46 protein-coding genes (1 of these 46 cut by a window edge) are annotated in these 57,671 nt (G+C 44.2%); 26 read left to right on the forward strand and 20 right to left on the reverse strand.

Annotated features, from left to right (window positions below; translation table 11 throughout):
- Both ggt and EO131_RS07725 read left to right on the forward strand, forming a co-directional pair.
- Window positions 1-262, forward strand: the end of a protein-coding gene (gene ggt / locus EO131_RS07720; protein WP_127020554.1) for a gamma-glutamyltransferase. The gene continues 1,421 nt to the left of window position 1, outside the view; the window shows 262 of its 1,683 coding nt (coding positions 1,422-1,683); its start codon lies off the left edge, out of view; its stop codon occupies window positions 260-262.
- A gap of 10 nt (window positions 263-272) precedes the next feature.
- Complete coding sequence (locus tag EO131_RS07725; protein WP_127020556.1) at window positions 273-1,187, forward strand: ATP-grasp domain-containing protein; 915 nt, start codon at window positions 273-275, stop codon at window positions 1,185-1,187.
- Window positions 1,188-1,193: 6 nt separating this feature from the next.
- On the opposite strand, the gene EO131_RS07730 is transcribed toward EO131_RS07725, so the two are convergent.
- Window positions 1,194-1,946, reverse strand: coding sequence for an XRE family transcriptional regulator (locus EO131_RS07730; protein WP_127021383.1), 753 nt, complete (start codon window positions 1,944-1,946; stop codon window positions 1,194-1,196).
- A 100-nt stretch (window positions 1,947-2,046) separates the two neighbouring features.
- Between EO131_RS07730 and EO131_RS07735 the strand changes: the two genes are divergently transcribed.
- Together EO131_RS07735 and EO131_RS07740 are read left to right on the forward strand one after the other, a co-directional pair.
- Entirely contained in the window at window positions 2,047-3,309 is a 1,263-nt protein-coding gene (locus tag EO131_RS07735; protein ID WP_127020558.1) for a putative DNA modification/repair radical SAM protein, read from the forward strand.
- A 12-nt stretch (window positions 3,310-3,321) separates the two neighbouring features.
- Complete coding sequence (locus tag EO131_RS07740; protein WP_127020560.1) at window positions 3,322-4,098, forward strand: TIGR03915 family putative DNA repair protein; 777 nt, start codon at window positions 3,322-3,324, stop codon at window positions 4,096-4,098.
- Window positions 4,099-4,360: 262 nt separating this feature from the next.
- Here EO131_RS07740 and EO131_RS07745 read toward each other — a convergent pair whose 3' ends face one another.
- Window positions 4,361-4,885 carry a hypothetical protein gene (locus EO131_RS07745; RefSeq protein WP_127020562.1) on the reverse strand — a complete coding sequence of 175 codons (525 nt, stop codon included), beginning with the start codon at window positions 4,883-4,885 and terminating at the stop codon, window positions 4,361-4,363.
- An 82-nt stretch (window positions 4,886-4,967) separates the two neighbouring features.
- Here EO131_RS07745 and EO131_RS07750 point away from each other — a divergent pair, with 82 nt between their 5' ends.
- From EO131_RS07750 to EO131_RS07775, 6 genes are all read left to right on the forward strand, one after another.
- Complete coding sequence (locus tag EO131_RS07750; RefSeq protein ID WP_127020564.1) at window positions 4,968-6,716, forward strand: APC family permease; 1,749 nt, start codon at window positions 4,968-4,970, stop codon at window positions 6,714-6,716.
- Window positions 6,717-6,811: 95 nt separating this feature from the next.
- Window positions 6,812-9,673 (forward strand): excinuclease ABC subunit UvrA, encoded by a 2,862-nt coding sequence (gene uvrA / locus EO131_RS07755; protein WP_127020566.1) that lies wholly within the window; start codon window positions 6,812-6,814, stop codon window positions 9,671-9,673.
- An 18-nt stretch (window positions 9,674-9,691) separates the two neighbouring features.
- Window positions 9,692-10,378 carry an LOG family protein gene (locus tag EO131_RS07760; protein ID WP_127020568.1) on the forward strand — a complete coding sequence of 229 codons (687 nt, stop codon included), beginning with the start codon at window positions 9,692-9,694 and terminating at the stop codon, window positions 10,376-10,378.
- Window positions 10,379-10,392: 14 nt separating this feature from the next.
- Entirely contained in the window at window positions 10,393-13,227 is a 2,835-nt protein-coding gene (locus EO131_RS07765; protein ID WP_127020570.1) for a gluzincin family metallopeptidase, read from the forward strand.
- A gap of 159 nt (window positions 13,228-13,386) precedes the next feature.
- Window positions 13,387-15,798: an alpha-ketoacid dehydrogenase subunit alpha/beta gene (locus tag EO131_RS07770; RefSeq protein ID WP_127020572.1), complete on the forward strand. Its 2,412-nt coding sequence runs from the start codon at window positions 13,387-13,389 to the stop codon at window positions 15,796-15,798.
- 101 nt (window positions 15,799-15,899) lie between these two features.
- The gene (locus EO131_RS07775) at window positions 15,900-16,277 is read left to right on the forward strand and encodes a DoxX family protein (RefSeq protein WP_127020574.1); all 378 of its coding nucleotides are present in this window, start codon (window positions 15,900-15,902) and stop codon (window positions 16,275-16,277) included.
- A gap of 1 nt (window position 16,278) precedes the next feature.
- Here EO131_RS07775 and holA read toward each other — a convergent pair whose 3' ends face one another.
- Window positions 16,279-17,280, reverse strand: a complete 1,002-nt coding sequence (gene holA, locus EO131_RS07780) for a DNA polymerase III subunit delta (protein ID WP_127020576.1) — start codon at window positions 17,278-17,280, stop codon at window positions 16,279-16,281.
- 28 nt (window positions 17,281-17,308) lie between these two features.
- Here holA and EO131_RS07785 point away from each other — a divergent pair, with 28 nt between their 5' ends.
- From EO131_RS07785 to EO131_RS07795, 3 genes are all read left to right on the forward strand, one after another.
- Window positions 17,309-17,755, forward strand: coding sequence for a type I restriction enzyme HsdR N-terminal domain-containing protein (locus tag EO131_RS07785; RefSeq protein WP_127020578.1), 447 nt, complete (start codon window positions 17,309-17,311; stop codon window positions 17,753-17,755).
- 12 nt (window positions 17,756-17,767) lie between these two features.
- Window positions 17,768-18,769 carry a glycosyltransferase family 2 protein gene (locus EO131_RS07790; protein WP_127020580.1) on the forward strand — a complete coding sequence of 334 codons (1,002 nt, stop codon included), beginning with the start codon at window positions 17,768-17,770 and terminating at the stop codon, window positions 18,767-18,769.
- Between the two features lie 94 nt (window positions 18,770-18,863).
- Complete coding sequence (locus EO131_RS07795; protein WP_127020582.1) at window positions 18,864-19,736, forward strand: OmpA family protein; 873 nt, start codon at window positions 18,864-18,866, stop codon at window positions 19,734-19,736.
- A gap of 48 nt (window positions 19,737-19,784) precedes the next feature.
- Here EO131_RS07795 and EO131_RS07800 read toward each other — a convergent pair whose 3' ends face one another.
- The 3 genes from EO131_RS07800 to EO131_RS07810 all read right to left on the reverse strand — a co-directional run bounded on the left by EO131_RS07800 (window position 19,785) and on the right by EO131_RS07810 (window position 25,214).
- A complete protein-coding gene (locus tag EO131_RS07800) occupies window positions 19,785-20,405 on the reverse strand; it encodes an L-threonylcarbamoyladenylate synthase (RefSeq protein ID WP_127020584.1) in 621 nt (206 codons plus the stop codon).
- A gap of 124 nt (window positions 20,406-20,529) precedes the next feature.
- Complete coding sequence (locus tag EO131_RS07805) at window positions 20,530-22,395, reverse strand: alpha/beta hydrolase (protein ID WP_127020586.1); 1,866 nt, start codon at window positions 22,393-22,395, stop codon at window positions 20,530-20,532.
- Between the two features lie 485 nt (window positions 22,396-22,880).
- Window positions 22,881-25,214 (reverse strand): ATP-dependent helicase, encoded by a 2,334-nt coding sequence (locus EO131_RS07810; protein WP_127020588.1) that lies wholly within the window; start codon window positions 25,212-25,214, stop codon window positions 22,881-22,883.
- A 138-nt stretch (window positions 25,215-25,352) separates the two neighbouring features.
- On the opposite strand from EO131_RS07810, the gene EO131_RS07815 reads away from it, so the two are divergent.
- The 4 genes from EO131_RS07815 to EO131_RS07830 all read left to right on the forward strand — a co-directional run bounded on the left by EO131_RS07815 (window position 25,353) and on the right by EO131_RS07830 (window position 28,673).
- Complete coding sequence (locus tag EO131_RS07815) at window positions 25,353-25,892, forward strand: DsrE family protein (protein WP_127020590.1); 540 nt, start codon at window positions 25,353-25,355, stop codon at window positions 25,890-25,892.
- Between the two features lie 9 nt (window positions 25,893-25,901).
- The gene (locus tag EO131_RS07820) at window positions 25,902-27,188 is read left to right on the forward strand and encodes an amidohydrolase (RefSeq protein WP_127021385.1); all 1,287 of its coding nucleotides are present in this window, start codon (window positions 25,902-25,904) and stop codon (window positions 27,186-27,188) included.
- A gap of 113 nt (window positions 27,189-27,301) precedes the next feature.
- The gene (locus EO131_RS07825) at window positions 27,302-28,075 is read left to right on the forward strand and encodes a coiled-coil domain-containing protein (RefSeq protein ID WP_127020592.1); all 774 of its coding nucleotides are present in this window, start codon (window positions 27,302-27,304) and stop codon (window positions 28,073-28,075) included.
- A 76-nt stretch (window positions 28,076-28,151) separates the two neighbouring features.
- Window positions 28,152-28,673: a DUF7935 family protein gene (locus tag EO131_RS07830; protein WP_127020594.1), complete on the forward strand. Its 522-nt coding sequence runs from the start codon at window positions 28,152-28,154 to the stop codon at window positions 28,671-28,673.
- On the opposite strand, the gene EO131_RS07835 is transcribed toward EO131_RS07830, so the two are convergent.
- Together EO131_RS07835 and EO131_RS07840 are read right to left on the reverse strand one after the other, a co-directional pair.
- Window positions 28,674-29,588: a patatin-like phospholipase family protein gene (locus tag EO131_RS07835; RefSeq protein WP_127020596.1), complete on the reverse strand. Its 915-nt coding sequence runs from the start codon at window positions 29,586-29,588 to the stop codon at window positions 28,674-28,676.
- Window positions 29,585-31,672, reverse strand: a complete 2,088-nt coding sequence (locus tag EO131_RS07840; RefSeq protein WP_127020597.1) for a M1 family metallopeptidase — start codon at window positions 31,670-31,672, stop codon at window positions 29,585-29,587. The genes EO131_RS07835 and EO131_RS07840 overlap by 4 nt, the downstream gene beginning before the upstream one ends.
- 46 nt (window positions 31,673-31,718) lie before the next feature.
- Between EO131_RS07840 and recG the strand changes: the two genes are divergently transcribed.
- From recG to EO131_RS07875, 7 genes are all read left to right on the forward strand, one after another.
- Window positions 31,719-33,824 (forward strand): ATP-dependent DNA helicase RecG, encoded by a 2,106-nt coding sequence (gene recG / locus EO131_RS07845; RefSeq protein ID WP_127020599.1) that lies wholly within the window; start codon window positions 31,719-31,721, stop codon window positions 33,822-33,824.
- 185 nt (window positions 33,825-34,009) lie between these two features.
- Window positions 34,010-35,419, forward strand: coding sequence for a 3-isopropylmalate dehydratase large subunit (gene leuC, locus EO131_RS07850; protein ID WP_127020601.1), 1,410 nt, complete (start codon window positions 34,010-34,012; stop codon window positions 35,417-35,419).
- Between the two features lie 79 nt (window positions 35,420-35,498).
- Window positions 35,499-36,095, forward strand: a complete 597-nt coding sequence (leuD, locus tag EO131_RS07855; RefSeq protein WP_127020603.1) for a 3-isopropylmalate dehydratase small subunit — start codon at window positions 35,499-35,501, stop codon at window positions 36,093-36,095.
- Window positions 36,096-36,122: 27 nt separating this feature from the next.
- The gene (locus EO131_RS07860; protein ID WP_127020605.1) at window positions 36,123-37,640 is read left to right on the forward strand and encodes an alpha-isopropylmalate synthase regulatory domain-containing protein; all 1,518 of its coding nucleotides are present in this window, start codon (window positions 36,123-36,125) and stop codon (window positions 37,638-37,640) included.
- A 59-nt stretch (window positions 37,641-37,699) separates the two neighbouring features.
- Window positions 37,700-38,758, forward strand: coding sequence for a 3-isopropylmalate dehydrogenase (gene leuB / locus EO131_RS07865; protein WP_127020607.1), 1,059 nt, complete (start codon window positions 37,700-37,702; stop codon window positions 38,756-38,758).
- A gap of 152 nt (window positions 38,759-38,910) precedes the next feature.
- Entirely contained in the window at window positions 38,911-40,035 is a 1,125-nt protein-coding gene (locus EO131_RS07870) for a hypothetical protein (RefSeq protein ID WP_127020609.1), read from the forward strand.
- A gap of 18 nt (window positions 40,036-40,053) precedes the next feature.
- Window positions 40,054-40,842 (forward strand): hypothetical protein, encoded by a 789-nt coding sequence (locus EO131_RS07875; protein WP_127020611.1) that lies wholly within the window; start codon window positions 40,054-40,056, stop codon window positions 40,840-40,842.
- A gap of 76 nt (window positions 40,843-40,918) precedes the next feature.
- On the opposite strand, the gene EO131_RS07880 is transcribed toward EO131_RS07875, so the two are convergent.
- The 10 genes from EO131_RS07880 to EO131_RS07925 form a co-directional block, all read right to left on the reverse strand.
- Window positions 40,919-42,511 carry an NADP-dependent glyceraldehyde-3-phosphate dehydrogenase gene (locus tag EO131_RS07880; RefSeq protein ID WP_127020613.1) on the reverse strand — a complete coding sequence of 531 codons (1,593 nt, stop codon included), beginning with the start codon at window positions 42,509-42,511 and terminating at the stop codon, window positions 40,919-40,921.
- A gap of 150 nt (window positions 42,512-42,661) precedes the next feature.
- Entirely contained in the window at window positions 42,662-43,930 is a 1,269-nt protein-coding gene (gene ilvA, locus EO131_RS07885; RefSeq protein ID WP_127020615.1) for a threonine ammonia-lyase, read from the reverse strand.
- Window positions 43,931-43,949: 19 nt separating this feature from the next.
- Window positions 43,950-45,422 carry a ketol-acid reductoisomerase gene (ilvC, locus tag EO131_RS07890; protein ID WP_127020617.1) on the reverse strand — a complete coding sequence of 491 codons (1,473 nt, stop codon included), beginning with the start codon at window positions 45,420-45,422 and terminating at the stop codon, window positions 43,950-43,952.
- Window positions 45,423-45,445: 23 nt separating this feature from the next.
- Window positions 45,446-45,973, reverse strand: a complete 528-nt coding sequence (gene ilvN / locus EO131_RS07895; RefSeq protein ID WP_127020619.1) for an acetolactate synthase small subunit — start codon at window positions 45,971-45,973, stop codon at window positions 45,446-45,448.
- A gap of 76 nt (window positions 45,974-46,049) precedes the next feature.
- Complete coding sequence (ilvB, locus tag EO131_RS07900) at window positions 46,050-47,783, reverse strand: biosynthetic-type acetolactate synthase large subunit (protein ID WP_127020621.1); 1,734 nt, start codon at window positions 47,781-47,783, stop codon at window positions 46,050-46,052.
- A gap of 44 nt (window positions 47,784-47,827) precedes the next feature.
- Window positions 47,828-49,504 carry a dihydroxy-acid dehydratase gene (gene ilvD, locus EO131_RS07905; RefSeq protein WP_127020623.1) on the reverse strand — a complete coding sequence of 559 codons (1,677 nt, stop codon included), beginning with the start codon at window positions 49,502-49,504 and terminating at the stop codon, window positions 47,828-47,830.
- A 336-nt stretch (window positions 49,505-49,840) separates the two neighbouring features.
- The gene (locus EO131_RS07910) at window positions 49,841-50,680 is read right to left on the reverse strand and encodes a 5-oxoprolinase subunit C family protein (protein ID WP_127020625.1); all 840 of its coding nucleotides are present in this window, start codon (window positions 50,678-50,680) and stop codon (window positions 49,841-49,843) included.
- Window positions 50,673-51,407, reverse strand: coding sequence for a 5-oxoprolinase subunit PxpB (pxpB, locus tag EO131_RS07915; protein WP_127020627.1), 735 nt, complete (start codon window positions 51,405-51,407; stop codon window positions 50,673-50,675). The genes EO131_RS07910 and pxpB overlap by 8 nt, the downstream gene beginning before the upstream one ends.
- On the reverse strand, window positions 51,404-52,147 hold the full coding sequence (gene pxpA / locus EO131_RS07920; RefSeq protein ID WP_127020628.1) for a 5-oxoprolinase subunit PxpA: 744 nt from the start codon (window positions 52,145-52,147) through the stop codon (window positions 51,404-51,406). The genes pxpB and pxpA overlap by 4 nt, the downstream gene beginning before the upstream one ends.
- The gene (locus EO131_RS07925; RefSeq protein ID WP_127020630.1) at window positions 52,144-53,340 is read right to left on the reverse strand and encodes an Nramp family divalent metal transporter; all 1,197 of its coding nucleotides are present in this window, start codon (window positions 53,338-53,340) and stop codon (window positions 52,144-52,146) included. Before EO131_RS07925 ends, pxpA begins: the two co-directional genes overlap by 4 nt.
- 182 nt (window positions 53,341-53,522) lie before the next feature.
- Between EO131_RS07925 and EO131_RS07930 the strand changes: the two genes are divergently transcribed.
- Window positions 53,523-53,966 carry a hypothetical protein gene (locus EO131_RS07930; RefSeq protein WP_127020632.1) on the forward strand — a complete coding sequence of 148 codons (444 nt, stop codon included), beginning with the start codon at window positions 53,523-53,525 and terminating at the stop codon, window positions 53,964-53,966.
- On the opposite strand, the gene EO131_RS07935 is transcribed toward EO131_RS07930, so the two are convergent.
- Window positions 53,963-54,373, reverse strand: a complete 411-nt coding sequence (locus EO131_RS07935; RefSeq protein ID WP_127020634.1) for a hypothetical protein — start codon at window positions 54,371-54,373, stop codon at window positions 53,963-53,965. The genes EO131_RS07930 and EO131_RS07935 overlap by 4 nt on opposite strands.
- 260 nt (window positions 54,374-54,633) lie before the next feature.
- Between EO131_RS07935 and EO131_RS07940 the strand changes: the two genes are divergently transcribed.
- Window positions 54,634-56,061 carry a M20 family peptidase gene (locus tag EO131_RS07940; protein WP_127020636.1) on the forward strand — a complete coding sequence of 476 codons (1,428 nt, stop codon included), beginning with the start codon at window positions 54,634-54,636 and terminating at the stop codon, window positions 56,059-56,061.
- 3 nt (window positions 56,062-56,064) lie between these two features.
- On the opposite strand, the gene EO131_RS07945 is transcribed toward EO131_RS07940, so the two are convergent.
- The gene (locus EO131_RS07945) at window positions 56,065-57,600 is read right to left on the reverse strand and encodes a YifB family Mg chelatase-like AAA ATPase (RefSeq protein ID WP_127020638.1); all 1,536 of its coding nucleotides are present in this window, start codon (window positions 57,598-57,600) and stop codon (window positions 56,065-56,067) included.
- Between the last annotated feature and the right edge of the window lie 71 nt (window positions 57,601-57,671).

A 57,671-nucleotide genomic window follows, 5' to 3' on the forward strand; every position in this document is an offset into this window, starting at 1 on the left:
CAATGTGTACGAATTTAATTTGAGCATGCAGGAAGCTGTGAATGCACCCCGTTTTCACCACCAATGGTTGCCGGATATGGTCATTTTTGAACCGGAAGGCTTCCCGGAGGAATTGATTGCCGAACTTGAAGCCAAGGGCTATATCATCAATAAGGAACGAACGCCCATTATTGGAAAAGTAGATGCCATTCGCGTATTGCCCAATGGAAAATTGGAAGGTGGTGCCGATAAACGAGGCGACGATACTGCAGTTGGATTTTAATTGAATTTGAATGACATACGACGTAGTTGTTCTGACCGATCCAAGGTATATCAATCCCAAAAAAACCTCGGATTACATCAACAATGTGCTATTGGAAGACCGCTTGGTATTGGAAGCCTTACAAAACGAGGGGCTAAATGCCATCCGAAAATCATGGGATGACCCCGATTTTGATTGGTCCCAAACCCATTTCGCCCTTTTCCGAACCACATGGGATTATTTTGATCGGTACCAGGAGTTTTCCGAATGGTTCCAAAAGGCATCAAGTCAGACCCAGTTCATCAATTCCAAACAACTGATCCATTGGAATATTGATAAGCATTACCTCATGGACTTGGCCAAGCAAGGAGTTCGGATTCCCAAAACTTTAATAGTTGAAAAAGGCTCCGATATGACTTTAAAAACTGCTTTTGACCGAGCTGTTCAGGCGCATAGTTTCAGAAATGACCTGTTTGTATTGAAACCATGCGTTTCTGGAGCGGCAAGGCATACTTATAAAATCAACAGTGCCGACATTGAAAACTTTGAAGGTATTTTCAAGGAATTGATTGCCGAAGAGGCCATGATGTTGCAGGAGTTTCAAAACAACATTGTTACCGAAGGGGAAATGTCCATGATGCTGTTCGATGGCGCATTTACCCATGCCGTGCTCAAAATTGCCAAACCTGGTGATTTTAGGGTGCAGGATGATTTCGGTGGGTCGGTGCATGAATACAGTCCATCAAAAGAACAAATAGTTTTTGCCCAAAAAGTGGTGCAAGCGGCACCTGAACTTCCAATTTACGCCCGCGTAGATCTTTTTAAGGACAATGAAGGCGAATGGGCCTTGGCAGAATTGGAAATTTTTGAACCGGAGCTTTGGTTTCGACGCAATCCCAATGCAGCCACAACTTTGGCGAAGGCCATAAAATCAAGGTTTTTTTAGGGATTTCTATCGGGTAATCTGCCTTTTCAGCTCTTCCATGGACTCTTGCAGCTGTCGCAATAGACCGGTTTCCGTAGTGGCGTCCACATTAAAGGTCAATTTGCTGCTCACTTCCCAAATTTCCTGAATTTGGAACGGCTTGATTTCGTAGGGAGGGTAATTTTCGTTCAAAGACACCAAGGTAATGTTGTTGGAATTGGGTCTCCGTTCAATTTTTTTCACCATCACGGAATCTTGCAAAACCACCACATACATTTTATTGGGACTCACATGGTCAATGTGTTCAATGGCCCGAGCCAGAACCCAATCATTCGGCCTTAAATTGGGAAGCATACTGTCGCCCTCCACTTGAAATCCACGATAGGTGGCGTTGCGAAATTCTGGAATGGGCAAATCAAAGGCTGGCAATTGGCGGTACCAACTCGTATCGGCTATATTCTGTGGATATCCTGCAGCAGCTTTGGCGTTCACCAAGACCATGTTGTCATTATCCGAATTGTCCACGGTGACCACTTTTGGGATTACGCTGGTCTTGGACGTATCCAAATGTTTTTGATCACTTTCGCCAAACAACCAGAGCGGATTGATCTTAAACTGACGCAACAATTCGGCGACCACCTTGCCGGATAGTTTCGTCCTACCCCGTTCAATATCTGCCGTGGTGTTTTTTACACCCAACAAATCCGCGAATTCGGTCTGCGTGTAGCCCAATTCCCTTCGGATATCGGTAAATCGTTTTATGGTCAATTCGTTCTCCACAACCCAAATATAGGTATTTTGGAATATTTCCAAAACTTTTTATGGATTATTTCCATTTATTGGAATATTTCCATATTTTTGATTGGATTATTTCCAAGCTATGAATTTTGATAGGGTACGTGAAAAATTGAACATCTTGGCCGATGCCGCAAAATATGATGTTTCCTGTGCCAGTAGTGGCAGTAACAGGAAAAATACCAACAAGGGTTTGGGCGACGCCTCCAAAATGGGCATTTGCCACAGTTATACCGAAGACGGTCGTTGTATTTCTTTGTTGAAAATTTTACTGACCAACCACTGCATCTATGATTGTGCCTATTGCGTTACCCGCAGAAGCAACGATATTAAACGCGCTGCCTTTAAAATTCAGGAAGTGGTGGATCTGACGATTAATTTTTATCGAAGAAATTACATTGAGGGTCTTTTTTTAAGCTCCGGTATTTTCAAGAATGCAGACTACACCATGGAACGATTGATTGCGGTGGCCAAAAAACTGCGGGAGGAGGAAAACTTTAACGGGTACATCCATTTAAAATCCATTCCAGGGGCCAGCGATGAACTGATGTACGAAGCAGGTCTCTACGCCGATCGCTTATCCGTGAACATTGAAGTGCCGACCGTTTCTGGGTTGAAGCTTTTGGCTCCCGAGAAAAAACACGAGGATTTCACCAAGCCCATGCTTAAGGTGAAAAACGAAATCGTAAGGTATAAATCCGAGCATAAGATTATTAAAAGCACTCCAAAATATGCCCCAGCGGGACAAAGTACCCAAATGATCGTGGGCGCCTCCGGGGAGTCGGATAAGGATATCATGTATTCTGCGACCTACTATTACAAAAAGTACCAAATGCGAAGGGTCTATTATTCTGGTTATGTTCCGGTTATGGAAGATGAACGGCTGCCAGCCATAGGTTCCCAAGTTCCGATGCTCCGTGAAAACAGGCTGTACCAAACCGATTGGTTGTTGCGCTTCTATGGATTTTCCGTTACCGAAATTCTCAATAAGGATTATCCCAATTTGGATATGGAGGTTGACCCTAAACTTTCATGGGCACTTCGGAACATGCACCATTTTCCGGTTGATGTGAACACGGCTGACAAAGATCTGTTATTGCGCGTCCCTGGGTTGGGCGTGAAATCGGTGAACAAAATCCTACACGCTCGACGATTTAGAAAATTGAACTGGGACCATCTGAAAAAAATCGGGGTGGCCCTCAACAGAGCCCAATATTTTATGCTCTGTGATTCCCGACATTGGGAACATCGAGACCTTGACTCGGACAGACTCAAAGGCATGATCCTTCAAAATTCGTCCGGCAAGTTTCGAAATCAGTATAGTACACAATTATCCTTGTTCAATTAAAAAATGAACGCTATGCAACCTTCAACAACACTAATTTACGACGGCAGTTTCAATGGTTTTCTAACCGCTGTGTTCGTCGCCTTCGATGAAAAAATCAACGTGGCCGATATCCAACGAAATGGACTGGGCCAAAGTGGTCTGTTTTCGGAGACAGAAACCATTTTCACCCACGTGGAAAAGGCCAAACGAGTTTGGAACGGCATCCGAAACAAAAGCCACAATGCCATTTCCCAAGTCTATTTTGCTTTTTTGAGCGAAACTGAAGGGGTTGAAAACCTACTGTACGACTACATCCAAAAATTGATGCGAACGAAAAACGGTAAGTACCTCGATTATTCGGACAGTACGATATTGCATATTGCCCAATTGGCACGGAAAGTGGGCCGTGAAAAACACCGTATGGAGGCGTTTGTGCGGTTTCAATTGACCCAGGACGGTATCTATTTCGCCAATATTGAACCAGATTTTGATGTGCTGCCCTTAATTTCCAAACACTTTCGCGACCGCTACGCCGACCAACAATGGCTGATCTATGACGTAAAGCGCAAATATGGCATCTATTATAATCTGGACCATGTGGAAATGGTATCCCTGAACCTGAAGGACATTCACCATAACCGAACCCGAAAGAGCGAGGTTTTTGTGGACGCGGAATACGATTACCAGGCCTTATGGAACGATTATTTTAAAAGCACGGGTATCAAATCACGCATCAACCCCAAATTGCATACGCAACATGTGCCCAAACGATATTGGAAGTATTTGAGTGAGAAAAAGGAGGCGGTTTAAAGTATCGTTTTTAAAACATCATATTATGTTAAGCCAAAGATTATGTAAGCAACAAAAAAAGACACTCCAATAAAAACGATTGATCCGACTAGAACATTGATCATATGTTGCTCTAACTTTGCATAAGAATCTTGCTTTCTTTGCTTTCCGGATAAATACTCAAGGGATTTGTAATTTCCAGTTATTTTAAAGAAAATATATCTAGTTCTTCTACCAAAAAAATCAACTATAAGCCCCCTAAAAAGTAATTCTGTTATCAGATTCATTTACTTTTCTCCCCTACAAAATAATCGCTTTTGTTCTTGAACAGCACATTGAAGCTGGTCAAACTGCCATAAATACGGGTGATATATTGTTGTAGGTCCACTTTTTCCTGATCATCGAGGTTGTTGCTACTGTTGATTTTTTGTTCCATCACCCGAATTCGGTCACGGACCATCACAATCTTATGAAAAAAGGTCTCAATGGGCATTTCCTTGTTTTGGGTAGCGTCCCCAGGGTCCAAAATAAGCTTGCCCCCTTTCCATTTATCGGCAATGGCCACCTTTTCGTGGGTGTCGCTCCACTTTTCCAGAATATTTACCAAAGAACGTTCAACATCAAAAAAACTGACCGTATCCACTTCATCCTCCACACCCTCAATCACTTCAAAATCGGAGTCCAAGTCAATGGTTTCCAATCCATTTTCCAAAAAAGTGACCCAATAATGTTTGGATGATACGTTGGTGACCACCCCTTTGCCATATTCCGGGTGGTTGATGCGAGAGCCGATGCCCAATAATTTCATAAATCTTGATTTAATGTTCCACAAATTTAGAATTTTTGGCAGTTTGCCCTACCTTAGTTCTCGGTTTTATAAACCATGTTTCATGGAACCACAAAAATTAAGAGTAAAACTCGGTGAGTTGGCCTCTACCTCCATCAGTGGTAACGACATTAGCTCTTCTTGCCTTTACGTATCCGCCCTTGCGGTGTTGCATGCTGGCCAATATGCTTGGATTTCATTGTTGATTGTCGGCGTTGTCCTATTCCTGTTTCGGAAAATCTATGGTGAGGTTGTTGGTGCCCTGCCGATGAACGGTGGTGCCTACAACGCCTTATTGAACACGACCAGCAAGGGTATGGCCTCTTTGGCAGCCTCACTCACCCTTTTGTCGTATATGGCTACTGCTGTAATTTCGGCCAATGAAGCCATGGCATACCTGAATACCTTGGTTCCCACCCTACCAGTGATCTTGGCCACCATTGGCCTGCTGGCCATTTTTATGGGATTGGTGATCATTGGTATTGGGGAATCCTCCAAAGTGGCCATTGCCATCTTCTTGTTCCACTTGTCCTCCTTGGTGTTATTGTCCTCTTTTGCAGGCATGTACCTTTTTGAACACGGATGGCAAGTTTTCACGGAAAACAATGCGCTTCCCATTAAGCATGAAACATTAACCATGGCCCTGTTCTTTGGGTTCTCTGCTGCCATGCTGGGCATAAGTGGATTTGAAAGTTCCGCCAATTTTGTGGAGGAGCAGAAAAAAGGGGTTTTTCCGAAAACGCTTCGCAATATGTGGGTGGTAGTGACCATTTTCAACCCTTTGATCGCTTTTTTGGCCTTGGCGGTTTTGCCCATTCCCGAAATTGAAAGAAACCGGGAAGCCCTATTGTCCATTATGGGCAACCAGGTAAGTGGTTCTTGGCTTTCCACACTGGTCTCCGTAGATGCCGTTTTGGTGCTAAGTGGTGCGGTATTGACCTCATTCGTAGGGGTTTCCGGACTGGTGGAGCGCATCACTTTGGATCGCATACTACCCCCCTTCCTTTTAAAACGGAACAAAAAAGGAAGCACCTATCGCATTGCCATTGTATTCTTCCTGTTGTGTGTGTCCATTCTCTTGATCACCGAAGGTAATTTGGAAGCCTTGGCCGGAGTATACACCATTGCGTTTTTATCTGTGATGGCCCTTTTCGGAGTTGGCAATATCTTGTTGAAGGTCCGTAGAAAACACTTGCCCAGACCAGAACGTTCCGGATGGCTGTCCCTTTTGATTGCCATTTTGGCCGTGATTACGGCATTGATCGGCAACATTATCCTCAACCCTGATTATCTGGCGGTTTTCATGGAATATTTTATTCCGACCATAGCCTTGGTTTTGGTAATGTTGAACCGAACTGCTTTGTTGAAACTGCTATTAAAACTGATTCGATATTTTTTGGACCCCATTAACCGATTTTTGGTCAAATCCTACAAAGGCATCAACCAGACCATCAATCGCATAAACGACCAGGAGTTTGTCTACTTTACCAAGCGTGATGATGTATCTGTATTGAACCAAGTTTTGTTATACATCCGGAATAACGAACATACCCGAAAACTGAAAATAGTATCGGTCTTTCCAGATGGGGAACAGGCCACCGAAAAATTTGTGTCCGATTTGGATGTACTGGACAGGGAATACCCGGAAATCAAGGTGGAATACATCCAACTTCACGGCGAATTCACACCGGCATTGATCAAAAAATTGTCCACTGAATGGAACATCCCAATCAACTTTATGTTCATTGGAAGTCCCAGTGACAGATTTCCTTATCCCTTGCAGGAATTGGGTGGCGTGCGATTGATTATTTGACAGTGGACAAGTCGTTCATCAATTAACATAACGAAAGACAAACCTCCTTCTTTTTTACAGGTCAAATCGCTACTTTTGAGGTTTTGCTATGAATTATGGTCAACTACGAAGAACATATTGAGGTTAAGGGCGCCAGGGTCCACAATCTTAAAAATATTGATGTTACCATCCCCCGGGAAAAACTCGTAGTGATAACCGGGCTTTCCGGCAGTGGAAAATCATCCTTGGCCTTCGACACCATCTATGCCGAAGGACAGCGACGCTACATTGAAACCTTTTCGGCCTACGCCAGACAATTTTTGGGTGGATTGGAACGACCCGATGTGGATAAAATCGATGGGCTTTCTCCCGTTATCGCCATTGAACAGAAAACCACCTCCAAATCGCCACGCTCCACGGTGGGCACCATCACAGAGGTCTACGATTTTCTAAGGCTCCTTTTTGCCCGTGCGGCAAATGCCTACAGTTACAATACGGGTGAGAAAATGGTGAGCTATAGCGATGAACAGATCAAAAACCTGATCATAGAAACTTATTTGGACAAAAAGATCAATGTGTTGGCACCGGTCATCAAATCCAGAAAAGGGCATTATCGGGAGCTATTTGAACAAATTGCAAAGCAAGGGTTTGTGAAGGTGCGTGTGGATGGCGAAATTATGGATATTACCAAGGGCATGAAAGTGGACCGGTACAAGGTGCATGATATAGAGATCGTGATCGATCGGCTAAAAGTGTCGGATTCGGAAGATTTCCACAAGCGCTTGGCCGAAACCATCAACACGGCCATGTACAGTGGCGATAATGTATTGATGGTCTTGGAAGAAGGGGAATCGGTTCCCCGGTATTTCAGTAGGGATTTGATGTGTCCCTCCTCTGGCATTTCCTACCCCACTCCAGAACCCAATACGTTTTCCTTCAACTCTCCCAAAGGCATGTGCCCCGATTGCAGTGGGCTTGGCCATGTGTACGAGGTGAACGAGCAAAAAATCATTCCAAACAAAAAAATTTCCATCAAATCTGGTGGTCTGGCCCCTTTGGGCGAATACAAAAAATCGTGGGCCTTCAAACAATTGGAGACCATTGCGCAACGCTACAATTTTGAGCTATCGGATGCTATTGAAAAAATACCCGATGAAGCGCTGGACGTCATATTAAACGGTGGGAAGGAAAGTTTTGAGGTGGATTCCAAGACCTTAGGGGTCAAGCGGCAATATAAAATTGATTATGAGGGTATTTCCAACTTCATAAAGACCCAGTTTGAAGAAGCCAACTCCACTTCCATCAAGCGATGGGCCAAGGATTTCATGGATAAAATAAAGTGTCCGACCTGCCACGGCTCCCGTTTGCGAAAGGAATCACTCTATTTCAAGATTGGCGAGAAAAATATTGCCGAACTGTCCCAAATGGATATCGCAGAATTGGCAGATTTCTTCGAAAATCTGGAGAAAAGCTTGGAAGGCAACCAAAAACTGATTGCCGAAGAAATCATCAAGGAAATCAGAGCCCGCATTGGATTCTTATTGGATGTTGGGTTGGACTACCTATCCCTTAACCGTGGTTCCAAGTCACTTTCCGGAGGTGAGGCACAACGCATTCGTCTGGCTACCCAGATCGGTTCCCAATTGGTGGGTGTGCTCTATATTCTGGACGAACCTAGCATCGGACTACATCAACGCGATAATGAACGTTTGATCCATTCCTTGGAATCGCTACGGGATATTGGCAACTCGATAATTGTGGTGGAGCATGACCGGGATATGATCGAACGTGCCGACCACGTAATCGACATTGGGCCCAAGGCCGGAAAACATGGAGGCGAGATTATTTCCGAGGGCAGTCCGCAGGAATTGAAGGACCACCATACCATGACCGCGCAATATATTACCGGGGAACTCGAAATTCCTGTTCCCGAAAAAAGGCGAAAGGGCACTGGAAAAAAAATAGTGCTTTCCGGATGCACCGGAAACAACTTAAAAAACATTACCGTTGAATTTCCATTAGGGCAGTTGATCGGGGTTACCGGGGTGTCTGGCAGTGGAAAATCCACGTTGATCAATGAGACTCTCTACCCTATTATGAACGCCCATTATTTCAATGGGGTCAAAAAACCGATGCCGTATAAAAAAATCACCGGTCTGAACCACATTGATAAGGTGATCGACATCAACCAATCGCCCATTGGACGCACACCACGTTCCAATCCGGCAACGTACACGGGGGTTTTTAGTGAGATTAGATCCCTGTTCGCAAAAACGACGGAAGCCGCCATTCGCGGATACAAACCCGGTCGGTTCAGCTTTAATGTGGCCGGTGGACGATGTGAAACCTGCCAAGGAGGCGGACTCAGGGTCATTGAAATGAACTTTTTGCCCGATGTGTATGTGGAATGTGAGACCTGTAACGGCAAACGGTTCAATCGGGAAACCTTGGAAATTCGATACAAGGGAAAATCCATCGCGGATGTCTTGGAAATGACCATCAACGAAGCGGTTGATTTCTTCGAGAATATCCCAAAAATCCACCGTAAGTTGCAGACAATAAAAGATGTGGGATTGGGTTATATATCTTTGGGGCAGCAGTCCACTACCCTTTCCGGTGGGGAAGCGCAACGGGTAAAGCTGGCAACCGAACTCTCGAAGCGCGATACCGGAAACACCTTTTACATCCTCGACGAACCAACCACAGGTCTTCATTTTGAAGACATTAGGGTGCTGATGGAAGTGCTTAATAGGTTGGTGGATAAAGGCAATACGATCTTGGTAATCGAACACAACATGGATGTGATCAAAATGGTGGACCATATTATCGATATCGGTTATGAAGGAGGTCGCGGTGGCGGCATGGTGGTGGCCACAGGAACACCGGAAGAGATTGCAAAAGACAAAAAAAGCTACACGGCCAGGTTCTTGAAAAAGGAATTGGAGCAAACCAAACATAAAATTGCGAGAGCCGTTTAATTAGATTTAATTATGCACATGCGAAAAGAACAACATTCTAAAGCTTGGAATGAAATTAAGACAAACGATTCATGGGCCATTTTCAAAATAATGGGCGAGTTTGTCAATGGATTTGAAAAAATGAGTGTTATTGGGCCCTGCGTTTCCATTTTTGGATCGGCAAGGGTGCGACCCGGCAATGCCTACTATGATTTGGCCGTACAGATTTCCAAAAGGATAGCAGAAGCGGGCTACGGTATTATTACAGGAGGTGGACCGGGAATCATGGAAGCGGGGAACAAAGGCGCCAGTTTGGCCGGGGGCATCTCAGTCGGATTGAACATAGACCTTCCATTTGAACAGCATGACAATCCATTTATTGACGATGATAAAAGCTTGGATTTTGATTATTTCTTCGTACGGAAAGTCATGTTTGTGAAATATTCGCAAGGCTTTGTGGTCATGCCAGGCGGTTTTGGCACTTTGGATGAACTTTTTGAGGCCATCACCTTGATCCAGACACACAAAATACATACCTTCCCAATTATCTTGGTGGGCACGGAATTTTGGAAAGGCCTGATCGATTGGATTCGAAATACCATGTTGGAAGCTGGAAATATCAGCGCCAAAGATCTTGATCTTATTAAAATTGTCGATACCGAGGACGAAGTTGTCGAAATCATCGACGCGTTTTACAAAGGTCGTACCCTCAGCCCCAACTTTTAAAATACCGAACGTTGATGAGCCATCGTTTGCTTTACAGGTTCCCTATCTTGCTTTTTTTGCTGGGCAACACCCTCTGGGCGCAGCATAAGAATGAGATAGTGGCTACCCTTGACGGTGCTACCAAACAAATTCGGATTCGTCAACATTTCACTTATGTGAACCACTCGGACAAGGGCCAATCCACCTTGTTCTTCAACGATTGGAACCATGCCTATTCCAATAAGAATACAGCATTGGCCAAACGCTTTGCCGAAGAGTTCAATCGGGGATTGCACTTGGCAAAAGATCGCGAAAGGGGCTTTACCACCATCATTACCATTGTGGATGACAAATATGCCGGGCTGGAATGGAACCGACTGGGCAACAGGGATATTATATTCGTTCAATTGAATGAAATTTTAAAGCCCGGGGAGTCCATTGATCTCTTCTTTACCTATACCATAAAGCTCCCCATGGAAAAGTTTACCTCGTATGGCCATCTGCCCAATGGAGGTTATAATTTAAAGGATTGGTATTTTACCCCAGCAGTGTTCGATGAAGGTGAATGGAAATTGTACGATAATATCAGTCTGGATGATCTTTATACTGACATCACGGAGACCAGAATAAACTTCACATTTCCAGAAAGGTTGTTCCTGACAACGAATTACCGACAATCCAATATAGCTCGGTTTCCGGGTGCGCAACAAGTTATTTTATTTGGGGAACAACGTAAAAATTGTGAAATCCTTCTATCCGTTGAAGACAAGTTCTCAAAGCACATAACAGCAAACCTCACGGTGACCACAGATATTGAATCCAATAAATATGATGAGATATCCCAAGGCATTTCCATCAATAAGATTACCGAATTTTTGAATGAGAACTTAGGGAAGTACCCACATGAAAATCTGTTGGTGAGTGAGTACGATTACAATAAATCGCCACTGTACGGCATCAATCAACTACCCTCTTTCATTCGCCCGTACGAGGAACAGTTTCAATTTGAGATGAAATTCCTTAAAACGGCCATCAGGAGTTTTCTTAAGGAAACCATCTTCATAGATCCACGAAAAGAGCGATGGGTGAACGATGCCATTGGCTATTATTTGATGATTAAATATGTGGATGAACACTATCCTGACCAAAAGTTGGCAGGTAAGCTATCCCAGATTTGGGGCATAAAAAACTTTCATTTTGCCCAAATGGACTTCAATGAGCAATATACTTTGTTCAGTATGCTTTCTGTAAGAAAGAACATCGACCAGGCCTTGACCACCCGAAACGATTCCTTGATTAAGTTCAATGAAAAGATTGCCAATGGCTACAAGGCAGGCTTGGGTATGTCCTACTTGTCGGCCTTTTTGGGGCATAACGAGGTAATCAACGGTATTCAGGAATTTTATAGGACGTACAATCTTAAGGACCATGTGCGGGCTTCCGATTTTAGGGGAATCCTCGAAAAACATGCAGAGAAGGACATCAGTTGGTTTTTTGACGAATATGTCTCCACTGACAAAAAAATCGATTTCAAGATCAAAAAAATCGAAAAAACGGAAGACTCCATCACCTTGGAAATCAAGAACAAACAAGGAACGAACGTCCCCATTTCTCTATTTGGCCTCCAAAAAGATTCGGTGGTTTCCAAATACTGGTTCGCCGATATTGACAGTGTTAAGAGCGTAACTGTTCCCCGGACCACGGAAGATCGTATGGTGTTGAATTATGACCAAAAAATTCCAGAGTTCAATCAAAGGGACAACTGGAAAACCCTGAACGGATTCTTTTCCAGCAATAAGAAACTGAAGTTCCAATTTTTCAAGGACACAGAAAATCCGTACTACAACCAGGTCTTTTATGTGCCCGTAGCCAATTTCAATTTGTATGATGGGATCACCCCTGGCATGCGGCTTTATAACAAGACGTTTCTGGAGCGTCCTTTCCAATACGATATAACCCCCACCTATTCCTTTTTGGAGCGGACCATGGTGGGAAAAGTGAGTTTAAGGTACCGAAAATACCATAAAAAGACGGGGCTTTATATGACCAATTATTCCTTTACGGGATCCACGTCGCATTTTCAGAAAAATTCCCGGTTTTCTACCCTCACCCCAGCTGTAAGCTTTGCTTGGCGACCCAATGACCTGCTTTCCAACAGAAGGCAGTTTCTTCTTTTTAGATATAGAAATGTGTTCCGGAATGTGGATGCCTTGTTGGATGGTCAAATTGACACCGAACCGGATTATGGCGTAATGAACGTACGGTTTACCGATGTGGACAATAATATCCTGAATTATTCGTCCTGGTCATTGGATGCGCAGCATTCCAGTGATTTTAGCAAAATCGCCTTCGAAATGGAGTACCGTAAGCTTTTTCAAAGCAATCGCCAATTGAACCTTCGTTTTTATGCCGGTAAGTTTTTGCGGAATACCACCCAATCCGATTTCTTCAGTTTTGCCTTGGACAGACCGACGGATTATATGTTCGACCTGGCCTATTTGGGAAGGTCGGAAAGTACGGGCCTGTACAGTCAGCAGATTATTATTGCAGAAGGTGGTTTCAAGTCCAAACTGGAAAATCCGTTTGCCAACGACTGGATCGCCACAACCAATGCGAGCACCAATATTTGGCGATGGGTGGAGGCTTATGGCGATTTAGGTATGATCAAGAGCAAGGGACAGAATGTACGCTTTGTATATGATTCGGGAATACGGTTAAATCTGGTGACGGATTATTTTGAATTGTACTTCCCTGTCTATTCCAATTTGGGTTGGGAAATTGGTCAGGACGATTACGGCCAACGAATCCGATTTATTGTGACCATAAGCCCAAAGACCTTGATTGGATTGTTCACCCGAAAATGGTTGTAAAATTATTGATTCCTCAAAATCAATGTTTCAAAATTGCTGTTTATTGATTTATTGGTGATTTATACAACAATTTATTAACAGATGTTCATTTTATTAACAGGGGTTACTATTGCCAATATCGTTGTGATTTTGTAATTTTGCGAAAATCTTCAACAGCCTATGAAACCCAAACCGAGCACCAGTAACGACATTTCCTTTGATGATTTTAAATCCCAGATTCTTCAGGATTACGAAATCGCGATTACGAGTAGGGAATGTAGTCTTTTGGGACGACGTGAGGTACTATCTGGCAAAGCAAAATTCGGCATCTTTGGTGATGGTAAGGAATTACCACAGTTGGCCATGGCACGGGCTTTTCAGGACGGGGATTTCCGGAGTGGGTATTACCGCGACCAGACCTTTATGATGGCCCTTGGCTATTTGAGTCCAAAGGAATTTTTCCATGGATTATATGCCACTACGGACCTTGATAAGGAACCCATGAGTGCCGGAAGGCAAATGGGAGGACATTTTGTGACCCATAGCCTAAACGAGGATGGCACATGGAAAAATCTGACCGAACAAAAGAACAGCAGCGCGGATATATCGTGTACTGCCGGTCAAATGCCCCGGTTGTTGGGATTGGCACAGGCTTCCAAAATCTATAGGAACGTTGAAGGTATTGATCAATCGAATTTCTCCAATAACGGAAATGAAGTGGCATGGGGTACCATAGGCAACGCCAGTACCAGTGAAGGTCACTTTTTTGAAACGTTGAATGCTGCCGGTGTGATGCAGGTTCCCATGGTTATCTGTGTTTGGGATGACGATTATGGCATTTCCGTGCCGGCCAAGTTCCATACCACCAAAGGCAATATTTCTGAAGCGTTGAGTGGCTTGCAAAGGGACGAGGAACATGATGGGTTCGAAATCTTAAAAGTGAATGGCTGGGATTATACGGCTCTGATCCATGTATTTGAAAATGCTTCGGACATTGCCCGTGAAGAACATGTTCCCGTTTTAATACACGTTACCGAACTCACCCAACCACAAGGACATTCCACTTCAGGCTCCCACGAAAGATATAAATCGGCGGAACGTTTGGAATGGGAACGTGAAAACGATTGCAACAAACGATTTAGGGAGTGGATTCTCGAGAACGGCATCAGTACCGAGGAGGATTTGAAAAAATTGGAACGGGAGATCAAACAAAAGGTGCGCTCTGCCAAAAAAGAGGCATGGTCCGAGTTTTTACAACCTATTGTAGAAGCGAAAAAGCAACTCGTACAGCTTCTGGACAACGCAGCCACAAAAAGTCCAAACCGTACCTTCATCAATAAACTCAAAAACGATTTGATTGCCATTGAGGAACCTTTAAAAAAAGACCTGGCATCCAAATCCAGGACAGCATTGCGATACCTTTTGGGAGAATCCTCACCGGAAAAAACCCAATTACAGCAATGGGTCACACAATTTTTGGACACCAACGAACCGCATTTCAGTTCACACCTTTACAATGAACTGCCCACAAAGGCAACCAATGTGAAGGCCATTGTGCCGACATATACCGACAATAGTGAAGAAGTTGATGGCCGTATCATTCTTCGTGACAATTTTGACAAGCTTTTTGAAAAATATCCCGAAGCCTTGATTTTTGGTGAGGACACCGGAAACATTGGTGATGTGAACCAAGGACTCGAGGGCCTTCAAAAGAAATATGGTGCCCTTCGTATTGCCGATACAGGAATTAGGGAAGCCACCATTATCGGGCAAGGCATTGGCATGGCGATTCGTGGCCTTAGGCCCATTGCCGAAATCCAGTATCTCGATTATATTCTGTATGGCCTACAAACTTTGAGTGACGACCTGGCCACATTGAGGTATCGAACCGTCGGTAAACAGAAAGCCCCGTTGATTGTGCGAACACGAGGTCACCGTTTGGAGGGAATTTGGCATTCGGGATCCCCAATGGGAGGACTTATCCATTTACTGAGAGGGCTCTATATTTTGGCGCCAAGAAACATGACGCAGGCAGCTGGTTTCTATAACACGTTAATGAAAAGTGACGAACCGGCATTGGTTATTGAAAGCTTGAACGGGTATCGATTGAAGGAACCCAAGCCCGCCAATATAGGTGAGTTCTGTACCCCCATTGGAAAAGTGGAAACACTAAAAGAAGGTACCGATATTACGTTGCTTTCCTACGGGTCCACCCTTCGCATTGTGGAAAAAGTGGCCCAAGACCTTTTGGAAGTTGGTATTGATGCCGAAGTCATCGATGCACAGACCCTGCTTCCCTTCGATTTGGAGCACGAGGTTGTGAAAAGTCTTCAAAAAACGAACAGACTATTGATCATTGACGAAGATGTTCCTGGAGGATGCTCAGCTTATTTGATGCAGGAAATCCTTGAAAATCAAGGTGGATACCAATATTTGGACAGCGCTCCACAAACGTTGACAGCCAAAGCGCATCGACCCGCTTATGCAACGGATGGAGACTATTTTTCAAAACCAAGTGCAGAGGATATCTTCGAAAAAGTGTACGCCATAATGCATGAAGTGGACCCCAGTTCATACCCTGAATTGCGCTGATTTTTTTAAGTACACTCATCGAATAATCGGTTTTTCAGGATAGATTATGCTAATTTTTGAATCATAATTTATTACTTTCACAAGAACTAAATCCCCCGTGAATGAAAAACAACACACTTATACACCTTGGACTAGCTATTTTAAGAATTGTACCCTCAGCCTTCATGCTAACCCACGGTTACCCCAAACTAATGAACCTTATCAATGGAAATATCGAGTTTGCCAACCCTTTTGGCATCGGTCAGGCTCCATCCTTGTTTTTAGCCGTTATTGGTGAATTTATATGTCCCCTACTCATGATCATCGGCTTTAAAACCCGATGGGCGGCCATTCCTACAGCAATTACTATGTTTGTTGCCGGTTTTATGATTCAAGGTGCCGACCCTTTTGCCACCAAGGAAAAAGCATTGCTTTACTTAGTGGTATTTATAGTTATCATGTTGCTGGGTCCCGGTAAATACAGTGTGGACAAAAAATAGTTCATACGATTTCGGCCAACAATTCCTTGAGCAGATCACTCTGTTCCATGTTACTGGCCCCTACTCCTTTACCTTTTAGGTCCAGTTCCCTGAGACTGGAAATAATGCCACTCACTCGTTTCATGGGATAGTTTTTGGCAGCAACCGTAAATTCCTTGACAAAATAGGGGTTGACGCCCAGTACCTTGGCCACATTTCCTGGGGAGTGATCATTAAGGCCATGGTATTGCAACAGTTGTGCGAAAAATGTGCTCAACAAGGTCACGGTGACCACAAATGGATTGTCCTTGGGATTCTGTGCAAAATAATCGATGATCCTCGATGCCTTTTTAACATCCCTTTCCCCGATGGCCTTTTTCAGCTCAAAATTGTTGAAATCCTTGCTGATACCAATATGTTCCTCGATCAACTCTGGAGTAATCTCCGTTTCTGTGGACACCACCAAGGTCAATTTATCCAGTTCATTGTTGATTTTGCTCAGATCGGTTCCCAAGAATTCGACCAACATAATGCAGGATTTTGGTGAAATCGAATAGCCCTTGCCCGCCATGGCGCGTCGTATCCAATCGGAAACCTGATTTTCATACAACTTATTGCTCTCAAAAAGCACTCCGCTCTTCTGTACGGCCTTGTAAAGCTTCTTACGTTTATCGAGCTTTTTGTATTTAAAACAAATCACCAAAATGGTGGTTGGTTGTGGGTTTTCGGCATAGGAAACTAAACTCTCTATGGTTCTTGAAAGATGTTGGGCCTCCTTAACAATCACCACCTGGTAATCGGCCATCATGGGAAACCGCTTGGCGTTGGCAACCACTTCATCAACAGAGGTGTCCTTACCATACAACACCATTTGATTGAATCCCTTTTCTTCCTCAGAAAGCACATTTTCGGCAATGTATTGGGAAATCTTATCAATATAATAAGGCTCCTCACCCATTAAAAAATATATGGGTTTGGGCCTACCACTGTTTATTTCCGATACAATCTCCTTAACCTTGTCCATTCCAAAAAAAAATCATCAAATTTGTTCCATGCAGTCGTTGAACTTCCCCAAGTATGCGTTTCGAATCAAAAATAGCCAAAATAGGCAGTACATCTTTGACGGCATACGTAAAAAATTTGTGGTACTGCAACCAGAGGAATGGGTTCGCCAACATGTGCTCCATTTTCTGATTTTTACGAAGAATTATCCAAAAAGCCTTGTCAATGTGGAGAAACAGTTGACGGTCAACCAATTGAAAAAACGGTATGACATTGTGGTTTTCAATCCTGATGGGTCCATTTACCTGTTGGTGGAATGCAAGGCTCCGGATATCCGCATCGATCAAACCACTTTTGACCAAATTGCACGCTACAATTATCAATTGAACGCAAAATACCTCATGGTGACCAATGGTTTGGACCATTACTATTGTGAAACGGATCACATCAATGAAAAATATCGGTTTTTAGCGGAAATTCCTGATTTTAGCCGTTAATTTGCTCCCGTTTTGAAAATTGCCGTCGTCATACTCAATTGGAACGGGGAAGCCTTGCTCGAAAGGTTTCTTCCCTCGGTCATGGAGCATTCCAAAGGTGCCGAAATCCATGTGGTGGACAATGCCAGCACCGATGGTTCCATCGCTTTTTTACAAGAGCACTATCCAACAATTGGCATAGTACAAAACGATTCCAATGGAGGGTTTGCCAAAGGATACAATGATGGGTTGAAATCCATTGAGGCCGATATATACTGCTTGTTGAATTCAGATGTTGAAGTAACACCCAATTGGCTGGAACCCATCAAGGAAACATTCGAAAAATTCCCGGAAGCTGCTATCATCCAGCCTAAAATACTGGACCTAAAACAAAAGGACCATTTTGAATATGCCGGTGCCGCCGGTGGATTTATTGACATGTTGGGGTATCCATTTTGTAGAGGCCGGATTTTTCAGTCCATTGAAAAAGATGAAGGCCAGTACGATGATATCAAGGAAGTGTTCTGGGCAACCGGGGCATGTATGTTCATTAAACCGGAGGTGTTTTGGCAACTCCATGGTTTTGATGAGGACTACTTTGCCCATCAAGAGGAAATCGACCTATGTTGGCGGGCCAAAAATGCAGGTCATAAAGTGTATTATGTGGGGTTGAGTTCGGTATACCATTTGGGAGGGTCAACCTTATCCAACATGAACCCAAAAAAAACCTATCTCAACTTTAGGAACTCTCTGTATTCCATCACCAAAAACTTACCCCGTAAAAAAGCTTTTCCAATCATCCTATTACGCCTATTATTGGATGCTATTGCAGCTGCACGATTCATTTTCCAACTTAAATTGGACCATTGTTGGGCCATCCTAAAGGCCCATTTTAGCTTTTATGCCCATTTTGGAAAAATGTACAAAAAGCGCGAAAAAGCTAATTTTATATTAAAGTACTACCCTGTGACATCCATAGTGTGGTCTTACTTCGTACATCATATAAAGAATTTTAACATTTTAGTAAAAGATTAACGATGCCGAAATAAGGAAGCCTTGCTTTTTCTATAATTTTGGTGTAGTTTTTTAACAATTGATATCTAACAATCCTTAAATTATACTTTGAACTATGAAAAAAATTTTTCTAGGAACACTGGCAATGACAGTTCTTCTATCTTCTTGCGTATCCCAAAAGAAATATGCAGAACTTGAGGCCAAGCAAAAAGAAACCCAAGACTTATTGAACTCTGCAACCGTAAAACTGAACGACTGTTTGGAAGATAAGGCCACTGCAGACGCAAGATTGAAAACACTTGAAGATCAAAACGCCTTTTTGAAGGCCAACAACCAAGAGCTCATCAACAACATGGGTAACTTGACCACTCTAACTACCAAAGGTGCAGAAAACCTTGAAAAATCTTTGGAAAGTCTTCGTGAAAAAGATTTGACCATCAGAAAATTGCAAGATGCCGTTACCCGTAGAGACTCCGTAAACCTTGCTTTGGTACAAAGCTTGAAAGGTGTATTGGGCAACTTGGACGACGAGGATATCGAAGTAAGCGTTGAAAAAGGCGTGGTATTCGTATCCATCTCCGACAAATTGTTGTTCAGAAGCGGAAGTTACACCGTAACCAATGCTGCCAAAGAAGTATTGGGCAAAGTGGCCAAGGTTGTTAACAACAAACCAGACTTTGAATTTATGGTGGAAGGTCACACAGACAACGTACCTTACCGAAGCGGAGTTTTGTTGGACAACTGGGATTTGAGTGCAAAACGTGCCACATCCGTTGTTCGTATCCTTCAAAACGATTTTGGTGTTGACCCAGCTAGAATGACAGCTGCCGGACGTAGCTACTACATTCCATTGGTGAACAACGACACCTCTGCCAACAGGGCCAAAAACAGAAGGACCCGTATCGTAGTACTTCCAAAAATTGATCAGTTCTATAACATGATCGAAGAGGGGATGAAAGATTCTGCCATTGGAGGAACTGGTAAATAAGCAGAAAAACAATGAAATGAAAAGCGGCCTATCGGCCGCTTTTTTTATTTATAAAATATCCAAATTGCCCTTACCTTCCCGAACAACTTCTGGTACTCCGGAAGAAAGGTCAATCACCGTGGAAGCCACATTGTCCCCATAACCACCATCGATGACCACATCGACCAAATTATCCCACTTCTCATGGATAAGCTCAGGATCCGTGGTATACTCCAAAATATCATCCTCGTCCCGAATGGAAGTGGACACAATCGGGTTTCCCAATCCGGCGACCAATGCCCTTGCTATGTTGTTATCGGGCACTCTGATACCCACCGTTTTCTTCTTTTTGAAATCCTTTGGTAAGTTGTTGTTCCCCGGCAAAATAAAGGTATAGGGGCCCGGCAGACAACGCTTTAAAATTTTGAACGTAGAAGAGTCAATTTGCCGTACATAGTCCGATAGATTACTCAAATCGGCGCAAATAAAGGACCAATTCGCCTTTTCCAATTTTATGCCCTTTATCCGGGCCAGTTTTTGCAAAGCCTTGGAATTGGTAATGTCGCACCCAAGTCCGTACACCGTATCGGTCGGGTATATTACAAGGCCACCCTTCCGAAGCACGTCCACTACTTTTTCGACTTGCTTTGGATTGGGATTCTCCTCATACAACTTTATCAATTCCGCCATTTACAAAAATTATTTGCTTGTCTATGTAAAAGTAGGAAAGAAAGGCCGTATAGTCTTTGAAAAAAGTGGAAACTGTTGCTGAGCCTTAAAACTAAGATCAACAATGCCAAAACATATGATGAGCCTACCGCCTATTCAACCCCAAATCATCCAAAATGATCACGCCAATGGAATCTTTATCAAAAACCAGTTCCAATTGTTGGATTTTGCTTAAGTTCAAACTGTCGACATTTGATTTAAAACGAGACATGGGAATGTAATAGTTCCTCAATTGCACTTCCTCATTCTTGCCCATCATCTGTTTGTCCAAAAACTTAAACTTGGTAAACTTGGACCGAATGGGCTCTGATAATACGTTGGTTTCAGAAATGGCAACCGACGATGTATTTCCCAAGCTATCCTTTACCACCATACTAAAATCAAAACGGGTATCTACATCCTTGGGAGCCTTGGATTTCTTATTCTTCAGTTTTAATTCCTTTGGATCTCCCATAGCCATCGAGAATACCAGTGAATCCGAAAGGGACCAGTTTTTAAGGGAATCCGGTAGTGCAATGGTATATGTAGGAAGAGAATCCAATTTGTGTTTTTGGTCATAGGCCCAACCCAATACCACGGCATTGTTTTCCTGGCTACCACCATCGCGTGCACTTAGTTCGGTTTCACGCCAAACTTTTAGATTTTCAGCCATTACCTGTATTCCGGAAGACCCTGAAACCACATCGATATCTTCCTCAAAGTCGAGCAAAATTGATTTAGCGTTGTCCTCATACTGACTTAAATACCTCTCTTTGGGCAACCAATCCGCAACCATTTCGGCATTTTGAAACATAGGCTTATAGACTTTTTTCCCCTTAAAGACCCTATCAACAAAAGCACTGATGTAAACCTGCGCCACCTTCCTTTGCTCCTCCCCGGTCATCAACGGTTCCAAATTAAGCAACCAGGACATGGGTGGTCCAAAATCGGCCCTGCCCCATGTGGAATTGAATTGGCCATGATTGGCATGGTCGATATACAAACCGGCCTTAAATCCTTTGAAATCCTTTGAAAAGGTCAACCGATGATAGGGCCGCATCCCCCAAAAACTGGTCTCATCGGAATCGTAAGACCCTTGCAACGACAAATAATTGATGTTTTTAAGGTGCATTTGTCGATCATACCGATAATCAGTGGGCGCAATGGTTACAATACCCTTGATTCCGAAATTAAAGTCGAAGACTTCGTTGGCATTATCCGGAAAACGGTCCAATTGATTGAAAGCTGCCGCAATGGAAACAGCTTCACCTCCCCTGGAATGTCCTATCAAAATAATGTTGTCCATATCCACCTTTCCGTTCAAGGACACTTCCTCACCAGTATTCCAACGTTTCCACTGTTCCAAATGTTTGAGCAGCAACCAGCCTCTGGTGGGCATTTCCCTCCCCCTGAAATCGCCGGACCAATGGGCATTGATGAAATTTTCATCCACAGAGACCACAATGTTACCGCGACTTGCCAAAAGGGTGCCTAAATAGCCATACCCATCATCCGAATAATCGATCATACTATGGTTGCCATGCACAATCAGCACCAGCGGAAAGGGCCCTTCACCTTGCGGCATATATACCCGGCCGTTCAAAGGAAAATTGGATACCCCAAAACCCCAAAACTTTTCACGCCATTTTTTCTTTTTACCTTTCCAATCCGGTAACAACAGTGAAGCATCCACGGTCGGGGTTTTTATTTTCACTCCAGACGCATATTCGGGACGTTTTTTATCGGTACCACTGCCATAAGTGAACGTATCTACCTTAAAAGGTCCTTCTACGGTTGGGTCTTCAACGCCAAAAGCAGCAAGGGTTGTGGTGTTTGAAGAATTGGAAACCTCTCCGTCTTTGGTATACGGGTCGCCGTCCAGGGAAGAAAATCCAACATAGCCCAAAACTGCCAAAACCAAAGCAACGGCCAAAAACATCAACCCCTGTTTTCGTTCATTATCTTTAGTCATCTTCCAGATGCCAAAAAGCAAAAACAAACAACAAATAAACCCAAAGGAAGCTAGTGCATAAAACAAGACGGACGGCCATCCGAATGCTATCGTGCGGAGCAACAGGAGCGCAACAAAACCAACTATCAAACTTGTTACAATCTTTGCCGGAATCCGTTTGAACCACGGCCATAAAAATATTGCCAGCAATTGCAACAGGAAAACTGTAATGGCACCCAAAAGAATGCCAACAATCATAGTTAGCCAAGCGGGGTACCCCAATTCAAAATAAAAGCCTGCAATACCAAAAAGTAGGATTACGAGTAACGCAACGGATAAAAAAAAGGGATGGGTAAAATGTTTTTTCATGGATTTGGTCGGTTTGGTCGAAAATGGTTCGAAATAGTGCTGAATTTAAACAATTTTGTCCAGCACTGGCACGACCGTGACCCATTTTACCATGTTCCCAAAAAGAAACTTGATACACCATGGACTTAATGGGAATCTCAGTTTTGATCCAAAACTTCCAATTTTGCAAAGCGAAGCAGCAGTTTTTTAATACCCCCCTGATCAAAATTGATTTCGGCCTTCTTATCGTTGCCCACGCCTTCAATATTGATCACTTTACCACGTCCAAAACGGGTATGGTTCACCAAGGCACCAATTTCCAAATCCGTATCCGTGGCGCTCGTGCTGGAAACGGGCATGGACAGGTCGGGTTTTAGTTTGCGTAGCTTGCGCAATTGGTTTTCGTTGGGGCGCTGCACACTGGGCGGTGTGCCATTCATTGGTTTTACCTGACGGAGTTTACTCTTGTCCACTTCGCCAAAAATATCGGCATTGATCATGGACTTGTACCGATAGCCATCATTTACCGGGGTGAGGTTTTCCACGTATTGCTCATCGATCTCCTCCAAAAATCGGCTAGGTTCCGCATCAATCAATTTGCCCCACCGATATCGGTTTTGGGTATAGGTAAGGTAGGCTTGTTTTTCGGCCCGTGTCAAGGCCACATAAAATAACCTTCGCTCCTCTTCCAACTCACTACGGGTATTCATGCTCATGGCTGAAGGAAACAGGTCTTCTTCCATCCCCACAACATACACGTATGGAAACTCCAATCCCTTGGCCAAGTGTATCGTCATCAGGGCCACACGGTCATCATCACCCACATCCTTGTCCATATCGGTGGCCAAGGCCACATCTTCCAAAAACTCGGTAAGGCTTCCCGTGGCATCGGCCAATTCCTTTTGTCCCTCCACAAAGTCCTTGATCCCGTTCAAAAGTTCCTCAATGTTTTCCATTCGGGCAATTCCCTCCGGCGTGCCATCCTTTTTGAATTCCAACAACAAGCCGGTCTTTTTGGCCACATGTTCGGACAAGGTGAAGGCATCGGAACCTTCGTTCATGATCTGGAAACTTTTGATCATGGTGACAAAGTCTTCCAATTTGCGTTTGGTTCCCGAATTGATCTTCAGGTCCAGTTTGTCCAAATGCTCCATGACTTCAAAGATGGATCGGCCATAATGGTTGGCCGCCACGATCAGTTTATCAATGGTACTTTGTCCAATACCCCGTGCCGGAAAATTGATCACCCGTTTTAGCGCCTCCTCATCTTTCGGATTGATCACCAACCGCAGGTAGGCCAATACATCCTTGATTTCCTTTCGTTGATAGAAAGACAGTCCGCCATAAATACGATAGGGAATATCCCGTTTTCTAAGTGCGTCCTCTATCGCCCTCGATTGGGAGTTGGTACGGTACAAAACAGCAAAGTCACCATTTTGCAATTGGTGCTGCATTTTGTTTTCGAAAATGGAACCTGCCACATAACGTCCTTCCTCGGCATCGGTTACGCTACGGTGAATGATGATGCGTCCACCATCGTCGTTGGAGGTCCAAACGTTCTTCTCCAATTGGTTTTTATTGTTGGCAATAATGGAATTGGCAGCATTAACGATGTTTTTGGTGGAACGGTAATTCTGTTCCAATCGATACACGGCCACCTCGTCATAATCCCTTTGAAAATTGAGGATGTTGCTGATGTTGGCACCCCGGAAGGAATAGATACTCTGGGCATCGTCCCCCACCACACAAATGTTCTGGTAGCGATCGGAAAGGGCCTTCACAATCAAATATTGTGAATGGTTCGTATCCTGGTACTCATCCACCAAAATATAACGGAACCGATCTTGGTACTTCGCCAGTACATCGGGAAATCGGGTAAGGAGTTCATTGGTTCTTAGCAGCAAATCATCAAAATCCATGGCTCCTGCTTTAAAGCAGCGGTCCACATAATTTTGGTAGATATCCCCCATCCTGGGCCGTTTGGCCATGGCATCGGCCTCCACGAGTTCAGGATTTTGAAAATAGGCTTTTACCGTGATCAGACTGTTTTTATAGGAAGAGATGCGGTTCTGGATCTGCTTGTATTTGTAAATGTCCTTATCCAACCCCATCTCCTTGATGATGGACGCAATCAACCGCTGTGAATCCTGGGTATCGTAAATGGTAAAATTGCTGGGGAAACCCAATCGATGCCCATCAATGCGCAACAATTTGGCGAAAACCGAGTGAAAGGTTCCCATCCACAGGTTCTTGGCCTCGGAATTGCCCACAATGGAGGCAATCCGTTTCTTCATTTCGCGTGCCGCTTTGTTGGTAAAGGTCAGGGCCAATATGTTAAAGGCGTCCACCCCTTGTTCCATCAAGTGGGCGATACGAAAGGTTAACACCCGGGTCTTGCCCGAACCCGCACCCGCAATGACCATCAAAGGACCATCTTTGTGCAAAACCGGCGCTCGCTGCGCATCGTTCAATTCATCCAAAAAAGTACCCAAACCGTCGGTTTTTTTAAAGTAGGGGTGAAATTAGCCAATATTGCCAATCCGCTAAAATGATACTGTCAATTTTTATAAACAGTTGTTTCGGATATCAATTCGATTTTAAATATATTTAGGGCCTCAACAAATTTGCTGATGAAAATTCACCATTTCCCCCTATTCCTTTTATTTTTTATTGGATTTTTAGGTTTTTCCCAAGAAAAAAGTGCCGGACCGGTCATTGAAGAGTATGGACCTGTCTTTAAAATTGAAAACCCTGATTTTAAAACCGATACCTCCCAAGAGTTCAAGGTAGTGTTCGATGTTATGGACTCTCCGGAATCGCATACGGAAATCAATAAGAAATTGGAGACGGCCGCTCGTTTCCTAAATCTGCATGCCCAAAGTGGCATCCCCGTTGAACAACTGAAAGCTGCTTTGATCGTGCACAATGTCGCTTCCAAGGACATTACCACAGATGAGGCCTACCAAAAACGGTTTGGGATGCCCAATCCGAATTTGGGGCTTATCCAAGCCTTATTGGATGCCGGGGTGGAGGTTATTTACTGTGGACAATCGTCCATGGCCCGCAATTTTCCCAAGGAAGATTTGATTCCCGGGGTTAAAATTGCCCTTTCCGCAATGACAGCCAATATACAATTGCAAAACCAAGGATACCGTCCTATAAAACTGTAAACCAATATGATGAAGAACATTCTTGCACTTGCCGTTTTCACAGCAAGTCTATCGTTGCACGCCCAAGAACATGGGTTGGAAAAGGATATCAATGCCGTTGAATCGAAAGTGATCGAGTGGCGACGCGACATACACCAAAGCCCTGAACTGAGCAACCGCGAGTTCAAGACGGCTGAGAAAATTGCCAAACACCTCAAATCCTTGGGCATTGAAGTCCAAACGGGAGTGGCCCACACGGGCGTTGTTGGCCTATTGAAAGGAAAACATCCCGGAAAAGTGGTGGCACTACGTGCAGATATCGATGCATTGCCTGTTACCGAGCGTAATGACCTCCCTTTCAAATCGAATGTAACCTCCGAATATTTAGGCCAGGAAGTGGGTATAATGCACGCCTGTGGCCACGATACACACATCGCCATTTTGATGGGAGTTGCCGAGGTACTTGCCAAGAACACGGATAAAATCCACGGTACGGTAAAATTTATTTTCCAACCTGCTGAAGAGGGAGCGCCTCCAGGGGAACAAGGCGGGGCCGAATTGATGGTGAAAGAAGGCGTTTTGGACAACCCAAAGGTAGATGCCATTTACGGACTGCACATCGGTTCCTATTTACCTGTGGGACATATCGCATACAAACCCGGTGGTGCCTTGGCCGCTGCGCAACGCTTTGTGGTGAACATTAAAGGAAAACAATCGCATGGTTCACAACCATGGGGCGGTATCGACCCCATTTACGTAGCCTCAAAAATCGTGGACGGTTTCCAGTCCATCGTTAGCCGCGAGTTGGAATTGACCAAGGAAGCTGCCGTGATCACCGTTGGCAAAATCAGTGGAGGCGTCCGGAACAACATCATTCCCGAAAGCGCGGAATTGATCGGGACGATAAGAACCTTGGACTATGATATGCAAAAGCAGGTGAACGACCGTATGAAGGAAATGGCCGCGGACATTGCCAAAGCCTACAGGGCCGAAGCAACTGTGGAAATTGCCAAAGGCGTGCCGATTACGTATAATGATCCTGCACTTACTGAAGCTTCATTGCCCAGCTTGCAACAAATGGCTGGAGCCGAAAATGTGCATTTGATCAAAGCCATCACAGGAGCCGAGGATTTCTCCTTTTATCAGGAAAAAGTACCTGGATTCTTCTTTATTTTGGGAGGCAAAGACCCAAATGCAGGACCTGATGAGCATTTCCCACACCATACACCCGATTTTAAGATTGATGACAGCGGATTATTGCTGGGAGTTAAGGCCATGAGCGAAGTGGCTTTGGATTATCTCGAAAGGAGCAAATAATCATATCGAACGTTTGAATAGGTCAAAATAACCCGGATCGTTCATGATCCGGGTTATCTTTGAAAAAAACATTATAATTTAGCCCCACGATTAATGAACCTATTTTACTACTTATGAAAAATAAACTACCCCTTATACTCTTGATGGTGTTTACGGTAAGTGCTTTTGCCCAACGTAAAAGTGACCTGATTGCAGAGATCGATACGTTGAAGAGCAAAATTTCCTCAGTGGAACAAGAATTGGCCAAGGCCAAACGCGAAATCTCCTCGGCCAATGCACGGGCAGAATCCATGGAATCGGAGAATGCAAGTTTACGGGATGCCAATGCCACCCTTTTGAGCAACCTGGGCAATTTTTCAGAGCTTTCCAAACAGAATTCCGAAAACGTGAACAAGGCCATGGCAGCCTTGGCACGCAAAGAAAAGCAGTTGAGTGGCATCAACGATATGATATCTGCCAACGACTCCACAGCTATTGTATCCTTGACCCGAATCAAGCAGACTTTGGGTGAAAATGCCAATGTAGGCGTTGGTGAAGGCATTATTTCCATTTCGAGTAGTTTGAGCAATCTTTTTGGCTCGGATACAGGAACCGAACTATCCGAAACTGGCAAGGCATGGTTGGCGAATGTGGCCAAAGTGATCAAGGGCAACCCCAATTTCAAGACTGAAGTGGAAGGGCTGAACATTACCGGAGAATTTGGTCCAACCTACGACCAAGCTGCTGCAGTGGCCAAAGAACTGGTCGGAGTATTGGAGATTCCATCGGAACGTATCAGCATTGTGGCCAAGGACGGAAACTTCAAGGAAGGCATCAACATCAAATTGAGACCTGACTACAAAGGGTTTTATGCCAAGGCCAAGGAAAGCGCCAAGGCGGCTCAATAAGAAATCCCGATGACATACTTTTTGGGAATTTGGTGCGTTGTAGGTTAAGTAAAATCAACAAAAACCAAACTATCCTATGAGTGGAGATCAAATCCTTCAGCTTTTTGCCTATTTAATGCCTGCTGTGGTAACCGGAGCCGTAGCATTCTATTTTTTCCGATTGCACACCCGAAACGAGGACGGTCGTCGTCGTTTTCTATTGCACAAAGATTCCCAAAAGGAAACCTTACCGGTTCGTTTGCAAGCCTATGAGCGCATGGCCCTGTTCTTGGAGCGTATTGCCTTAAACAGCTTGGTGGTACGTGTGGCGCCAAAGAGCAAGAGCAAAAGCGATTATGAAAATTTGCTCATCAAGCAGATAGAGACCGAGTTTGAGCACAACCTATCGCAACAGATCTATATGTCCGATGAGTGTTGGAACATCATCAAAACGGCCAAAAATGCCACTATTCAGATAATCCGGTCCGCTGGGATGAGTGAAACCGATTCCCCGGACAAACTTCGGGAAGACATCTTGAACCAGACCATGGAAAAACAGTCGCCTTCCAACACGGCCTTGGCCTATGTTAAAAAGGAAGTGAGCGAACTTTGGGATTGATCATTCCTGTAGTTCCGGACTGATCGGACTGGTTTCCTCATTTTTGTTCTTGGCATAGAGGTAACCCCTTTTCCACCACATCGTCATTCGTTCTTTATTGAATATCAATGAGTTGGTCGTCAATACCGTTGGTGTGTAATAAAAGTTTATGATGGCGTCCCTTTGGTTGGCCACCAATTTTCCGATTCGAATATTTTGGTTTTCAATGCGATCGAGCATAAATCCGAAAATGGTGGTAATCAAATCAAAAGGGTTTTTGGTAGACATCCTGTTCAGATGGTTCACCTCGGTATGCAATACAACCACATCTACCTCGGTGGCCCCACGTTGTAGTGCCTCTTCAATCGGAACCAAACTGCCCAGTCCACCATCGGCATATTCACATCCATTTTTTTTGGCCAAGCTCATAAAGGGCGTATAGTTGGAAGAAATCCAGATCCAATCACAAAATTCCTCGTAGGTGCAATCGTTGATGGATTTGTACTCCACTTGGTTGAGGGAAAGGTTGGAAACCGTGACTACCACATCGGTATCGCTTTCTTTCAACTCCTCAAATTCTTCAATGGTAATGGATTCACGGATCAGTTTACGGAGGTTTTCACTTTCACCAAAAGTCTTTTTCCCTCGAATGAAGTTTTTCACCACGTTCCAGTGATTGATGGCGATAATCTCGACGCCGTGTTTTTTCTTGATAATGAATGGGCAATTGTTGAAAATGCTTTCCTGGTTGACGGAAGAATAGATTTCCTTGATCTTGTCCAATTTGTTCAATGCCAAATGGGAAATCAACAGACTACCAGTAGAAGTGCCCACAAACAGGTCGTACTTGTGTTGGGCGCCCTCTATCAAAAACTGCGCAACGCCACCTGCAAAAGCACCCTTACTGCCTCCACCTGAAATCACCAATGCCCTCATTCGCCCAATTTTTCGTCCAAAAATAGCCTTTCTGCCTCATTTAAGGTTGGATATAGTGACCGTATTCGTACCAGACCATTCTCGTTGGCCAAATACGTGTTCAAAATAGAGCGGGCGGATTTTTTAAAATGCCATACATGGTGGTCACAAGCATCGATAAGATTCTTTAATGCATCATCGCTGAACCCGCCAATACTTTGCAAATATTGAAAGGCCATCAACCGGGTCTCAAAATGATGTTCCGGACCTGTATATCCATTGAGTTCGCCGTAATAATCTGCACTTTTTTCGGGATGATATTCGGGTGTCACCAAGGCCAAGGCCAGCCATAGCAATCGAAGATTTTTATTGGGAAAGCCTATCAAACCATTCGTTTGATCAAGATATTGGGTTCTATTTGCCGGAAAAGCCGACCACAATTTGAAAAGGGCCGCTTCTTGGGTGGTATAACTCGCATCGGCCAGAAGTCCTTCCATTTCGTTTTTCAATTCTTGAGGAAACTGCTCCAAAACCAACGCGACGGCCTGCCGTTCCTTTACCCCACCAACTTCCAAAATCTCCTTCAAAAAATCATTGGAAAATTGGGCGCCATGGTCCAAAATCAAATTGGATTTGAGTTGTGTTACAGCTAACGTTGCCCAAATTGGCCGAAGAATGGCCTCCGCATTTTCCGATTGATTGCCTATCTTTTGGGTAAGTTCAAAATAGTGTTTGATGGAGGGTTCCACTTTCGATAAATAGGTTTGTACCGCTTCCATTGGAAAATCCTCTTCATGTAACCAAGTTGATTCAAACTGGGACAGATCCATCCCGGAAACCTGTTCAATTTCTGCTATAAAATCAGGAATGGTCACATTTTGGTAGGCATGTTTCTTCAAATAATTTTGGATAGCTTGCTTAAAAAAAACATCGCCTACCTTATCACGGAGCATCACCAAGGCCCATGCACCTTTTTCATAAAAGGTAAGACTCCCCGCCCCTGGGTTTTGCAAGGCTTCACCCTGCCCCTCTTCCGATAGGTTTTGGAGCGCTTTTGCCGTTTCCAACAGATGCCAATGGAAATGGGCATCACCAAAAATGTCCTTTTCGGCCAAATAAGCATAATAAGTCGCAAAACCCTCGTGCAACCAGTGGTGCTCACTGCTCGTCTCCGTGACCAAATCCCCAAACCAATGATGGGCCAGTTCGTGGGCGTTTACATTCACATAATTTTTATCCACAAAAGCAGTGGAATCAATCACGTATTGATTGGAAAAAATGGTACAGGTGGTATTTTCCATGCCGGCGTACAAAAAATCCTGAACGGGCACTTGTTTGTAATTCTGCCACGGATAGGGAACCCCGATTTCCTTTTCCAAAAAGTCGAAAATGTGTTGGGTGTAACGATACGTGGGCTCCACTTTTAAGCTGTCCTTGGGCTCGTAATATAGTTCAATCGGGACTCCGGAAGAAGATTTGATGGTTTTCTTTTCAAAATTACCGATGGCAAATCCCACCAGATAACTGCTCATGGGTTTTTTCATGTCAAACATCCAAGTGTGTTTGTCATTCCAATTTTCACCACCATTAAATAATTTTCCGTTGGCAATAACCGCTAAATCTCTCCTAACAGTAATTCCCAAATCAAACTCCACTTTCTCGGTCATGTCTTCCAAACTGGGCAACCAATGGCTGGTATATTTACCCTGACCTTGGGTCCAAATCTGTTCATTCCCATCTACACTATCCTCCCATCCCAAAAAATACACAGTCTGTTTTGGATGGGCGGTGTAACTTACAATCAGCTGATGGGAAGCGTTCTTTTTAAAATCATAGTGAACAATTATTTTATTCCCTGTATTCTCGAATGGTACTGAAACCCCATCAAGTTCAACCTTGGAAAAGGACATGTTGTGTGCATCCAAAAAAAGGGAATCTACTGACTGAAGTACCTTAAATTCATACGTTACAGCACCCTCAATTGTTTTTTCCTCGGTAATCGGGTTGACAAAAACGTTGGCATGGACAAAATCCACCTTGTCCTGAACCTGGGCGCTCAGGCATTGCACAATTAGGTAAAAAATAAGAATCGGGGTCAGCTTCATACCATCATCATATCAAAAGTCCTTCCAAATTACATATTTTAGTTTGATGAATCCCAATTTTCTGCAAACTCCCTTAGCGTATTTAAAAGGTGTCGGCCCCAACCGGGCAGAGACCTTAAAGTCGGAACTGGGCCTGGAAACCTTTCGGGATTTGCTCCATTTGTTCCCCAATCGCTACTTGGACCGCACCAGCTATTACAAGGTCAACCAATTGCAGCCCAGTGGGGCCGATGTGCAAGTGGTGGGCAAGATCATACACATTAAAACCGTGGAACAAAAACGGGGTAAACGCTTGGTGGCCACTTTTGTGGATGAAACCGGGCAAATGGAACTGGTATGGTTCCGGGGCCACAAATGGATCAAGGAAAGTTTACAAATCAATGAACCCTACGTGGTGTTCGGTCGGGTCTCCAAATACGGGAGCGTTTTTTCAATGCCCCACCCCGATATGGAATTGCTGAGCAAGCACCAACAAGGTTTAAAAATAGCCATGCAGCCGATCTACCCCTCCACCGAAAAATTGGTGAACAAAGGAATAACCAACCGCGTGGTAAGCCAAATGCTGCAGCAGTTGCTTTTGGAATCCGGGGGGCAGTTTGCCGAATCTTTGCCCCAATCAATTTTGGAGGAACTGCGCTTGATCTCAAAAAGTGATGCGCTGTTGAACATCCATTTCCCCAAAAATCAAGAATTGTTGGCCAAGGCCCAGTTTCGGTTGAAGTTTGAGGAGCTCTTCTTTGTGCAGATGCAATTGATCTCCAAAAAAATGCTGCGCAAACAAAAGATCAAAGGGCTTCCGTTCGAAAATGTTGGGGAGAAATTCACCGATTTTTTTGCAAACCATCTGCCATTTGAACTGACCGATGCCCAAAAGCGGGTAATCAAGGAAATCCGTAACGATTTGGGGAGCAATGCACAAATGAACCGACTTTTGCAAGGAGATGTGGGTTCCGGAAAGACCATCGTGGCGTTGATGTGCATGCTCTTGGCCATAGACAATGGGTTTCAGGCTTGTTTGATGGCACCTACGGAAATTTTGGCAACCCAACATTACAATGGTTTGAAAGAACTCCTAGTGCATATGGATGTCAAGATAGCTCTGTTGACAGGCTCTACAAAAAAATCCGAGCGAACCTTGCTCCATAATCAATTGGAAAATGGCAATCTTAACATTTTGGTGGGCACCCATGCTGTTTTGGAGGATAAGGTCCAGTTCAAAAACTTGGGATTGGCCATTGTGGACGAACAGCATCGATTTGGGGTGGCACAACGGTCTAAATTGTGGCGTAAAAATGAAACCCCTCCCCACATATTGGTGATGACGGCAACCCCTATTCCCCGAACCTTGGCCATGAGTCTGTATGGCGATCTGGATGTCTCGGTGATTGATGAGCTCCCACCTGGTCGTAAACCAGTAAAAACGGTACATCGATTCGATAGCAATCGGTTGAAAGTTTTCCGGTTCATCAAAGATGAAATCAAAAAAGGCAGACAGATTTACATTGTCTACCCCTTGATCCAAGAGTCGGAAGCCATGGATTACAAAGACCTGATGGACGGTTATGAAAGTATTGCCCGTGATTTCCCCCAACCGGAATACCAAATTTCCATTGTACACGGCAAAATGAAACCAACCGACAAGGATTACGAAATGGAACGGTTCTTAAAAGGTGAAACCCAGATCATGGTAGCCACCACCGTAATTGAGGTAGGCGTGAACGTGCCCAATGCCTCAGTAATGATCATTGAAAGTGCAGAACGCTTCGGACTCTCCCAATTGCACCAGTTACGCGGCCGTGTGGGTCGCGGTGCAGAGCAGAGTTATTGCATATTGATGACAGGGCATAAACTATCCGATGACGCCAAAACCCGATTACAGACCATGACGGGCACCAACGATGGTTTTGAAATAGCCGAAGTAGATCTGAAACTCCGCGGCCCTGGCGATTTGATGGGTACCCAACAAAGCGGTATGCTGAACCTAAAAATCGCCGATATTGTTAAGGACAATCAAATCCTGAAAACAGCCCGTTACCACGCCATTCAATTGTTGAAAAACGACCCAAGACTTGAAAAAACCAAAAATAGACCCGTACTCAACGCCTATTCCAAAATGATGGCCAACAAGACCATTTGGAATTATATTAGTTGATTTGAATTCTGATTTTATGGAACTACATTGTCTTTGTGATATTTTGAAAATCAGATGATAATATTTGTTGTCTATCTGAATTTTGAATTAAAATAACGGTTGAACATCGTAATTTTAGCGTATATCGATTAACGGTTGAAAATTCAAATTTTAACTTTGTTAGCTTACAAATTATCGACGATACCATGAGCAAGACACTATTTGATAAAGTCTGGGATTCCCATGTAGTAAAACATATTGAAAACGGCCCCGATGTATTGTTCATCGACAGGCATTTGGTCCACGAAGTCACTAGTCCTGTGGCTTTTCTGGGGTTGAAGAATAGGGGCATCAAAGTTTTGTATCCCGAACGCACCTTTGCGACCGCAGATCACAACACCCCAACCCGTAACCAACATTTACCGGTCAAGGATCCATTGTCTGCAAACCAATTACGGGCCTTGGAAGAAAATGCAAAGGCCCACAACATACCCTATTGGGGTCTTGGACATGAGAAAAACGGAATTGTGCACGTTATCGGCCCTGAGAACGGAATTACCGTGCCCGGTGCCACTATTGTCTGTGGTGATTCACATACATCCACTCACGGAGCGTTTGGTGCCATCGCGTTTGGTATCGGTACCAGCGAGGTGGAAATGGTATTGTCCACCCAATGCATCATGCAGCCGAAACCGAAAAAAATGCGCATCAACATTAATGGAACCCTGAGCAAAGCAGTTACGCCAAAAGACGTAGCGCTTTTCATCATTTCCAAATTGACCACATCGGGCGCCACAGGTTATTTTGTGGAATATGCTGGGGATGTGTTCCAAAACATGTCCATGGAAGGGCGAATGACCGTTTGTAACCTGAGTATTGAAATGGGAGCACGTGGTGGAATGATCGCCCCGGACGAGACTACCTTCAATTACATCAAAGGGCGCGAATATGCACCAAAAGGAGCGGATTGGGACAAAGCAATGACCTATTGGGAAACATTGTACACCGATGCAGATGCCATTTTTGACAAAGAATTGACGTTTGAAGCCAGTGAGATCGAACCTATGATCACTTACGGAACCAATCCAGGGATGGGTATGGGTATCAAAAATGACATTCCATTGGCCGAAGCTGTGGAAGGTGGTGTGGCAACCTATAAAAAATCGTTGGAGTACATGGCGTTCAATGAAGGTGAGGCCATGATCGGCAAACCTATCGATTTTGTATTCTTGGGCAGCTGTACCAACGGTCGAATCGAGGATTTCAGGGCTTTTGCCTCTATCGTAAAAGGACGTAAAAAAGCTGACAACGTCACCGCTTGGTTGGTGCCTGGATCACACAAGGTGGAAGCGGCCATCAAAGAAGAAGGCATTTTGGATATATTGACCGATGCTGGTTTTGAATTGCGGGAACCTGGCTGTTCTGCCTGTTTGGCCATGAATGATGATAAAATCCCTGCCGGGAAATATGCAGTGAGCACCTCCAACCGGAACTTTGAAGGAAGGCAAGGTCCCGGAGCCCGAACCCTATTGGCAAGCCCATTGGTGGCGGCCGCCGCAGCTGTAACCGGAAAGGTGACCGATCCAAGGGAATTGATGGAAGAAATCTACGCGTAACAATAAACAATGACCAGTGAACAATTAGCAATAAAACCCATTGTTAATTGAACATTGATAACTGATAATTGAAAGAAAAATGGCATACGATAAATTCAACATACTAAAGAGCAGTGCGGTACCCATGCCCATAGAAAATGTGGATACCGACCAAATTATACCAGCCCGATTTTTAAAGGCTACCGAACGAAAAGGCTTTGGCGACAACTTGTTCAGGGATTGGCGATACAATACGGATGGTACTCCCAAAGAGCATTTTGTGTTGAACAATCCTATCTACAGCGGAAAAATCCTTGTGGGGGGCAAAAATTTTGGCTCTGGATCATCCAGGGAACATGCCGCTTGGGCGGTTTATGATTATGGTTTCCGATGTGTGGTGTCGAGTTTCTTTGCGGATATCTTCCGTAACAACTGTTTAAATGTGGGCGTTTTGCCCGTTCAGGTGACTCCAGAATTTTTGGACCAAATATTCAAGGCCATCGAAGCTGACCCGAAAACGAAATTGGAAGTAAATCTTCCACAGCAATCCATTACCATTCTAGCTACCGGTGAAAGTGAAAATTTTGACATCAACGGTTATAAAAAGCAGAACATGTTGAACGGGTTTGATGATATCGACTATTTGTTGAACATCAAAGAAGGAATCCAAAAGTTTGCGGAGAACACACCGTTGTAATCTTTTTTTAGCAGCACTATATCCTAAATGAAAGCACGAACCATTGAAATAATGGACACCACCCTACGTGATGGTGAACAAACCTCCGGGGTATCCTTTTCGGCTTCCGAAAAATTGACCTTGGCCAAATTGCTGCTGGAAGAACTCAAGGTGGACCGCATTGAAGTTGCTTCTGCCCGGGTTTCCGAAGGAGAGATGCAGGCGGTTAAAAATATTACCGAATGGGCCGCTTCGGAAGGGTATTTGTCCAAAGTTGAGGTGTTGACCTTCGTGGACGACGGTGTATCGTTGGATTGGATGCAGGAAGCCGGTGCAAAAGTCCAAAATCTATTGACCAAAGGTTCGCTGAACCATTTGACCCATCAGCTCAAGAAAACTCCGGAGCAACATTTTTCCGGAATCGCAGCTGTTATTTCCAAGGCTAAAAAGTTGGGCATTGAAACCAATGTCTATTTGGAGGATTGGAGCAATGGCATGCGCAATTCGAAGGAATATGTGATGCAGTTTCTCGATTTTTTGACCCAACAGCCCATCAAAAGGGTTTTGTTGCCCGATACACTTGGTGTACTAACCCATTCGGAAACAGGAGTATTTTTCAAGGAAATCATTGCACGCTATCCCAATACCCATTTTGACTTTCACGGTCACAACGACTACGACCTTAGTGTTGCCAACGTCATGGAAGCGTTAAAAGCGGGTGCCCACGGTTTGCACCTGACCGTGAATGGAATGGGTGAACGTGCCGGCAATGCCCCACTGGCCAGTGTGGTTGCCGTAATCAACGATTTTTTGCCGGAAATCCACATTGGTGTTAAGGAAAGTTCGCTTTATAAGGTGAGCAAATTGGTTTCAGCGTTCACCGGTTTCAGCATTCCCGACAACAAACCGATTGTGGGAGATAATGTTTTCACTCAAACAGCTGGTATACACGCAGATGGAGATAGTAAAAAGAATCTATACTTTAACGATTTATTGCCCGAGCGCTTTGGTAGAAAACGCAAATATGCGTTGGGCAAAACCTCAGGGAAGGCCAATATCCAAAAGAATTTACAGGAGCTGGGGTTGACCTTGAATGATGACGAACTGAAAAAGGTTACCGAACGCATTATTGAACTGGGCGACAAGAAAGAACGTGTTACAAAAGAAGATCTACCGTATATCATTTCGGACGTTCTGGACAGCAACCTGCACCAACAAAAAGTATTTGTAAAATCCTATGTGCTCACACATTCCAAAGGATTGAAACCCTCCACTACCCTTTCCATTGAAATTGAAGGCAAAACCTATGAGGAACATGCCCAAGGGGATGGGCAATTTGATGCCTTCATCAATGCCTTGAAAAAAGTGTACAAAAAAGAAAACCGGGAATTGCCCAAGTTGGTGGATTATGCTGTTCGTATACCTCCGGGCAGTACCTCGGATGCCCTTTGTGAAACTGTAATTACCTGGCAGACCAAAGACAAGGATTTCACTACCCGTGGTCTGGATTCCGACCAAACGGTATCCGCGATCAAAGCCACTGAAAAAATGCTCAACCTTGTATGACGGTTCGCCAACAAAAAAGCAACCATAAACCAACAACGATTAACGAAGAACGATAAAAAATGAAATTAAACATAGCGTTATTGGCCGGTGATGGAATCGGTCCGGAAGTAATAGATCAAGCCGTTAAAGTATCCGATGCCGTGGCCAACAAATTTGGACATGAGATCCATTGGACGCCCGCATTGACCGGTGCAGCTGCAATTGATGCTGTTGGAGAACCCTACCCTGATGAAACCCACGAAATATGTGTTGCAGCCGATGCTGTGCTATTTGGCGCCATTGGCCATCCCCGCTTTGACAATGACCCTTCCGCCAAAGTAAGACCCGAACAAGGTTTGTTGAAAATGCGTCAGAAATTAGGGCTTTTTGCCAATGTACGTCCCACGTTCACATTTCCATCGTTAATCGATAAATCCCCTTTAAAAAGGGAACGCATCGAAGGTACCGATTTGGTATTTCTACGTGAATTGACCGGTGGCATCTATTTTGGCAAAAGAGGCCGCGAAGATGGGGACAATACTGCATACGATACCTGCACCTACACACGAGAAGAAGTGGAACGTTTGGCCAGAAAAGGATTTGAAATGGCCCTACAGCGTTCGAAAAAGTTATGCTGTGTGGATAAGGCCAACGTATTGGAAACATCGCGTTTGTGGCGGGAAACCGTTCAAAAATTGGAAAAGGAATATCCAGAAGTGGAAGTTTCCTATGAATTTGTGGATGCCGTGGCCATGCGATTGGTGCAATGGCCTAGCTCCTACGATGTTTTGATCACAGAAAACCTATTTGGGGACATCCTGACCGATGAAGCTTCAGTAATCTCAGGTTCCATGGGATTGATGCCCTCCGCCTCCTTAGGGGAAAAGACATCACTTTTTGAACCGATACATGGTTCCTATCCACAAGCTGCTGGAAAGGACATTGCCAACCCATTGGCTACCGTGCTTTCTGCCGCGATGATGTTCGAAACGGCATTTGGTCTAAAAGACGAAGCAGAAGCCATTCGTGATGTGGTGAACAAATCACTGGCCGAAGGCGTGGTCACAGAAGACCTTGCCGATGGCGGAAAAGCGTATAAAACCAGTGAGGTTGGCGATTGGCTGGCCAAAAATATTTAATCAACCCTAACTGCAAACCAAGGGAAGCCCGGACATCTGTCTGGGCTTCCTTTTTTATCGATATCCGTCAATTGAAAACGGGCATCCATAAATTACGAGATCTTCAATCCTTTCTGCCTCCTTAGTTTTAGTGCGAATTAAATTTAAAATCTATGCATAGATTACTCCTTCTTCTGACTTCGATTCTATTAAGTTCAACAATGTTGTTTGGTCAACGTGCCAAAAAAGAAAGGCTTTCATACACATATATCCAGTCTCCTTTGCTAAAGTTTGATAGTAACTGGAAATATGATGTAAAGGTTATCCAAGTAAACAAAGCCGATTTAATTGAAAAAAGAAATGCATTTGAGGAAAGGCAAAGAATATACGATGAGACTTTTGAGAAAGAACTTGAAGCTTACAATAATTCAAGTGTAGCTGGGAGAGTATTATTGAAAAAGCCAGTACGAAAAATTGCTGCTCCAGATTTCATGGGTGCAATTTTGAATGAAGAGATATTGAGTAATTCAGCAATTGAAATCCAAGGCTTGGAAAGGGCTCTTTCCGATGGTGAAATTAATATCGAAATAAAACTTGAAGGGTTTTCCGTAGTCTCAAATGAAAAAATTGTCGATGAGAAAAAGCAAAGGATGTACTATAAAACCATGTACCGAAACCCATTTACGGTAAGTGTAATAACCAATAATAAACAGTTGGTTTTCTCCAAAGCTTTCGGAAATGAATTACGTGAGCACCACTTTCTTGACAGAAAATATGAACTGACATCCCGTAAGTTAGATGATGAATGGCGAGCAAACAAAGTTTCACTAATAGCTGGTATCGAGGACAAAACCATTAAAAATGATCTAGCAATGGCGAACGAAGTATTGAACGATCAAATAGGATATCCACAAAAAACTGTAGAATTGGAATTGTACAGTGCTGCTGGAAAAAAATTCGACTTCACAGAATCAGAAAATGCTATCGATATGTTGAAAGAGGCTTTTCTAATCAGAATGTCAAATGAAGATTCCTCAAATGAAAAACTAAACATGGCGGTTGAAATTTGGCAAACCGAACTGGCTTCCAAGGACGTTGAGGACAAAAAAGCCCGTATCAACAAGAAGGTGGCAACGGGTTTCTATTTGAACTTGGCATATGTGAACGCAATCCAAAAAAAACACGGAGAAGCTGAGAAGAATTATTTGGAAGCCGAAAAATTAAGAACCACTTGGACCGGGCCAGAAATTGACGCCGTTAAAAGATTCATTAAAGAATCCAAAGAGAGAAATCCCTAAACCAAAACTCCTTTCAAAGTGAAGAAATATAAGTTCAAATATATCCAAATAGGTATCGTTTTTTTGGTAATTGGCTTTAACCTTAAAGCCCAAGAAAAATACACTATAATCTCTGCCTACACACTAAAAATGGATACAGACCAAGGAGCTCAATATCTTGACGCCCTTGCTAAATTCATCAATGCAGACCAAACCCATTTAAAAGCAATAGAAAATAAACTTTCAGATCTTGTCTTGGCATTAAACTCGAAAATCACCATCGATTCTTCGACCTCCTTTCTTTCGGAACCTTTCTACAAGTATATGTTGGATGAATATGAAAGTGCTCCAAAAAATGTGAAATTTACCTTAACCGGGTTAGGCACAAGTATACACGATCCATTGGTGTTAAAAACAGATTATCGCATGAGCGAATATCATGTTTTCACTATTGGAGAATATTTACCAATTGGGACTGGAAGGCCATTTAATAATGATGGTGCCATTGAAACGTTGATTCAAAATCTACCAGAATCTGATGCCTTTATTATTTTGGAATTCTCCCCTAGTCTATCCTATATGGGAAACACCTATGGAATGGGAGAATCAGGAGTCAACCTATCCCTCCAAATGAAAATTTTAAACACCAAAAACAAATTAATATTCAAAAACACTATATCCGCAGGATCTAAAGATTTTAAATTTCAGGTAGCCGGAAACACAGAACCCAATATGGATGATGTTTTAAAAGCCTTTGAATTGGCTTTTGATAATTTGATGGTGAAGCTTGACAAATTTGATAAAAAGCTAACCAAGTTAAAATATTGAAATTATAATTCCAGTAACGATTCAACAATAAAAAAGCCCCTAACAAATTAGGGGCTTTTTAATTCTCTGATTGTTATTACAAAATATAATCGGTGCTCAAGAAATTACTCACTTTCGCCTCCAACAATTGTTCCACAGTTTGGTTGTTCAAATCGTTGTCCTTGAATGCCACAAAAGTTCGAATCGAGAACGAACGTAGGGCATCATGAACACTCAACGTGGATTGGGCCGAGTCCTTTCGTCCCGTAAACGGATACACATCCGGTCCACGTTGGCAAGAACTGTTCAGGTTCACTCGACACACCAAATTGGCCAAAGTATCAATAAGTGGTGATAAGGTGTATACATCCTTTCCGAATAAACTCACTTGCTGACCATAGTTGGATTCTGCCATGTCATCCAAAGGCTCCTCAATATCCTTGAAAGACAAAACTGGGATTATTGGCCCAAACTGCTCCTCTTCATACACCCTCATATCCTTGGTTACTGGGTACACCACTGCCGGCCAAATGTAATTATCGAAATGTTTCCCTCCTTTTTTGTTCAAAACCTTGGCTCCTTTCATTTTGGCGTCATCCAAAAGCTCCTGGATATAGGCTGGTTTGTCCGGTTCCGGAAGTGGGGTAAGGCTTACACCATCATCCCATGGATTTCCAAATTTCAAGGCATCTACCCTTTCGGAGAATCGTTTTAAAAATTCATCCTTGATATCCTCATGCACATAAACCACTTTCAGTGCCGTACAACGTTGCCCGTTAAAGGAAAGGGTGCCCGCGATACATTCGTTTATGGTCAGGTCCAAATCGGCATCGGGCAGCACAATGGCCGGGTTTTTTGCTTCTAGACCCAACACCAATCGCAGCCTGTTACTTTTTGGATGCTGATCTTGCAAAGCATTGGCCGATTTACTGTTTCCGATCAAGGCCAACACATCCACCTTGCCTGTTTTCATTATGGGAGCCGCTACGGCCCTTCCTCGTCCAAAGAGTATATTGACTACTCCTTTGGGAAAACTGCTCTGAAATGCCTCCAAAAGCGGTGTGATCAATAGAACGCCATGCTTTGCTGGTTTAAAAATGGTAGTGTTCCCCATAATTATGGCGGGAATCAACAATGCAAAGGTTTCATTCAACGGATAGTTGTATGGTCCCAAACAAAGCACAACACCCAATGGCCCCCTGCGTATGTGGGCATACACCCCATCGTGCTTTTGGAACTTGGCACAATCGCGATCCAACTGCTTGTAGTCTTCGATGGTATCATAAATATACTCAACGGTACGATCAAATTCTTTGTACGAATCGGGTTTGGATTTTCCTATTTCCCACATCAACAACTTCACCACCTCTTCGCGTTTTTGCTCCATTTTCTTCACGAAGGATTCCATGCACTCGATGCGGTCCTTCACCTTCATGGTAGGCCACACACCCTGACCCTTGTCATACGCTGCCAAAGCAGCTTCCAACGCAGACATGGCCTCAGGCTCTCCCATATCAGGGATGCTTCCCAAAGGGGTTGGGGCATATGCTTCGGTCGATGAAATGGTAGAAACTACCGGACTGGTCGCTCCCTCCCATTTACGGAGTTCGCCATTGACCAAATATGTTTTTTGATGTATCTGTTCCGTAATCTGAAAAGCTTCAGGGATTACCGTTTTTGTTTTTGACATAGGTTGTTTATTATAGCATTAATGTTCTCAAATAGGATTGCCCATCCCTAACAAAGCTAACACAAAATCGTTTTTATGGCTCTTCATTGCCGAAGGTTTTGGCCCGCAAACGATGGAAATCTTCAATTGGAACAAGATGGGGAATTGTTGTTATACCAGATATTGAAAAAGATCGGGTTTGTCGTTCAAATAATCCCCAAAAAAATGTCTTGCCTTCATTCGAGCAATCAAGGGCTCCAAATCTTCGGAAGATTTCAGTTCGATCCCGACCACGGCCGGTGCATTCTCCCGACTGGATTTCTTGGAATACTCAAAATGGGTGATGTCATCATCCGGGCCCAAAATTTCGGCCACAAACTCTTTTAAAGCCCCGGGGCGTTGTGGAAACCGAACGATAAAGTAATGTTTGAGGTTGGCAAACAACAAGGCTCGCTCCTTAATTTCAGCGGTCCGTGTGATATCGTTATTGCTACCACTGATCACACATACCACATTTTTACCCTTGATCTCCGCTGCAAAATCATCCAGTACCGCAATGGTCAAAGCTCCAGCAGGTTCCACCACAATGGCATCCCGATTGTAAAGATCCAAAATAGTTTGACACACTTTTCCTTCTGGAACGGTCACCATTTCGGATAAATATGATCGACAAATGGGAAAGGTCAATCCTCCAACGCGCTGCACGGCCGCGCCATCCACAAACTTGTCAATCTGTTGCAATTCGACCAAATGGCCCTCCTCTATGGATTTTTTCATAGATGGGGCACCTTCCGGCTCAACACCAATGATCTTTGTTTTGGGAGACAATGCCTGAAATGTGCCACACAGTCCAGCCGCCAGTCCACCACCACCAACTGGTACAAACACATAATCGATGGGTTCGTTGGACTGTTGCAAAACTTCCAGGCCCACAGTGGCCTGTCCCTCTATGATCTTTTCATCATCGAAAGGATGCACAAAGGTTTTTCCTTCCTGATTACAGTATTCCTGGGCTGCCTTGTTGGAGTCGTCAAAAGTATCACCTTCCAAAACCACCCTGACCCAATCCCCACCAAACATTTTGGTCTGGTCGATTTTCTGTTTTGGGGTCACCACGGGCATATAGATAGTGCCTTGTACTTTTAGATGACTGCAGGCGAAAGCCACACCTTGGGCATGGTTTCCCGCACTGGCGCAAACCACTCCTTTTTCAAGTTGTGCTTGTGATAGGGACGCAATTTTATTGAAGGCACCCCTAATTTTATAACTGCGAACACGCTGAAGGTCCTCGCGCTTTAATAGTATATTGGCCCCATACTTTTTGGAATAGCGAATGCTTTGCTGCAAAGGCGTTTCGTCCACTACTTGTGAAATTACCTTTGCGGCCTGATAAATATTCGCTATTTGTGGAAAATAGGTATCCACGGTCTCACTTTTCATGGGGCCAATACGCTTTGGGTTATATCGGCTTCATTGCCGTCATGGAGGCGCGTAGTCTTGCACCCACAATCTCTACATCATGATTTCGAATGGCCTTGTTCACGGCGATCAATTTTACGTTGTCCACGCCATTGTCCTTCCCGGCACCATACGTTTTTCCGATGATTTCCGTTTCCACCTTTTTCATAAAGTCCGTCAATAATGGCTTACAGGCGTGATCGAACAAGTAACAGCCATATTCAGCGGTGTCGGAAATGACACGGTTCATTTCGAACAATTTTTTTCTGGCAATGGTATTAGCAATCAACGGGGTTTCGTGCAATGATTCATAGTAAGCGGATTCACCGATAATACCCGATTCGGTCATGGTCTCATAGGCCAGTTCCACACCAGATTTCACAAAAGCAACCATCAACACACCATTATCGTAGTATTCTTGTTCAGAAATGGACATGTCGCCAGCTGGCGTTTTTTCAAATGCAGTTTCGCCCGTGGCCGCTCTCCAATCCAACAAATTTTTATCGCCATTGTTCCAATCTTCCATCATGGTCTTGGAAAAATGACCGCTCATAATGTCGTCCATGTGTTTTTGGAACAGGGGACGCATGATTACCTTCAACTCTTCCGCCAACTCAAAAGCCTTGATCTTAGCAGGGTTGGACAAACGGTCCATCATATTGGTGATACCGCCTTGCTTTAGCCCTTCGGTAATGGTTTCCCAACCGTACTGGATCAATTTGGAGGCATAGCCTTTATCCACTCCTTTTTCCACCATTTTATTGAAAGAAAGAATGGAACCGGTCTGTAACAAACCACACAAAATGGTCTGCTCGCCCATTAAATCGGATTTAACCTCGGCAACGAATGAAGATTCCAAAACACCGGCCCTATTTCCACCGGTAGCGGTCGCGTAAGCTTTTGCCCACTCCAATCCCTTGCCTTCCGGATCGTTCTCTGGGTGCACGGCAATCAATGTAGGTACACCAAAACCGCGTTTGTATTCTTCACGCACCTCTGACCCTGGGCTTTTGGGTGCCACCATGATCACGGTAATGTCCTCACGCACCTGCATGCCTTCCTCCACAATGTTGAAACCATGGGAATAGGAAAGTGTGGACCCTTTTTTCATCAAGGGCATTACAGTACCTACCACATTGGTATGTTGTTTATCGGGAGTTAGATTGATGACCAAATCGGCAGTAGGAATCAATTCCTCATAGGTGCCGGCCACAAAGTTGTTCTCCGTAGCATTTTTATAAGAAGCTCTTTTTTCCTTGATAGCGGCTGCACGAAGCGCATAAGAAACATCCAATCCGGAGTCGCGCATATTGAGGCCTTGGTTCAATCCTTGGGCTCCGCAGCCCACTATAACGATTTTCTTTCCTTTTAAAGCGTTTACACCATCTGCAAATTCACTCGGGTCCATAAACCTACATTTGCCCAGTTGGGTCAATTTTTCGCGTAATGATAGTGTGTTAAAGTAATTTACCATTTTCCTGTTTGATTTTATGCTATTTAGTTTTCTTGAAATTCTGTCAATAGTTCTGTGATCGGCATAGTAGCCTTGGTAACTGCAATACGGCCTGAACGCACAAACTGCATGATTCCATAAGGCTCCAAAGCATCGTGCATTTCGTCGATTTCATGTCGGCGTCCCGTTTTGGCCAACACAAAAAATTCGCGGTTTACGGTAACGATTTGAGAATTGCTTTCCTTGATGATATTCTGGATCTGTCGCTCGTCGAACAACAAATGGGAAGCGATTTTGAACAAGGCCGATTCCTGATAGATGATCTCATCATCAGTATGGTAAAATGCCTTGATCACTTCCACCTGTTTTTCAATTTGCTGGACAATTTTCCGGGTCCAATCCTCTGTGGTGTACACAACTATTGTAAATTTGGAAACATGCTCTATTTCTGATTTAGAGACATTTAATCCTTCTATATTAATGTGTCGCTTTAAGAATATTCCAGATATTCGGTTCAACAAGCCCACATTATTTTCGGAATACACCGATATGGTATACCATTGTTTTTCCATCGTGTTTTGCTATTGATGTCGATTGATGCGGGGCACTGCCAAGCCGTTCACCAATGACACTTATACTTTTACTTCTTTATTTCAATCTGATATCGGCCACGGAAGCCCCAGAAGGGATCATCGGGAACACATTATCTTCTTTTTCCACCTTGACCTCCAAAAAATAGGGATTCTTGGATGCCATCATCTCTTGCACAGCTTCCTTAAGATCAGCCCGTTCGGTCACCCTTCGTGATTGGATATGATACCCTTCCGCAATTTTCACAAAATCGGGGTTGGTCATCACTGTGGATGCGTAGCGTCTATCAAAGAACAGTTCTTGCCATTGGCGCACCATGCCCAAGTGGTCGTTGTTCAATACCACAATCTTAACGGGTACATTGTGCTGAAAAATCACCCCAAGTTCCTGTATGGTCATTTGATAACCCCCATCACCAATAATGGCGACCACTTCGCGGTCCATCGCTCCCATTTTGGCCCCAATGGCCGCAGGTAGACCAAAGCCCATGGTCCCCAAACCACCGGAGGTAATGTTACTCTTGGTCTGTTTGAACTTGGCATATCTACAAGCAATCATCTGATGCTGGCCCACGTCTGAAACGATGACTGCATTTTGGCCAGAAGCTTGGTTGATCTGCTCGATTACCTCACCCATGGTCAATCCTTCTTTGGTAGGATGGATATCTTTCTCGATCAGTTCATTGTACTCAATCTGGTGTTTTTTCTCAAATTCGGCCAACCATGCCTCATGCTTGTTTTCATTGATCAACGGCAACAACATGCCCAACGTTTCCTTTGCATTGCCCAAAACGGCCACGTCTGCTTTCACATTTTTATTGATTTCCGCTGGGTCAATATCAAAATGAATGACTTTGGCCTGCTTTGCGTAGGTATTGAGGTCTCCTGTTACGCGATCATCGAAACGCATGCCAATGGCGACAAGCACATCACATTCGTTTGTGAGGACATTGGGTCCGTAATTGCCGTGCATCCCCACCATTCCCACATTAAGAGGATGGTCGGTTTCCATGGCGGAAAGTCCCAAAATGGTCCACGCCGCGGGAATACCCGCTTTTTCAACCAATGCCTTGAGTTCTGCCTCAGCCTCTCCCAAGATTACCCCCTGTCCAAACACGATATACGGTTTTTTGGCTTTATTGATCAATTCCGCAGCTTGCTCAATGGCTTGGGGATCCGGTTGTGGAACGGGTTTATAGCTGCGAACACCGGTGCACTTTTCATAGGAAAAATCCAACTCATCAAATTGGGCATTCTTGGTGATATCCACCAAAACAGGGCCCGGCCTACCTGACTTGGCAATATAGAATGCCTTGGCAATGATTTCTGGGATTTCCTCTACTTTGGTGACTTGGTAGTTCCACTTGGTCACCGGTGTGGAAATACCAACGATATCTGTTTCTTGAAAGGCATCGGAACCCAACAAATGTCTGGGCACCTGACCCGTGATACACACCATGGGAGTTGAATCGATTTGCGCATCGGCCAATCCGGTGACCAAATTGGTGGCACCGGGTCCGGAAGTGGCCATGGCCACGCCTACTTTCCCTGTAACCCTGGCATAACCTTGGGCCGCATGGGTAGCGCCTTGTTCATGACGGGTCAAAATGTGGGTCAACCTATCCTGAAACTTATACAATTCATCATAAACGGGCATAATTGCTCCGCCCGGATATCCGTAGATCAAATCCACACCTTCTGCCAACAAACACTGAATGATGGCCTCTGCACCTGTAATTCTCATGGTGGTCTGTTTTTGCTGTTCTTTTTTTTGTGCCTTCAACGTTTCCATATCGTCTATTTAGGAAATTAAATATCCCGTAAGGGCCTTATCGCTTAAAACAAATCAGTTACACAGCCTTTGGATGCTGACGATACTGTTTTGGCATATTTATACAAACTTCCCGATTTGATCTTCAACTCGGGCTGTTTCCATTCTTTTCTGCGTTGTTCCAACTCTTCGTCGGAAATGTTGATGTCGATCGTATTGTTCACCGCATCAATGGTTATGGTGTCTCCATCCTTTACCAGGGCAATCCCCCCACCCACTTGGGCTTCGGGCGAAACGTGACCGACCACAAATCCATGGGATCCACCCGAAAAACGACCATCGGTGATCAACGCAACATCCTTGCCCAAACCGGCACCCATAATGGCGGAGGTCGGTTTCAGCATTTCTGGCATACCAGGGGCTCCTTTTGGTCCTTCGTATCGGATTACCACAACATCGCCTTTCTTCACTTTTCCGTTATGGATTCCTTGGTTCACCTCAACTTCACTGTTAAAAACCCGTGCGGTTCCTGTAAAACTAAGCCCTTCCTTGCCTGTAATTTTGGCTACCGCTCCCTCTGTGGCCAAATTGCCATATAGAATCCGGATATGCCCGGTTTCTTTTATAGGTTGGTCTATTGGTCGGATAATATCCTGGCCTTCCGCCAAATCGGGCGCATCCAATAGATTTTCTGCCAAGGTTTTTCCTGTCACTGTCATACAATCGCCATGCAGCAATCCTTTCTTCAACATATATTTAAGCACGGCCGGTACACCTCCAATTTTATGCAGGTCTTCCATCAAATACTTTCCACTGGGCTTTAAATCGGCCAACAAAGGGGTATTTTCACTGATTCGGGTGATGTCTTCCAAAGTGAAATCGACCTCCGCAGCATGTGCAATGGCCATAAAGTGCAACACGGCATTCGTGGAACCACCCAAAACTGTAACCAATCGGAAGGCATTCTCCAATGCTTTTTTGGTAACGATATCCTTCGGTTTAAGATCCATTTCCAAAAGGTTCAGCAATGCGGCACCTGAGGATTCGCAATCGGCTCCCTTGGCTTCGTTTACCGCTGGTATGGATGAATTGAAGGGCAATGACATTCCCATGGCTTCAATGGCAGAGGCCATGGTATTGGCCGTGTACATACCACCGCAGGCGCCTGCCCCTGGGCAAGCTTTGTGGATAACCGCCTTGTATTCGGTCTCATCTATGGTACCGGCCACTTTCTGTCCGTAAGCCTCAAAAGCGGAAATGATGTCCAGTTTCTTGTTGTTATGGCACCCCGGTGCAATGGTACCGCCATACACCAAAATGGAGGGGCGGTTCAAACGCAGCTGCGCCATTAAAGCACCTGGCATGTTTTTATCACAACCCACCACGGTCACCAAACCGTCATAGCTCATGGCCTGCACCACGGTTTCAATGGAATCGGCAATAATATCCCTGGATGGCAAGGAGTAGCGCATACCCGGCGTGCCGTTTGAAATACCGTCACTCACTCCAATCGTATTGAATATGAGTCCGACCATATTGGTGGACTCCACTCCCTTTTTCACTTCCAGGGCCAATTGATTGAGGTGCATGTTGCAAGGGTTGCCCTCATAACCTGTACTTGCAATTCCTATTAAGGGTTTTTGTAGGTCTTCATCAGTCAACCCGATGGCGTGCAACATGGCCTGGGCGGCAGGCAACGTTGGATCTTGGGTCACACTTTTACTAAACTTGTTCAATTCCATTGTCAAATTTCATTCAAATACAGAATTCCACTGAATTTTATACTGTAATTCAAAGATAGATGTTTAAAAAGCCTCAAATTTTTAACAGTCTTTGCGTGTTTAAATCCACTGGAAACATAATATACTTATATAATTGAATATCAATATTTTAGATTAATTCAAAATCCAACATTCAATTATTTTTATTGAAAAGAAAAAGGGCCTGCATCCATCGAGATACAGGCCCTTTTTAGCAACAAGCAATCTGTATCACCCCTTAATCGGAGCAATAATGACCACATTGTTGATTAGGATATTTCCTTCCATAGTCCAACGATACAAAAAATAACTGGGAATCTACAACAGCTTAAAGGTTAATTTGTCGCCCGATTTCTTTTGGGCCAGGGTACAAATGGAAGCTTCCGACAATTGTAAAACCCTTGGGTAGCCTCCAGTCGTCTGCCCATCTTTCATCAAGACGATCAATCGACCTGCCGGTGTTAGTTGCACCGATCCTGGCAAGGTGCCCGAAGTGAGCATGGAATGGGAATGGCCTTCAATCAATTCTGCCATTTGATAAGCCATTCGATTGTTTTCCTTGGAGACCGAGAATGAGGAATCGAAAATTTGATTGAGTTGGGCATCGGTCAGTAGGTCGAACTCTGGACCTTTATGAACCATCAACTCGTCATGATGGTAATGCTCTTCAATCTTCACCTCAGAAATCATGGGATTATAGGAATCGAACGCCTTATAAGGCACCTCATCCCCGTCCTTTAGGCGTTTGGTGGCAGTAACCGGGATGAACTGAGAACGGCTACCCATGATTTTTTCCGTTAAAAATCCGCCTTTTATGGCCAAATAGGATCTAAAACCGTCTGTTAACCGGCCATACGACAATATATCCCCCTTTTCCACCTTCACCACTTCATAATTTTCCAAGGGATGGTTGTTCAATGTTGCGGAAAGGTGCGCGCCCGTCAAACAGATATAGGTTGGATCATGGAATTCAAGGGTTGGGCCGGTCATTGTAATTTCCAAAACGGCATCGTTGGGGTCATTTTCCAACAACAGGTTTGCTTTTTTCACGGAATCCGAGTCCATCGCACCTGAGATAGGCACTCCAATATCACGATATCCAAATCTACCCAAATCTTGTATGGAGATAAAAAATCCAGATTTCAGCACTTTAAGCATTCAAAACGGTCTTTTCTGGTTGATAAATGCCCACTTCCGCCTCTATAATGTGGAGTTTGTATTCGGCCTTGGATATTTTTTCGAACTGTATCTTATCGCCCACTTTCACAAAGCAAGGTTGTTTGGCCGATGGATTGAAAAGGGAAACCGGACAATTTCCGATAATGTTCCATCCACCCGGTGAATCCTGCGGATAGATTCCTGTCTGTTTTCCTGCCAATCCAACGGAGCCTTTAGCCACCTGCAAACGAGGTTCGGCCCTTCTAGGAATTTCCAAGGATTGGGGCAATCCTCCCAAATACATAAAGCCCGGTAAAAAGCCAATACCATACACCACATATTGGTGTGATGTATGCTGTGCAATCAATTCTTCCACCGAAAGATGAAGCGAATCGGCCACCGACGCTATGTCCATACCGAATTCCGGGTCGTAACAAACAGGCAAGGTCCAAAGATGGCGCACTCGTTTGGATTCGGTGTTAAATCGGTTGCTATAACATTCCAAAAGCAAGGTTTTGGTTTCCTCAAAATCCAAATGATCCTGATTATAGACCATGGTGACGGAATTGTAGGCCACAGACATTTCCCAACCTTTAATTTTCAATGCTTTAAAGGCATCCATAAAAATCAGGATGTCTTCCAAAATGGTTTCTTTTACTTCGTTGGGCCATTCCATAAGAACGGCCCGCTCTCCAAAGGGTTTTATGCTGATGGGGTAACTTTTCACTGATGTATCTTAACCTGGTGATTTGGTAATTCTGTTGAAAGATACATCAATATTTCCAATGCCGAGGAAGTGTCGCCGTGCACGCACAAGGTTTGCACTTCTATGGGGACCAACTGGTCCGAAATGGTAAGTACCCTGTTTTCACAAATCATCGGTAAGACATGGTTCAGGACCTCTTCTGGTCGATGTATCAAGGCTTTATCGGACTTTCGGGAGACCAAGCTAAGATCTGGATTGTAATTCCTATCCGCAAATCCTTCAAACCACAGTTCAAAACCTTGCGCTTTCGCCAAACTGGCAATCACCGAACCATAGGGTACATATACTATTGCCCTTGTCCTATATTCGGAAATGGCATTGAGATAATTTTGTGCCAATTCCTCATTTTTGGCGGTTTCATTATACAGTGCACCATGGGCCTTAATATGGTGCAGCTTCCCGTTGATTTCTTCCAAAATACCATCAAAGGTCGCCAATTGATTCTTGATGCTTGCTGAAAGTGCTTCGTTGGAAATATCCATCACTTCCCTTCCAAAATTCGGCTTGTCCGGATACGAAGGATGTGCCCCTATCTTGACCTGATGCTGTTGGGCCAATGCTGTAATGCTACGCATGGTGGCTTCATCACCGGCGTGTCCACCACAGGCGATGTTACAAGAACTGATATATGGAAAAAGGTCGGGCTCATTGCCCACGCCCTCCCCTACATCACAGTTGATATCGATAACAAATGGTTTCATATAGTCCCCACTACCTTTAGTATACTCTTAATGCCCAAAAACAGGGAAAACAAGACAATGGCCCATCCAAAAATGTTCTGCACAAGTGAATTTGCATTGGCGCCCATCACGTCTTTCTTATTTACCACCCAAAGCAGTAACAAGGCCATTACGGGCAATAAAATACCATTGGCCACTTGGGCAAATTGAATAACTTGAATCGGTTTAACATCGAAGGAAAGAAAAACAACACCGCAAAACAATACCGTGGTCCAAACCAGCTTGAAACGTTTGTCCTGCATCCCTCCTTTCCAGCCAAAACAACTACTGGCAACAAAGGCCGCTGCCAGTGGAGCAGTGATCGCTGAAGTTATTCCGGCGGCCAACAAGCCAAAGGCCATGAAATAGAGTGCCATTTTACCAAATAACGGTTCCAGTCCCTTTGCCATATCCAATGCATTGTCAATATAGGCAATGGGTGCCGCCGCTGCGGTTACCAAAATAGCAATGGATACCAGCCCCCCCAAAGCGATGGAAATTATGGTATCCCATTTTACAATATTTAGATCCTCTTTCGATTGCCATTTTTCCTTGACCAAGGAAGCGTGCAAAAACAGGTTGTAGGGTACCACAGTGGTACCCACCAAGGCAATTACCGTCAACAAACTGCCTTTAGGCAACTTGGGCACCAAGGCCCCTTTTACAATTTCATTCAAAGATGGTTTGGTCAATAGGGCACAGATAACAAAACTCACCCCCATAAGGGCGACCAATCCGATAAATAGGCGCTCCAATACCTTATAATTACTGAACCACAACAAAAGAAAAATTACAATGCCAATAATGGCGGGCAGAAAGGGTCTAATTTGAGGAAAGGGAAGTAATTGTTCCAGACCTAATGTAGCCCCACCAATATTGCCGCCCTCATAAGCTGCATTGCCGATCAATATTGCACCCAAAACAATGATCAAAACCAAGTTTTTAAGCCAAGGTGTCTTGAGTTGGTCCTTAACCACATCCACCAATCCTTGTTGGGTTACCACGCCAATTCGCCCTGCCATTCCCTGCAAAACAATGGTGGCCAAAACGGACACTAGAAGGGCCCAAATCAATGAATAGCCAAATTGCACTCCAGCCAGGGTGCACATCGTCAACGTTCCTGGGCCAACAAAGGCTGCCGCGACCAATATACCGGGTCCTAATTTTTTGAGCATTTGAATAGTTGGTTTGTGGTGTTGAAATTAACAGGATATTGGGACAAACCATGTATTTCATCCAAAAAAATGCATTTCGTCTAAAAGTGGGGTGTTTTACATCGACAATTTATACGATTTTGAAAAAGGCAAAGTTATAATAGTCCCAAATCGAACTTTGACCTTAAACTTTGCAAGTACTTATGACATGTAAGGATTGTGACAAGCGTATAGAACACCAACAATTTGAAAATTCCATGGAGTCGCTGGGTGTTCCTCTTTGCGATAGACATTCCCGTCTTATTAAAAAAGTGATCCTGGACAACGACACCCCGATCGAGGCCATTCACTTATTCTATGCCCTAAAGGAAGCCGGAGCGCATCCCATGTTGGAATGGTGGGATGGTAAAAAATCAGTGGATATCGCCATTTCCCGGGTAAAACTCAACATCGAAATCGATAAGGATTATAACATGATCACGCACGAACAGGCCATTAATGACCTGGAAGATGCCATGCACTCCTTTAAAAATGGGTTTACCACAATCCGGATTCCCCATTTGGCCATTAAGTACTATTTGGAGGATACCGTAAAGAACATTCTCGGCATTATTTCCGGACTAAGGGCCAACATCAAGGCCATTTAGTTGCAAAAGATATTGCTTGTGTCCTTTTGTGCTTGTTTATATTCCAGAATATTGATGACAATCGGGAATTCACCGATATTCTCGAGGTCGTTCACATAATTTTTGCCACAGTGCTCAAAAAATTCTGAATCGCCTGGCTCCAATTTCAGCATGTCTATTTTGCCATTGCCATACCTGGTCAACGCCAATCCACCCGTGGTACATGCCATCACGTAATTGGAATTATGTCTTCTAAAAGGTATCCGCTCCCCAGGCAGCAGGATCAAATCCCACAACTTCATGTTTTCATTTTCGAACACCAGTGTATTACTTAGGGCATCCGAAATATCTTGACGCAGCAACTCATCCAGCTTCTCCTGTTCCCATGGATCAAAGTTGCCCACCGGGTTCAATTCTACACATTGCATTTGTTCTCCTTTAAAAAATGGCGGCAAAGATAGGATTGTTTACGAATCAAATTGATTGAATTTGAACAGTTTAACTCATTTTTTGCGTTTTTAAAACCCTTGAGCCACAGGATTGTTGAATTCATTTTGAAACCCTTAAAAAATTAATGGGTCGAAAATCAATGGAAAGTAAGGTGTCTAACCAAATTTTCAATAATTTGTAGCTCTTGTGGGCTGGCTGTTCATCCAACCGGTCACAAACCAACCAAAAAAACCTATTCATGAAAAAATTACTTCTGGGCCTTTTGGCCGTTATCGTGGTTGTTGGAGCCTTATTGATCTTCAACACCTTATCGCTATCATCCAAACAAGTGGCCCCAGAGCCTTTGGAAGCCATGATTTTTCCCGATTCGGCATATTACAACCTTTCCAAGGCCATTCAGTTTAAAACCATTTCCTTTGGCGAAGATGCGATACCCGATTCCACTGCATTTAATGGATTCCATGAATTTTTAAGGGAAACCTATCCCTTGGTTCACGAACAACTTTCCCTTGAAAAAATCAATGAGTACAGCTTGCTGTACAAATGGCAAGGGACAGATGCCTCCAAAAAGCCCATTATACTCATGTCCCATCAGGATGTGGTTCCGGTGGACCAACCCACCCTATCGGATTGGGAAGCACCACCATTTGAAGGACGAATTACGGATACCCATATTATTGGTCGGGGAACTTTGGATGATAAGAGTTCGTTAATGGCCCTTATGGAATCGGTTGAAACCTTGCTTCAACAGAATTTCAAACCAGCCCAGACCATTTATCTGGCGTTTGGCCATGATGAGGAGCTCGGTGGCTCAACCGGAGCCAAAGAAATTGCTGCCCATTTAAAAGCAAAGGGGGTAAATGCTGCCATGGCACTTGACGAGGGTGGTTTTTTGGCCGTTCAGATGGTCCCTGATTTTGACAAAACCGTGGCCATGGTCAACTTGGCCGAAAAAGGCTATGCCTCCTTCAACTTGATAGTTGAAACAAGGGGCGGACACAGTTCAGCGCCACCGAAAGACAATACTTTGGGTATGTTGGCCCAAGCCATCGTGGACCTTGAAAACAATCAATTTCCCTACAAAATGGTGAAGCCGATTGATTACCAATTTGAATATATGGGTGCCGAAATGCCGTTTATGAAGAAACTGGCCTTTGCCAATCCATGGTTGTTCAAAGGCCCTGTATTAAAAGCGCTCAATGCACATACCACTACTGCCCCAACCATTGTGGAGGGCGGTGTTAAGGACAATGTGATACCCACCGTAGGCAAGGCCACCATTAATTTTAGGATATTGCCCGGAGAAACGGTTGCATCGGTAAAAGAACATGTGCAAGAAACTGTGGGCGATAAGATCAAGGTTGAACTGGCCGGTTTTTCCACTGACCCATCCCCAGTTTCGGGAATTGATTCGGAAGCGTTCAAAAATCTTGAATTGACCATCCGTTCCGTGTTCCCGGAAGCTGTTGTAGTGCCAGGTCTGATTGGCGGTGGTACGGATGCCCGCTATTTTTATGATGTGGCCGACGATGTCTATCGCTTTTACCCGATTCGACTTGAACCCGATAGCTATACAAGGTTCCACGGCATCGACGAAAAAATTAGCAAGGAGAATTATCGTGAAATGGTGGAGTTTGCCTATCAATTGATCAAAAAGTTCGGTTAATACTCAGCCCAACCAGCCATCGCGGTCCAGACTGCGGTATTGAATGGCTTCCGAGATGTGTTCTTCGTTCACATGTTCCGATTGACTGAGGTCAGCAATGGTTCGGGATACTTTTAATATCCGATCATACGCACGTGCCGATAAGTTCAAACGTTGCATGGCATTTTTTAACAGATTTTTGGAAGTGGCATCCAATCTGCAAAATTGACGGATATGCTTGGTGCCCATTTGTGCGTTGTAGTGTACTTCCTTGAAGTCTTCAAATCGGATGGTTTGGATTTCACGGGCCATTTCTACCCGCTTTCGAATGGCAACGCTGCTTTCTCCTCTACGGTCGTCCGACAATTTATCAAAAGGTACGGGGGTAACCTCTATATGGATATCGATTCGATCCAACAACGGACCCGAAATTTTTCCCAAATACCGCTGCATTTCAGCCGGGGAGGATGTAACCGGAGCATCGGGATCGTTAAAATAGCCTCCCGGACTTGGATTCATGCTGGCGACCAACATAAAGCTACTGGGATAGGTTACCGCATATTGGGCTCGTGCAATGGTTACCTCCCTATCTTCCATGGGCTGTCGCATCACCTCGAGTACACGACGTTCAAACTCCGGTAATTCGTCCAGGAACAAAACCCCGTTGTGCGACAAGGAAATTTCCCCAGGTTGGGGATAGCTGCCACCACCGACCAAGGCAGCGCTGCTAATGGTGTGGTGTGGACTTCGAAAAGGCCTTTGACTCATCAGCCCCTTGTTCTTTACCTTGCCCACTACACTATGGATTTTTGTGGTCTCCAACGCCTCTTGAAGGGTCATCGGAGGTAAAATGGAAGGAAGTCGTTTGGCCAGCATGGTCTTGCCTGCTCCGGGGGGACCTATCAAAATAATGTTGTGCCCTCCAGCCGCTGCGATTTCCATACATCTTTTTATACTTTCCTGGCCCTTAACGTCGGCGAAATCAAAATCAGGAAGATCCAAATGGTCATAAAATTCCTGTTTGGTATCCACATGGGTTTCCTGCAAAGGTGTGCCTTGATCAAAAAAATCGATTACCTCCTTGATGTTGTCCACCCCAAAAACCGTCAGATTATTCACAATGGCTGCTTCACTGGCATTTTCCTTTGGAAGGATGAAGCCTTTAAACCCTTCCTCTTGGGCCTTAAGCGCAATGGGCAATGCTCCTTTAATGGGTTGTAGGCTACCGTCCAAGGAGAGCTCCCCCATGATAAGATAGTCCTGAATGTTCAAGGAATTGATTTGATTGGAAGCGGCCAATATTCCCAAAGCCAAGGTGAGGTCATAGGCAGAGCCTTCTTTCCGCAGATCGGCAGGGGCCATGTTGATGGTGATCTTTTTGCCCGGAATCTTGTAACCGTTGTTCTGCAGTGCCGCAGCAATCCGATAGTTACTTTCTTTAATGGCATTGTCGGGTAGCCCTACCAAATGGTATCCTACCCCTTTATCCACATTCACTTCCACCGCAATGGTGGTTGCCTCAATGCCAAAAACGGCACTTCCATAAACTTTGATGAGCATATTTTGAAAATCTCTTTAGTGTGGAATAAAATAGCTATTCCCACAACCAAAGAACCTTCTATTTGATGGAT

Origin of the sequence: Flagellimonas beolgyonensis, from assembly GCF_003992615.1 — a bacterium.
Classification (GTDB): domain Bacteria; phylum Bacteroidota; class Bacteroidia; order Flavobacteriales; family Flavobacteriaceae; genus Flagellimonas; species Flagellimonas beolgyonensis.

Coding starts and splice junctions, on each gene's coding strand:
- EO131_RS07725 (WP_127020556.1), top strand. CDS start 273: ATGACATACGACGTAGTTGTTCTGACCGATCCAAGGTATATCAATCCC.
- EO131_RS07735 (WP_127020558.1), top strand. CDS start 2,047: ATGAATTTTGATAGGGTACGTGAAAAATTGAACATCTTGGCCGATGCC.
- EO131_RS07740 (WP_127020560.1), top strand. CDS start 3,322: ATGCAACCTTCAACAACACTAATTTACGACGGCAGTTTCAATGGTTTT.
- EO131_RS07745 (WP_127020562.1), bottom strand. CDS start 4,885: ATGAAATTATTGGGCATCGGCTCTCGCATCAACCACCCGGAATATGGC.
- EO131_RS07750 (WP_127020564.1), top strand. CDS start 4,968: ATGGAACCACAAAAATTAAGAGTAAAACTCGGTGAGTTGGCCTCTACC.
- uvrA (WP_127020566.1), top strand. CDS start 6,812: ATGGTCAACTACGAAGAACATATTGAGGTTAAGGGCGCCAGGGTCCAC.
- EO131_RS07760 (WP_127020568.1), top strand. CDS start 9,692: ATGCGAAAAGAACAACATTCTAAAGCTTGGAATGAAATTAAGACAAAC.
- EO131_RS07765 (WP_127020570.1), top strand. CDS start 10,393: ATGAGCCATCGTTTGCTTTACAGGTTCCCTATCTTGCTTTTTTTGCTG.
- EO131_RS07770 (WP_127020572.1), top strand. CDS start 13,387: ATGAAACCCAAACCGAGCACCAGTAACGACATTTCCTTTGATGATTTT.
- EO131_RS07775 (WP_127020574.1), top strand. CDS start 15,900: ATGAAAAACAACACACTTATACACCTTGGACTAGCTATTTTAAGAATT.
- holA (WP_127020576.1), bottom strand. CDS start 17,280: ATGGACAAGGTTAAGGAGATTGTATCGGAAATAAACAGTGGTAGGCCC.
- EO131_RS07785 (WP_127020578.1), top strand. CDS start 17,309: ATGCAGTCGTTGAACTTCCCCAAGTATGCGTTTCGAATCAAAAATAGC.
- EO131_RS07795 (WP_127020582.1), top strand. CDS start 18,864: ATGAAAAAAATTTTTCTAGGAACACTGGCAATGACAGTTCTTCTATCT.
- EO131_RS07800 (WP_127020584.1), bottom strand. CDS start 20,405: ATGGCGGAATTGATAAAGTTGTATGAGGAGAATCCCAATCCAAAGCAA.
- EO131_RS07805 (WP_127020586.1), bottom strand. CDS start 22,395: ATGACTAAAGATAATGAACGAAAACAGGGGTTGATGTTTTTGGCCGTT.
- EO131_RS07815 (WP_127020590.1), top strand. CDS start 25,353: ATGAAAATTCACCATTTCCCCCTATTCCTTTTATTTTTTATTGGATTT.
- EO131_RS07820 (WP_127021385.1), top strand. CDS start 25,902: ATGAAGAACATTCTTGCACTTGCCGTTTTCACAGCAAGTCTATCGTTG.
- EO131_RS07825 (WP_127020592.1), top strand. CDS start 27,302: ATGAAAAATAAACTACCCCTTATACTCTTGATGGTGTTTACGGTAAGT.
- EO131_RS07830 (WP_127020594.1), top strand. CDS start 28,152: ATGAGTGGAGATCAAATCCTTCAGCTTTTTGCCTATTTAATGCCTGCT.
- EO131_RS07835 (WP_127020596.1), bottom strand. CDS start 29,588: ATGAGGGCATTGGTGATTTCAGGTGGAGGCAGTAAGGGTGCTTTTGCA.
- EO131_RS07840 (WP_127020597.1), bottom strand. CDS start 31,672: ATGAAGCTGACCCCGATTCTTATTTTTTACCTAATTGTGCAATGCCTG.
- recG (WP_127020599.1), top strand. CDS start 31,719: ATGAATCCCAATTTTCTGCAAACTCCCTTAGCGTATTTAAAAGGTGTC.
- leuC (WP_127020601.1), top strand. CDS start 34,010: ATGAGCAAGACACTATTTGATAAAGTCTGGGATTCCCATGTAGTAAAA.
- leuD (WP_127020603.1), top strand. CDS start 35,499: ATGGCATACGATAAATTCAACATACTAAAGAGCAGTGCGGTACCCATG.
- EO131_RS07860 (WP_127020605.1), top strand. CDS start 36,123: ATGAAAGCACGAACCATTGAAATAATGGACACCACCCTACGTGATGGT.
- leuB (WP_127020607.1), top strand. CDS start 37,700: ATGAAATTAAACATAGCGTTATTGGCCGGTGATGGAATCGGTCCGGAA.
- EO131_RS07870 (WP_127020609.1), top strand. CDS start 38,911: ATGCATAGATTACTCCTTCTTCTGACTTCGATTCTATTAAGTTCAACA.
- EO131_RS07880 (WP_127020613.1), bottom strand. CDS start 42,511: ATGTCAAAAACAAAAACGGTAATCCCTGAAGCTTTTCAGATTACGGAA.
- ilvA (WP_127020615.1), bottom strand. CDS start 43,930: ATGAAAAGTGAGACCGTGGATACCTATTTTCCACAAATAGCGAATATT.
- ilvC (WP_127020617.1), bottom strand. CDS start 45,422: ATGGTAAATTACTTTAACACACTATCATTACGCGAAAAATTGACCCAA.
- ilvN (WP_127020619.1), bottom strand. CDS start 45,973: ATGGAAAAACAATGGTATACCATATCGGTGTATTCCGAAAATAATGTG.
- ilvB (WP_127020621.1), bottom strand. CDS start 47,783: ATGGAAACGTTGAAGGCACAAAAAAAAGAACAGCAAAAACAGACCACC.
- ilvD (WP_127020623.1), bottom strand. CDS start 49,504: ATGGAATTGAACAAGTTTAGTAAAAGTGTGACCCAAGATCCAACGTTG.
- EO131_RS07910 (WP_127020625.1), bottom strand. CDS start 50,680: ATGCTTAAAGTGCTGAAATCTGGATTTTTTATCTCCATACAAGATTTG.
- pxpA (WP_127020628.1), bottom strand. CDS start 52,147: ATGAAACCATTTGTTATCGATATCAACTGTGATGTAGGGGAGGGCGTG.
- EO131_RS07925 (WP_127020630.1), bottom strand. CDS start 53,340: ATGCTCAAAAAATTAGGACCCGGTATATTGGTCGCGGCAGCCTTTGTT.
- EO131_RS07930 (WP_127020632.1), top strand. CDS start 53,523: ATGACATGTAAGGATTGTGACAAGCGTATAGAACACCAACAATTTGAA.
- EO131_RS07935 (WP_127020634.1), bottom strand. CDS start 54,373: ATGCAATGTGTAGAATTGAACCCGGTGGGCAACTTTGATCCATGGGAA.
- EO131_RS07940 (WP_127020636.1), top strand. CDS start 54,634: ATGAAAAAATTACTTCTGGGCCTTTTGGCCGTTATCGTGGTTGTTGGA.
- EO131_RS07945 (WP_127020638.1), bottom strand. CDS start 57,600: ATGCTCATCAAAGTTTATGGAAGTGCCGTTTTTGGCATTGAGGCAACC.